43 protein-coding genes, 1 pseudogene and 1 riboswitch (3 of these 45 running past the window's edge) are annotated in these 57,671 nt (G+C 56.9%); of the genes and pseudogenes, 29 read left to right on the top strand and 15 right to left on the bottom strand.

Annotated features, from left to right (window positions below; translation table 11 throughout):
• Nucleotides 1-2: a 2-nt sliver of a peptide deformylase gene (gene def, locus AB3G35_RS20825; protein ID WP_086798432.1), read on the top strand. The gene continues 538 nt to the left of window position 1, outside the view; just 2 of its 540 coding nucleotides fall inside the window; the start codon falls outside the window, past its left edge; only part of the stop codon is in view: it crosses the left edge, with 2 bases visible at nucleotides 1-2.
• Here the strand turns inward: def and AB3G35_RS20820 are convergent.
• A protein-coding gene (locus tag AB3G35_RS20820) for a GNAT family N-acetyltransferase (RefSeq protein WP_169909384.1) crosses the window boundary here: on the bottom strand, nucleotides 1-402 show its 5' portion. 45 nt of this gene lie to the left of the window's left edge; the window shows 402 of its 447 coding nt (coding positions 1-402); it begins with the start codon at nucleotides 400-402; its stop codon lies beyond the left edge, outside the window. The genes def and AB3G35_RS20820 overlap by 47 nt on opposite strands.
• 607 nt (nucleotides 403-1,009) lie before the next feature.
• Here AB3G35_RS20820 and AB3G35_RS20815 point away from each other — a divergent pair.
• Nucleotides 1,010-1,780, top strand: a pseudogene (locus AB3G35_RS20815) (PAS domain-containing protein); the annotation flags it as partial.
• Entirely contained in the window at nucleotides 1,757-2,329 is a 573-nt protein-coding gene (locus AB3G35_RS20810) for a methyl-accepting chemotaxis protein (RefSeq protein ID WP_369782763.1), read from the top strand. The pseudogene AB3G35_RS20815 and the gene AB3G35_RS20810, both read left to right, overlap by 24 nt.
• Nucleotides 2,330-2,512: 183 nt before the next feature.
• Here AB3G35_RS20810 and AB3G35_RS20805 read toward each other — a convergent pair whose 3' ends face one another.
• Nucleotides 2,513-3,544: a LacI family DNA-binding transcriptional regulator gene (locus AB3G35_RS20805; protein ID WP_029611559.1), complete on the bottom strand. Its 1,032-nt coding sequence runs from the start codon at nucleotides 3,542-3,544 to the stop codon at nucleotides 2,513-2,515.
• Nucleotides 3,545-3,773: 229 nt separating this feature from the next.
• Between AB3G35_RS20805 and AB3G35_RS20800 the strand changes: the two genes are divergently transcribed.
• Both AB3G35_RS20800 and AB3G35_RS20795 read left to right on the top strand, forming a co-directional pair.
• Nucleotides 3,774-4,307: a gluconokinase gene (locus AB3G35_RS20800; protein WP_016782099.1), complete on the top strand. Its 534-nt coding sequence runs from the start codon at nucleotides 3,774-3,776 to the stop codon at nucleotides 4,305-4,307.
• Between the two features lie 85 nt (nucleotides 4,308-4,392).
• Entirely contained in the window at nucleotides 4,393-5,745 is a 1,353-nt protein-coding gene (locus AB3G35_RS20795; RefSeq protein ID WP_016782100.1) for a GntP family permease, read from the top strand.
• Between the two features lie 112 nt (nucleotides 5,746-5,857).
• On the opposite strand, the gene alaC is transcribed toward AB3G35_RS20795, so the two are convergent.
• Complete coding sequence (gene alaC / locus AB3G35_RS20790) at nucleotides 5,858-7,066, bottom strand: alanine transaminase (protein ID WP_095004583.1); 1,209 nt, start codon at nucleotides 7,064-7,066, stop codon at nucleotides 5,858-5,860.
• A gap of 198 nt (nucleotides 7,067-7,264) precedes the next feature.
• Between alaC and AB3G35_RS20785 the strand changes: the two genes are divergently transcribed.
• A complete protein-coding gene (locus AB3G35_RS20785; protein WP_016782102.1) occupies nucleotides 7,265-7,756 on the top strand; it encodes a GyrI-like domain-containing protein in 492 nt (163 codons plus the stop codon).
• Here AB3G35_RS20785 and AB3G35_RS20780 read toward each other — a convergent pair.
• The 5 genes from AB3G35_RS20780 to AB3G35_RS20760 all read right to left on the bottom strand — a co-directional run bounded on the left by AB3G35_RS20780 (nucleotide 7,753) and on the right by AB3G35_RS20760 (nucleotide 12,149).
• Complete coding sequence (locus AB3G35_RS20780) at nucleotides 7,753-8,259, bottom strand: N-acetyltransferase (protein ID WP_016782103.1); 507 nt, start codon at nucleotides 8,257-8,259, stop codon at nucleotides 7,753-7,755. The two genes, AB3G35_RS20785 and AB3G35_RS20780, sit on opposite strands and share 4 nt — an antisense overlap.
• A gap of 113 nt (nucleotides 8,260-8,372) precedes the next feature.
• On the bottom strand, nucleotides 8,373-9,161 hold the full coding sequence (gene mddA / locus AB3G35_RS20775) for a methanethiol S-methyltransferase (protein ID WP_369782046.1): 789 nt from the start codon (nucleotides 9,159-9,161) through the stop codon (nucleotides 8,373-8,375).
• A gap of 144 nt (nucleotides 9,162-9,305) precedes the next feature.
• On the bottom strand, nucleotides 9,306-10,490 hold the full coding sequence (locus AB3G35_RS20770; protein ID WP_016782105.1) for a GAF domain-containing sensor histidine kinase: 1,185 nt from the start codon (nucleotides 10,488-10,490) through the stop codon (nucleotides 9,306-9,308).
• Nucleotides 10,491-10,619: 129 nt separating this feature from the next.
• The gene (locus AB3G35_RS20765) at nucleotides 10,620-10,925 is read right to left on the bottom strand and encodes a PepSY domain-containing protein (protein ID WP_086798409.1); all 306 of its coding nucleotides are present in this window, start codon (nucleotides 10,923-10,925) and stop codon (nucleotides 10,620-10,622) included.
• A 96-nt stretch (nucleotides 10,926-11,021) separates the two neighbouring features.
• Nucleotides 11,022-12,149 carry a glycerophosphodiester phosphodiesterase gene (locus AB3G35_RS20760; RefSeq protein ID WP_169869785.1) on the bottom strand — a complete coding sequence of 376 codons (1,128 nt, stop codon included), beginning with the start codon at nucleotides 12,147-12,149 and terminating at the stop codon, nucleotides 11,022-11,024.
• Between the two features lie 167 nt (nucleotides 12,150-12,316).
• Between AB3G35_RS20760 and AB3G35_RS20755 the strand changes: the two genes are divergently transcribed.
• A complete protein-coding gene (locus AB3G35_RS20755) occupies nucleotides 12,317-12,640 on the top strand; it encodes a DUF2025 family protein (RefSeq protein WP_169883405.1) in 324 nt (107 codons plus the stop codon).
• A gap of 22 nt (nucleotides 12,641-12,662) precedes the next feature.
• Here AB3G35_RS20755 and AB3G35_RS20750 read toward each other — a convergent pair whose 3' ends face one another.
• Nucleotides 12,663-13,742, bottom strand: a complete 1,080-nt coding sequence (locus AB3G35_RS20750) for a diguanylate cyclase (RefSeq protein ID WP_029611561.1) — start codon at nucleotides 13,740-13,742, stop codon at nucleotides 12,663-12,665.
• A 224-nt stretch (nucleotides 13,743-13,966) separates the two neighbouring features.
• Between AB3G35_RS20750 and AB3G35_RS20745 the strand changes: the two genes are divergently transcribed.
• Nucleotides 13,967-14,995, top strand: coding sequence for an MBL fold metallo-hydrolase (locus AB3G35_RS20745; protein ID WP_369782045.1), 1,029 nt, complete (start codon nucleotides 13,967-13,969; stop codon nucleotides 14,993-14,995).
• 9 nt (nucleotides 14,996-15,004) lie between these two features.
• Here AB3G35_RS20745 and AB3G35_RS20740 read toward each other — a convergent pair whose 3' ends face one another.
• On the bottom strand, nucleotides 15,005-15,322 hold the full coding sequence (locus tag AB3G35_RS20740) for a helix-turn-helix transcriptional regulator (protein WP_106117148.1): 318 nt from the start codon (nucleotides 15,320-15,322) through the stop codon (nucleotides 15,005-15,007).
• A 387-nt stretch (nucleotides 15,323-15,709) separates the two neighbouring features.
• On the opposite strand from AB3G35_RS20740, the gene AB3G35_RS20735 reads away from it, so the two are divergent.
• The 5 genes from AB3G35_RS20735 to AB3G35_RS20715 all read left to right on the top strand — a co-directional run bounded on the left by AB3G35_RS20735 (nucleotide 15,710) and on the right by AB3G35_RS20715 (nucleotide 32,471).
• Nucleotides 15,710-17,428, top strand: a complete 1,719-nt coding sequence (locus AB3G35_RS20735; RefSeq protein ID WP_203304259.1) for a ShlB/FhaC/HecB family hemolysin secretion/activation protein — start codon at nucleotides 15,710-15,712, stop codon at nucleotides 17,426-17,428.
• 30 nt (nucleotides 17,429-17,458) lie between these two features.
• Entirely contained in the window at nucleotides 17,459-28,243 is a 10,785-nt protein-coding gene (locus AB3G35_RS20730) for a hemagglutinin repeat-containing protein (protein WP_369782044.1), read from the top strand.
• Nucleotides 28,240-28,740, top strand: coding sequence for a hypothetical protein (locus tag AB3G35_RS20725; protein WP_106117145.1), 501 nt, complete (start codon nucleotides 28,240-28,242; stop codon nucleotides 28,738-28,740). The genes AB3G35_RS20730 and AB3G35_RS20725 overlap by 4 nt, the downstream gene beginning before the upstream one ends.
• 558 nt (nucleotides 28,741-29,298) lie before the next feature.
• The gene (locus AB3G35_RS20720) at nucleotides 29,299-29,646 is read left to right on the top strand and encodes a hypothetical protein (protein ID WP_106117143.1); all 348 of its coding nucleotides are present in this window, start codon (nucleotides 29,299-29,301) and stop codon (nucleotides 29,644-29,646) included.
• Nucleotides 29,647-31,424: 1,778 nt separating this feature from the next.
• A complete protein-coding gene (locus tag AB3G35_RS20715; RefSeq protein WP_369782043.1) occupies nucleotides 31,425-32,471 on the top strand; it encodes a hypothetical protein in 1,047 nt (348 codons plus the stop codon).
• 81 nt (nucleotides 32,472-32,552) lie between these two features.
• Here AB3G35_RS20715 and AB3G35_RS20710 read toward each other — a convergent pair whose 3' ends face one another.
• From AB3G35_RS20710 to AB3G35_RS20700, 3 genes are all read right to left on the bottom strand, one after another.
• The gene (locus AB3G35_RS20710; protein WP_016782118.1) at nucleotides 32,553-33,803 is read right to left on the bottom strand and encodes a ribonucleotide-diphosphate reductase subunit beta; all 1,251 of its coding nucleotides are present in this window, start codon (nucleotides 33,801-33,803) and stop codon (nucleotides 32,553-32,555) included.
• Between the two features lie 493 nt (nucleotides 33,804-34,296).
• On the bottom strand, nucleotides 34,297-34,554 hold the full coding sequence (locus tag AB3G35_RS20705; RefSeq protein WP_086798396.1) for a heme utilization protein: 258 nt from the start codon (nucleotides 34,552-34,554) through the stop codon (nucleotides 34,297-34,299).
• A gap of 142 nt (nucleotides 34,555-34,696) precedes the next feature.
• Nucleotides 34,697-34,960, bottom strand: a complete 264-nt coding sequence (locus AB3G35_RS20700; RefSeq protein ID WP_016782120.1) for a DUF2790 domain-containing protein — start codon at nucleotides 34,958-34,960, stop codon at nucleotides 34,697-34,699.
• Between the two features lie 415 nt (nucleotides 34,961-35,375).
• Here AB3G35_RS20700 and acs point away from each other — a divergent pair, with 415 nt between their 5' ends.
• From acs to astE, 14 genes are all read left to right on the top strand, one after another.
• Entirely contained in the window at nucleotides 35,376-37,331 is a 1,956-nt protein-coding gene (gene acs, locus AB3G35_RS20695) for an acetate--CoA ligase (protein ID WP_369782042.1), read from the top strand.
• Between the two features lie 635 nt (nucleotides 37,332-37,966).
• Entirely contained in the window at nucleotides 37,967-38,740 is a 774-nt protein-coding gene (locus AB3G35_RS20690; RefSeq protein ID WP_016782122.1) for an ABC transporter substrate-binding protein, read from the top strand.
• Between the two features lie 104 nt (nucleotides 38,741-38,844).
• Nucleotides 38,845-39,534 (top strand): ABC transporter permease, encoded by a 690-nt coding sequence (locus tag AB3G35_RS20685; protein WP_016782123.1) that lies wholly within the window; start codon nucleotides 38,845-38,847, stop codon nucleotides 39,532-39,534.
• Nucleotides 39,531-40,229, top strand: coding sequence for an ABC transporter permease (locus tag AB3G35_RS20680; RefSeq protein WP_016782124.1), 699 nt, complete (start codon nucleotides 39,531-39,533; stop codon nucleotides 40,227-40,229). The genes AB3G35_RS20685 and AB3G35_RS20680 overlap by 4 nt, the downstream gene beginning before the upstream one ends.
• 3 nt (nucleotides 40,230-40,232) lie before the next feature.
• Entirely contained in the window at nucleotides 40,233-41,345 is a 1,113-nt protein-coding gene (locus AB3G35_RS20675) for a succinylglutamate desuccinylase/aspartoacylase family protein (protein WP_095040019.1), read from the top strand.
• A gap of 23 nt (nucleotides 41,346-41,368) precedes the next feature.
• Nucleotides 41,369-42,133 carry an ABC transporter ATP-binding protein gene (locus AB3G35_RS20670; RefSeq protein ID WP_016782126.1) on the top strand — a complete coding sequence of 255 codons (765 nt, stop codon included), beginning with the start codon at nucleotides 41,369-41,371 and terminating at the stop codon, nucleotides 42,131-42,133.
• A gap of 115 nt (nucleotides 42,134-42,248) precedes the next feature.
• Nucleotides 42,249-43,229, top strand: coding sequence for a transcriptional regulator ArgR (gene argR, locus AB3G35_RS20665; RefSeq protein ID WP_016782127.1), 981 nt, complete (start codon nucleotides 42,249-42,251; stop codon nucleotides 43,227-43,229).
• Between the two features lie 284 nt (nucleotides 43,230-43,513).
• Nucleotides 43,514-44,734: an aspartate aminotransferase family protein gene (locus tag AB3G35_RS20660; RefSeq protein ID WP_016782128.1), complete on the top strand. Its 1,221-nt coding sequence runs from the start codon at nucleotides 43,514-43,516 to the stop codon at nucleotides 44,732-44,734.
• A 241-nt stretch (nucleotides 44,735-44,975) separates the two neighbouring features.
• Complete coding sequence (gene aruF / locus AB3G35_RS20655; protein WP_086798386.1) at nucleotides 44,976-45,995, top strand: arginine/ornithine succinyltransferase subunit alpha; 1,020 nt, start codon at nucleotides 44,976-44,978, stop codon at nucleotides 45,993-45,995.
• 55 nt (nucleotides 45,996-46,050) lie between these two features.
• A complete protein-coding gene (gene astA / locus AB3G35_RS20650) occupies nucleotides 46,051-47,088 on the top strand; it encodes an arginine N-succinyltransferase (RefSeq protein ID WP_016782130.1) in 1,038 nt (345 codons plus the stop codon).
• On the top strand, nucleotides 47,085-48,554 hold the full coding sequence (astD, locus tag AB3G35_RS20645; protein ID WP_177413507.1) for a succinylglutamate-semialdehyde dehydrogenase: 1,470 nt from the start codon (nucleotides 47,085-47,087) through the stop codon (nucleotides 48,552-48,554). Before astA ends, astD begins: the two co-directional genes overlap by 4 nt.
• 72 nt (nucleotides 48,555-48,626) lie before the next feature.
• The gene (gene astB, locus AB3G35_RS20640; protein WP_369782039.1) at nucleotides 48,627-49,973 is read left to right on the top strand and encodes an N-succinylarginine dihydrolase; all 1,347 of its coding nucleotides are present in this window, start codon (nucleotides 48,627-48,629) and stop codon (nucleotides 49,971-49,973) included.
• Nucleotides 49,974-50,042: 69 nt separating this feature from the next.
• Nucleotides 50,043-50,330: a topoisomerase II gene (locus tag AB3G35_RS20635; protein WP_083369594.1), complete on the top strand. Its 288-nt coding sequence runs from the start codon at nucleotides 50,043-50,045 to the stop codon at nucleotides 50,328-50,330.
• Nucleotides 50,331-50,342: 12 nt separating this feature from the next.
• Nucleotides 50,343-51,353, top strand: coding sequence for a succinylglutamate desuccinylase (gene astE, locus AB3G35_RS20630; protein ID WP_315248909.1), 1,011 nt, complete (start codon nucleotides 50,343-50,345; stop codon nucleotides 51,351-51,353).
• Here astE and AB3G35_RS20625 read toward each other — a convergent pair.
• Together AB3G35_RS20625 and AB3G35_RS20620 are read right to left on the bottom strand one after the other, a co-directional pair.
• Nucleotides 51,350-52,822: a M91 family zinc metallopeptidase gene (locus AB3G35_RS20625; protein ID WP_315248907.1), complete on the bottom strand. Its 1,473-nt coding sequence runs from the start codon at nucleotides 52,820-52,822 to the stop codon at nucleotides 51,350-51,352. The two genes, astE and AB3G35_RS20625, sit on opposite strands and share 4 nt — an antisense overlap.
• 113 nt (nucleotides 52,823-52,935) lie before the next feature.
• Nucleotides 52,936-53,430, bottom strand: a complete 495-nt coding sequence (locus AB3G35_RS20620; protein WP_016782136.1) for a 6,7-dimethyl-8-ribityllumazine synthase — start codon at nucleotides 53,428-53,430, stop codon at nucleotides 52,936-52,938.
• Nucleotides 53,431-53,561: 131 nt separating this feature from the next.
• A riboswitch (FMN riboswitch) is annotated at nucleotides 53,562-53,730 on the bottom strand.
• A gap of 215 nt (nucleotides 53,731-53,945) precedes the next feature.
• Here AB3G35_RS20620 and ltaE point away from each other — a divergent pair.
• Together ltaE and alaS are read left to right on the top strand one after the other, a co-directional pair.
• Nucleotides 53,946-54,950 carry a low-specificity L-threonine aldolase gene (gene ltaE, locus AB3G35_RS20615; protein ID WP_369782037.1) on the top strand — a complete coding sequence of 335 codons (1,005 nt, stop codon included), beginning with the start codon at nucleotides 53,946-53,948 and terminating at the stop codon, nucleotides 54,948-54,950.
• Between the two features lie 146 nt (nucleotides 54,951-55,096).
• On the top strand, nucleotides 55,097-57,671 hold the 5' portion of the coding sequence (alaS, locus tag AB3G35_RS20610; protein ID WP_016782138.1) for an alanine--tRNA ligase. The gene runs 44 nt beyond the window's last position; 2,575 of the gene's 2,619 nt are visible here — the first part of the coding sequence; it begins with the start codon at nucleotides 55,097-55,099; the stop codon falls past the right edge of the window.

Raw genomic sequence — 57,671 nt, 5'->3', positions numbered from 1 at the left:
AAGGCCCATCGCTATCATCGCTTTGTTGCGTTGATAGCGAACCAGCCGCTCGTGCAGGGCGTGGGGCAACTCTACGTCCAGGCTAAACCCGAGTTTTTCATAGAAACCCTGCAACTGCGGGTCGCAGAACAACCAGACCGGGCCATCGCAGGCGGCGACTGCCTGGCTGACCAGTGCCCCGGCTACCCCTTGGCCGCGTAGCTCTGGCGCGACAAACAACCCGGTCAACCAGTAGCCGTGTGCCATCGGCCGCAAACATAGGCCGGCAATAATCTCCTCCTGACGTGCTACCCATAACTGCGCATCCCTGACCGCTTTCATCGATGATTGATGTGCGCGATAAAACTTGTTCATCAATGGCCATAGAACCGCTTCAAGCGGGGCGTAAATAATGGCAGTCATAAGTCCACAGGCTCAAGGAAGGGGCGCGTAGTATAAATAATCAAAAGATAAATTTCTGCGGGTTGGCTGAATAGTGTGAGTGAGCTGTATTCGAAATTAAAACGTACATAATCGCATTCTTTTTTGAATAACTGACTTTAAATGCAAGTTCACCACGGATCAGTGCTATACCTCAGTTAACAATCCTGATTGCTGGAGTGCATAACATGTCTAAAGGTATGGATTCAAAAAAAGCAGCGAAGAAAAAGCCCGCCAAAACAGCTGATGAAAAACGCGCTGATAAAAAGGCCAAGAAAACTGACGTCGGCTTGTTTGGCCATTAAGTAGATTTTCGCAGGGACTCGCTCGTCGGGACCCTGTTACTTTTAAATTGGGCATCATCCATTTGGTAAGTTTTTGAAGCGTGAGCGTTCCGTCGCAGGTTGATGGCAATTTGCTTGCGCGCGTGATTTGGCTAGCTATGCTCTTTGTTTACGGGGCCGTGGCCATAAGAGCTCAAACCCTTGAAGTGTGTACAGCTCTAACGTTAAGAGTGAGAAACCCAGCTGACTGGCTGTGTCTTGAAACTTTTGAATTATCAATAGACAGCACCTCCAGGGATTGAGCCATGTTTAATTCGCATCGCAAAGCCGACCTGCTTGAGAATCACCGTCTTAACGACGCGTTAAATGACATGACGGCCAAGCTGGAGGCGGTCAGCCGCTCTATGGCGATTATTGAATTTGCCCCCGACGGTACTATCCTGGAGGCCAACGAGAACTTTTGCAGGGTAGTGGGCTACACCGCCGACGAGATTCGCGGCAAGCACCACCGGATTTTTTGTGAAGAGGCTTACGTCAAATCCAGCGAGTACAGCCATTTCTGGCGGGATCTGAGCCAAGGCGCCGCCTTGAGTGGCACCTTTTCACGGCTCGACAAGGCAGGGCGCGAGGTGTGGCTGGAAGCCAGCTACATGCCCATTGTCGGTGCAGACCAGCAGGTTACCCGGGTGATCAAGGTCGCGTCGGATATCACCGACCGCATCAACAAAGAGCACGAAAACCAGAGCATCGTGAATGCCCTGGGGCGGTCGATGGCGGTGATCGAGTTTTCACCTGACGGGCGGGTGATCAATGCCAATCAGAACTTTCTCGACACCATGCATTACTCATTGAGCGAAATTGTCGGCCAGCACCACGGTATGTTCTGTCGCCGCAGTGAGGCCGAGTCGGCTGGCTACAAAGCCTTCTGGGCTTCGCTTAATCGCGGGGAGTTCCATTCCAGACGTTTTGAGAGGGTCGATAAATACGGGCATACGGTGTTTCTCGAGGCGTCCTACAACCCGATCTTCGATGCCAAGGGGCGCTTGTACAAGGTGGTGAAGTTCGCCAGTGATATCACCGCTCAGGTCACGAATCTGCAAACGGCTGCTGAATCGGCCCACAGTACTTCAGTGCAAAACGATGCCTGTGCGCAGAAAGGTTCGCAGGTGGTGCAGCAAACCGTGCAAATCATCGAAGCTATTTCCAAAGATCTCAATGAAGCAGCGCAGAGCATTGATGCGGTGAGCAAGCAGTCGGACAGTATCGGCAAGATCGTGCAGACCATCCGCGGGATTGCCGACCAGACCAACTTGCTGGCACTCAATGCTGCAATTGAGGCTGCGAGGGCGGGCGAGCATGGTCGCGGTTTTGCCGTGGTGGCCGATGAGGTCCGCAGCCTGGCAGCGCGCACCAGCGCCGCCACCCTGGAAATTGTCGAGGTGGTGCGCCGCAACCATGACTTGTCGCTGAGCGCGGTCACCAGCATGCAATCGAGCCTGAGCCGCACCGGCCTTGGCGTGTCGCTGGCCAATGAAGCGGGGGAGGCCATCCTGGAAATCCAGCAAGGCTCCCGGCATGTGGTCGATGCCATCAGCCAGTTCAACTCGACGTTGCAACTGCATTAAAGCTGCAGCAACCCCCTGTAGCAGTTGACGAGCCGTGCGAGGCTACGTTCGAGTGCGAAGCGCTCGCAGAACCATTCGGCCCCGGTGTTTCAGTGAGATCGTGCACACCAGGATTGCGACTACTGCGCAGCCGGACGCAGCCTCGTTCCTTCGGCAGCTGCTACGGAGTTTGTTGTGGGAGCTTTAACTGCTTTCGCGCACCATCAACTCAAAGCCCATGTCCTGCACCGGGTTGGCCACTTTGTTACCGGCCATCAAGGTCAGCATTTGCTCGGCTGCGCGACGGCCAATGGCTTCGCGGGGGGTGCGAATGCTGCTCAGGCGCGGCACCATAAACTCCGACGACGGCAGGTCGTTGAAGCCCAATATGGCGATTTGCTCCGGAATCTTGATGCCGGTGCGTGCGGCTTCCAGCAGAGCGCCCTGGGCAAGGTCGTCGTTGCCGAAAAAGATCGCATCCACCTGCGGATGGCTGGCCAGCAATTGCAGGAACAGTTCCCCGCCCAGGCCGACGGAAGACGGGCGAGGCGTCAGCATTTCCAGATCCGGGTTGTACAAACCGGCCTCCTGCAAGGCACGGCGATACCCTTCGCCACGCAGCAACGTGCGCTGATCAAGCTGGGCGCCGATATAGGCCAGGCGTCGGCGACCACGGGAGATCAGGTGGCGGGCGGCGGTTTCCCCAGCCTGCAACTGCGAAAAACCGACACAGTTCACACCCTCGGCCGCATCCAGCTCCATCATGTACACGCAGGGCACATTGCTGGTCTCGATCATCCGGCGCGAGCTTTCGGAGCGGTCAAAGCCTGTCAGCAACAGCCCGCGTGGCTGGTAGGCCATATAGTTGCGCAGCAGGTTTTCTTCTTCGTCGCGCGAGTAGTGAAAGTTACCGATCAGTACTTCAAAGCCCCGGGGGCGTAATACGTCATGGATGGCTTCGAGGGTGTCGATAAACAACAGGTTGGACAATGAAGGCACCAGCACCACCACCGAGTGGCTCTGTGCCGAGGCCAGCGCCCGGGCAGCCGGGTTGACCACATAATTGAGCTCGTCGGCCGCAATGCGCACCTTTGCAGCGAGCTCGGTGGCGACGCTGCTGATGCCGCGCAGAGCGCGCGAAGCGGTGATGGGGCTGACCCCCGCAAGGCGGGCAACTTCATTAAGGGTAGGGCGACCCGTGGTTCGGGTGTTTTTATCGTTTTTGGAGGTGGTCATCAGGGCGGCTTGCCAAACAAAAAACAAGTCACTAAGGTAGCGCTGTCCAATCGGACCCGCAATTGCCTGATTGCGTGTAAATCAGTTACCCCAGCTTTGTATGTCGAGAGCGTCTCCGCGTCTCCCCATAAAAATGAGAAATAGACGTCGGTAGCCTAAGCTTTGTGCTTTGCTTTCAAGTATTGAACGCATGAACAAAGACAGCGCTGTCTACGGACTGAGGTGTTTCATGAGTCAACCTATCACTGCTCTGGTCATCATGGGTGTTGCCGGCTGCGGCAAATCCAGCGTTAGCCAGGCACTGTGCCAGCTCAATGGCGCGACCCCGATTGAAGGCGATGCTTTTCACCCGGCGGCCAACATTGCCAAGATGAGTGCCGGCATCCCCCTGACCGATGAAGATCGCGCCGGCTGGCTTGACAGCCTGTGCGATGAATTGCGTCGTGCGGTTGCCAATGGGCAGCGCCCGGTGCTGACCTGTTCAGCACTGAAACTGCGTTACCGCGAGCGCCTGCGCAGTTCGGTAGACGGTCTGGGCTTTGTGTTCCTGGAGCTGACCCCCGAGGTTGCGGCTGCCCGAGTGGCCGATCGTCCGGGGCATTTCATGCCCAAGACCCTGATCGACAGCCAGTTCGCTGCACTTGAATCACCGACCAATGAGTCTTTGGTGCTGACCCTCAACGCAGCTCAGATGAACGTTAAACAATTAGCAAGCGCCGCCCGAGACTGGTGGAGCGAGCAGACGGTAATGGCAACTTCATGATGTTGTTTCAAACAGATAGCGCTATCTGCCTCGGCCGTAGCGGCACCCCCGTACTTGATAACAACAAAAAGGCAGGAGAAGCCCCATGCTAGGCATGTCCCACAATACGTTTCTGCTGCTTGATGCAGTAGTGACCATTATCGGCCTGATCGTTTTGATCACCCGATTCAAGTTGCACCCCTTTATCGCCCTGATTATTGCCTCGGCGTTTCTGGGCCTGACTGCCGGCATGCCTGCCAACCTGATCATCAAGTCGTTCCAGGACGGTTTTGGTGGCGTGCTGGGCTTTGTCGGGATCATCCTGGCACTGGGCACCATGCTTGGCAAAATGATGGCCGACTCCGGGGGGGCAGACCAGATCGCCCGCACCCTGATCCGTGCCTTCGGCAAGGACAAGGTGCAGTGGGCAATGATGTTTGCCGCCTTCCTGGTCGGTATTCCGTTGTTTTTCGAAATCGGCTTTGTGCTGTTGATCCCGTTGGTGTTTATCGTTGCGCGCCGTACCGGCGTGTCGATCATCAAGATCGGCATCCCGCTGCTCGCCGGCTTGTCCGCCGTACACGGGCTGGTACCACCGCACCCGGGTCCGCTGCTGGCCATTGGCGTGTTTGGTGCCGATATCGGCAAGACCATCTTGTACGGTCTGATCGTAGCGCTGCCGACCGCGATCATTGCCGGGCCGATTTACGGCACGTTTATCGCCAAGTACATCCCGGGGCATGCTTCCCAGGACCTGATGGACCAACTGGCCAGCGAGCCGGAATCCAGCACCCTGCCAAGCTTCTCCATCACTCTGGTGACCGTGCTGTTGCCGGTGTTCCTGATGTTGCTCAAGACGTTTGCAGACGTTGCGCTGCCTGACGGCAACTTCTTCCGCGTGTGGATGGACATGATCGGTCACCCGATCAGCGCGCTGTTGCTGGCATTGTTGCTGGCGCTGTACACCTTTGGCGCCCGTCAGGGGATCGACTCCAAGCGTATCCTCAAGCTGCTGGACGCAAGCCTGGCCCCTACCGCAGCGATCATTCTGATCATTGGTGCGGGCGGCGGTTTCAAGCAGATGCTGGTAGCCAGCGGTGTGGGTGACGTGATCGGCCATATGGCCGTGAACGCGCAAATCTCGCCGATCCTGCTGGCCTGGCTGGTGGCAGCGGTGATTCGTATCGCGACGGGTTCTGCGACCGTGGCGACCATTACCGGGGCAGGGATTGTGTTGCCGGTGGTGGACTTGATTCCGGGTGTGAACCGCGAGTTGCTGGTACTGGCGACCGGCGCGGGTTCGTTGATCCTGTCTCACGTCAACGATGCGGGTTTCTGGCTGGTGAAGCAGTACTTCAACATGACCGTGGCTGAAACCTTCAAGACCTGGACTGCGATGGAAACCATTCTGTCGATTGTCGGCTTGATCTTTATTCTGCTGCTGTCGTTGGTGGTTTAAGCGCCACCAAACCTGTGGGAGCGGGCTTGCTCGCGATGGGCGCAACGCGGTGTATCTATTGCACCGCAGCGATCCAATCGCGAGCAAGCTCGCTCCCACACGGGTTTATGGCTTAGCCCGGGTTAAAGCCGTCAGCCCGGAACATGGCGCGAATCCCACGCAGCGCCTGACGAATGCGATCCTGGTTTTCAATCAGGGCAAAGCGCACATGGTCGTCACCATACTCACCAAATCCTACCCCCGGCGACACACAGACCTTGGCATCCGCCAGCAGCTTCTTGGCGAACTCCAGTGAGCCCAGGTGGGCGTAGTGTTCGGGAATCTTGGCCCAGATATACATCGAAGCCTTCGGGTTTTCGACCATCCAGCCCAGTTCGTGTAGCCCTTTGACGATCACGTTGCGGCGCTGGCGGTACTGCTCGGCAATATCCTTGACGCACTGCTGATCACCCTCAAGCGCCGCAATCGCCGCCACTTGCAGCGGGGTGAAGGTGCCATAGTCGTGGTAGCTCTTGATCCGCGCCAGGGCATTGACCAGCTCCGGGTTGCCGACCATAAAACCGATACGCCAGCCGGCCATGTTGTAGCTTTTGGACAGGGTGAAGAACTCCACCGCAATGTCCTTGGCGCCGGGTACCTGCATGATCGAAGGTGCTTTCCAGCCGTCATAGACGATATCGGCGTAGGCCAGGTCGTGGACCACCAGCACATCGTATTGTTTGGCCAGGGCCACCACACGCTCAAAGAAATCCAGCTCGACACATTGCGCCGTGGGGTTGGACGGGAAGCCCAGGATCATCATTTTCGGCTTGGGGATCGAGCCGCGGATGGCTTTTTCCAGCTCGGCAAAAAAGTCCACGCCGGGGATCAGCGGCACCGAACGCACCTGGGCACCGGCAATCACGGCACCGTAGATGTGAATCGGGTAGCTGGGGTTGGGCACCAGAACTGTGTCGCCCTGGTCCAGGGTGGCTAGCATCAAGTGCGCCAGGCCTTCCTTGGAGCCAATGGTGACAATGGCTTCCTGCTCAGGATCGATTTCAACGTTGTAACGGTCGGCATACCAGCGAGAAATGGCCCGGCGCAGGCGCGGAATGCCACGCGAAGTCGAGTAGCCGTGAGTGTCTTCACGCTGTGCGACAGTGCAAAGCTTTTCAACGATATGCGGCGGTGTCGGGCCGTCAGGGTTGCCCATGCTGAAATCGATGATGTCTTCGCCACGGCGTCGGGCGGCCATCTTCAGTTCAGCAGTGATGTTGAAAACGTAGGGGGGGAGTCGATCTATGCGCGCAAAGCGTCGCGGCGAACCTTGGTCTGCCATGTGTGCCTCTGGTACGTAAGCGCCCGGAACCGTCCGAGCGACGTTGACCACTGCGGTGGTCTGGGCCAGACAATAAGGGCGCTGAGGTACTTTTGTCTAGATGGCAACAGGCGCTATTTTTTGCTGATCCGACTCGCTTGTGTTTTTGTTCCTATACTAAGTTGCTAGGTTTCCTACTTACTCCATCGAGTATGCCCCATGGATCAACTAAAAAAGTTCGAGCTGTCAGCGCCGCGATTCACCAAAGGTCCCTTTCAACTGATTGCGGGTTTTGGTGGCCGTTTCACTCAAGAGACCGCAGGTCGAATTCCTCAGCTGTGGGACACATTCCTTCCTGAGTTAGGTAAGGTACCTAGCCAGATAGGGGAAGAAACCTACGGTGTTTGTTGTAATCCAGATGGCGAAGGCGGTTTCGAATACATTGCCGGTGTGGCCATCAGCAAGCTGGACGACCTGCCCGAGCGCTATCGCTGGATTGAGCTGCAAGAACAGTCCTACGCGGTGTTCGAGCATCACGGGCCACTGGATACCCTGGCCCAGACCTTTCAGGCTATCTGGAAGCAGTGGTTGCCGCAGTCTGGGTACGCCGCCGTCGATGCGCCCGAGTTCGAGCGTTACAGCGCCGACTTCAATCCGGACGCCGGCACGGGTCGGGTAGAGATCTGGTTGCCGATCAAAAAGGCGGCCTAGCCTGCTTGCAGTTGTGGCAGTGGTGAGGCCGGCAGTGAAAGCACCAGGCGCCTTTCGCCACGATAGGCCTCGCCGCGCTCGACCCAGCCCTGGCCCAGGTAAAAGGCCAGCGCGCTGGTGTTGAACGGGCTGACAGAAAGCATCAACTGACGGATCTCGGGCCAGAACTGATCAATGGCCCGGGGCAGTTCGCGCAAGCAGGCCTTGCCCAGCCCCTGAGCCTGGACCCGGCTGTCGACTTGCAAGGCATGCAGGGTGGCACTGCCGGCTTCGGCCCAATGCGCCAGTAACGGCTCGCGCTTGAGCAGCAAGAAGGCCACCGGCCGTTCATCGCGCAGTAACGCCAACCCTTTGATACCCGCGTGCGGCTTGGTGGGCAGGGCGTGCAGGGCCGATTCGACAGTGCCGCAGAATGGCACTTGCTCAGGTCTTACCTCAATCTCGCGCAGTAATTCGCGCTGGCGCAGCGTCAGGTCTTCGTAAGCGCAGAGGCGGGTGTTCATATCAGAGTTCTGTTGAGGCGCAATAGGAGGTAGCTGATGGTTGAGATCAGTTACCGCTGAACAGCGCTACAGTTTCTACCGATCATCGAGCCAAATACAGATTTATTCCCACGTCAGTCTTCAGAACCTGAATTGCGGCGTACAAAGGGCAGCAACATGGCGACGTTTTTTTGATAACGGCGGTAGTTGTCACCAAACAGGGTAACCAGATCTTTCTCTTCCAGATGTGTGCCGATCAGGATGTACAACGTGCTGGTCAGCGCAAATACCAGGTGCCCGACAGTCATCTCGGGAGTGGCCCAGAATGCGATCAAAAACCCCAGGTACATCGGGTGGCGTACAACTTTGTACAGTGTAGGTGTGCGAAATACGGGGTTTACCGAGGCGGGCCGCAGCAATGGCGCCAGGGCCTGCTTGATGCCGAACAGTTCAAAGTGGCTGAACAGGAACGTTGCCACCAGCACGATCGCCCATCCGAGCCAGTACAGGGCGACAAGCAAGCCTGTGGCCACTGGCGACTCAACTTTCCAGACAACGCTGGTGATCGGTTGCCACAACCCGCACAGCAGCGCCAGAACCGCGCTGGAGACCAAGACATAGGTGGCACGTTCGATGGGTGCCGGGATGATAAAGCGCCAGCGGTCCTTGAAGCTTTTGCGCGCCATGAGGCTGTGCTGCAGGGCAAACAGGCTGATCAGCAAAATATCGCTCACCAGCGCCCAAGACCATGCCAGGCCTGTTCCCGAATCAATGCTTTTCGGGACCCCGACATTGCCCACAAAGCCCATGAAGTAGAGGAATGTCAGCAGGAAAAACAGGTAGCTCAACAGGCTGTAGAGCAGCGCAGCGAATTGGCCAATACGACGCAATGCGCGCGTTTTCAGATCAGTTGCAGTGTGCATGAACGACTCCTTTCGTACATGGCAGAACAGCGATGCAAACGTTTGTAATGAGTACCTTAGCTCTGATACAGCAAATGGCCATCTTTATGGGTGACCTGCCAAAGATGTCATCCAACATACCAAGCGAGGCAAGAAAAGGCGGGCTCAGGCTTGCGCTAACGCCAGGCTGAAGGTGAAGACCGTGCCCTGTGCTTGATTGGAAGCGACTTCGAGATGGCCACCATGGGACAGGGCGATCTGGCTGGCAATGTACAAGCCAAGGCCGAGTCCGGCCTGGGGGGTGTGATTGGCCGGGCGTGAGTAGGGCTTGAACAAGTGCGGCAGTAACTCGGGGGCAATGGGCGTGCCCTGGTTGAACACCTTGAGGCTGAACATCCCATCGAGCGTCAGGGCGCTGACGCGCACGGCACCGCTTGGGCCTCCGTGGGTAATGGCATTGATCAGCAGGTTGGAGAGCAGTTGCGCCAAACGGCCACTATCACATTGGATGCCTGTGAGTGGCTCGATATCTGACTGGATCAAGCGGTCAGGGTGAACGCTTTGAATTTCTGAAACAACGTGGCGCAACACCTGGTCGAGATTGCCGCACTCGCTCAAGGTCAGGGGGATACCGCTGCCCAGGCGGCCCCGGGCAAAGTCCAGGACGTCCTCCACCAACTGCGAAGCGCGATGTCCACAGCTGAGGATATGCTGCGCGAGCACATCGCTCGGTGGGTTGGGATACTTGCGCAACAGGCGCTCGGCTGCCGTGGTAATGGCGAAGAGCGGGTTGCGCAAGTCATGGCCGATCACGGCGATAAACTGCTCGCGCAACTCTGCATTTTCACGCTCTTGCAGCAAGGCAGTCTCGGTGCGTTGCTGGTTCTCTTCAGCGTCAATCTGCAGCGAGAGCAGCCGGGCAAAAGACTCCATCGTGGATTGGATGGTGCTGTCTTTCAGGCTGGCAGGCTCCGGGTCCAGAGCGCACAAGGTGCCGAAGAAACGGCCGTCAGTGCGCCATACCGGGATCGTGATATAGCTTTCAAAGCGGTACATCCTGGGGGTGTGATGATGCTGGTACAGCGGGTCAGCGCTGGCATGGTCGATGATGATGGGCTGGTGCGAGTGCATGCTTTCAAAGCACAGGGTACTGACCAGCTCCAGCTCGCCCCCGGGCTGCAACCCGAAACCCAGGTTGTCGAGCACGGCGCAGGCAGTCCAGGTTGTCTGGGTCACACGGGCAACGGCGGCAAAGCGCATGCCGGTCATTTCCGCGATCACCTGAAGCATCGCCGGCACGGCGCTGATCCGGTTAATCGTTGCGATATCGTCGACCACGCCTGGCGCCATGGAAAATGCTCGTGCTTAAAAAGCTGATTCTAGCCAGAACACTTGTACACGGCACTCATTGATCAGCAGGCAGTCAATAAAAAAACCGCGCGACTCATAAAGAGTGGCGCGGTTTTTATTCAAATCAACTCAGGTGTCTTGTTTGTCTTGCAGTACTTCGCCCGTTTTGGCGTCGAGGTCCACGTCCCACTTGATACCTTTGGTATCGCGCAATTCAACCTCATACACCAGCTTGCCGTAAGAGTGATCAAGCTCGGTATCAACAATGGTCGCCCCCGGGTGTTTATCCAGCGCGGCTTGATTCAACTTTTCAAACGAGGTGATTTCACCCGATTTGAGCAGCCCTGGAATAAGGTCAGGGCGAACATCGGCCTGGGCAATACCGGCGGTCAGCGCCAGGGCAACAGTGGCAAATACCAGGTTAAGTGTTTTCATGTTGAGTCCCTTTGGGTTGATCTGTTTAAGTGGGATCAGATTAACCGGCACAACTTAACTCACCCTTAATTTTCGCCCTGCTACCGGCGCTCAGGTTTAGAAGCCATTGTTCTCCAGCAACTGATTGACGCTGTGTGGCGCCGGGCGCTGGTAGTACTTGAGCAACTCGCTGGCGCGGTTGGTGAAAATGCCATCGACACCTGCGTCCATTGCCTTCTTGAAGTCGATGGGGGCGTCGAGGGTGTATACATGTACCAGCATGCCCCGGTCATGAGTGGCCTTGTTCATCCAGGGCTGGATCAGGTCGAAATAGCTCTGGTCGCCGCCGTGGGTCAAAGCTGCCGAAGGGCCAGTGCCGATGGCGCCGTTAGCCTTGGCAAAGTCGAGCCACTGGGTGAACTCGGTCTGGTCCTTGGGCTGCTGCTTGGCGTAGTACGCGGCTTTATCCTTTGCCCCCGAGTCGGCGAAACTGACGCTGGTGTCGGGCGTCATGCCGCCTTCACCCACCCATAGCAGCAGGATCTTCGGGGTATCGGGCATTTCTTTTTGCAGCAGTTCTAGGCTGTTTTTATCGAACGTCTGCAAAATGATTCGGCCCTTGCCCAAACCCACCTGCGAACCTGTTGTTGTCCCTGTCACAGGCGCAAGCCAGCCGCGCTTGCTCAGTGTGTGGTGCAGGTCGTGCTCAATGCCCGGGAACAGCTGGGGTTGCTTGGTTTCGATATACAGGCCCGGTGTGTGCTCGGGGTTGCCCTGGGCAATATCGATGATTTCATCCAGGGTCAAAATCGGCAGGCCAACGTAGGACGCGCGTGCCCGGTCCGGGTAGGCCTGGTTGAACCAACTGCCAGCATCCAGGGTTTTAAGCTCCGCCAGGGTGAAGGCACTGGCAGGGCTGTCCTTGCGCTCCGGGAATTTTTTCGCCACATCGGTGGTGCGCAGCAGGCTGTTGTCATGCAGTGCAAGCAGCACGCCGTCCTTGCTGCGCTGCAGGTCCATTTCCAGGTAATCGGCGCCCAGGTCGCGGGCGAGGGTATAGGCTGGCGCGGTTGACTCCGGGGCATCGAAGGATGCACCGCGATGGGCGATGACGGCGGGGTGGGGGATACCGTGCGCATTGGCCAGTGCTGCCTCGGTGGAGCTTGGTACGCTGTTGGCCTGAGCCTGGCCCATACCCAGGATCAGGCTCAGCAGCAGGGCGCTTTTGCCAAAAGTGTCGGACATTGGTTGAAATCCTTTCCATCAGAAAACCGGAGTGTGTTTTTTAGCGATTTTTCAGGCTGATGTGCAGTACTCTTGGCCCTATCAACGTCCCCGGTAGAGGGGCAAGCTTTGAATCTTGCGTGTAAACCATCGTTCCAGAGCCTTTGGGCTCATCAGTGAGGTTTACCATGCGTATCACTTCGCAACTCATCTGCCAGGCCGCCGACCTACTTAACGGCTTTGTTGGTTTCAATCGTAAGACAGGCCAGCACATTGTCCGTTTTAGCGAGGATTCTTTCGGCATGGATGTCGCCGACGACAACATTACTCCGACCAGCGAATTTGTCTGGCAGGTCAATGGCGCCGAGACCATGACCCTCAAACGTGAGCTGATTCAGCTGCTGCTGGATCAAAATATCGATGATCGCCTGAATATCACCGAACCCCTGCGGGTCTATATGCAGCGCCAGGACGTGCCCGAGATTTCGGCCGAGCGTCGCTGTATCCGTTGAGTCGAACTGCCTGGCCCTGTTGCTAAACCGGGCCATTGCCCAGGACTGACTCAGGCAGGGTGTCTGCTGCGCCAACGCTGATTTTGTTGCGCCCCGTATTCTTTGCGATATACAGCGCTTTATCGGCCTCGTTCAGCCACATGCTGGCGTGGAGGAATTCGGGGCGGCAAGTGGCCAGGCCGATGCTCAGGCTAACGCACAGCCCGGGTTCGTCGGTGTGTTGATAATTAGCAAATACATGGCGCAGGCGCTCCATGATTTCCTGGGCCTGCTCCAGGGTGCGATTGGGCAGGATGACGCAGAACTCATCACCGCCGTACCTGCCAGCGAGATCTTCAGTGCGCAAATTGTCCTTGAGTTCCTTGCTGAGCTGGCGCAACACACTGTCGCCGACAATATGGCCGTAGGTGTCGTTGATCTGCTTGAAGTGGTCGATATCAATCAGCGCCAGAGTCGCCGGAGAATGCCGCTCCAGGCTCTGCTGGAAACTGAGCTGCAGCAGGTCTTTCCATGAGCCGTGATTAAGCAGGCCGGTCAGGCTGTCGGTACGGCTGAGGGTACTCAGGGCGCGTTTATGCTCTGCCAGGGTGATTGCCAGCCCATAACTGACCATGCCTACAGCGAAAGGGTAAAGGATCAGCACCGGCACGCAGGCATAGACTTGCAGGCTGGTGGTATGGGGCGTAAACGCAAAGCCGAACAGCAGCACGGCCACCAGGGCACCCGCCAACTGCGCCAGCGCACCCCGGGCCAGCAGCTTTGGCCCACCTGCGGCCACGTTGTGCATCGTCATCATCGACACAATGATGACGGTCGGCAGCGGGTTGAACTCGATAGCTGCTGCCCAAAATCCTCCGCACAGGGAATCAAGCAAAATATTGCGACGTTCTGCCAGGTAGGGATAGGTTGCACGTGATGACAATTGATAGGCCAGATGAGGCCATGCGAACGCATTAATCAGCAGCAGTAGCCACACCCATATGGATCTGTCGAGGGGGTAGAGGGCGGCCATTAGCCCGATACTGCCAAACCCTGAACCAATCACTCGCGGCGCATAAATACGCTTGGCGAACGACAACCCTTTGCCTCTTTTATTGTCCATGGCTATCTGCGCAAGATGTTCGGCCTGAGTTTCTGACGACGGTACTGCACGGCTGATTGTTGGCTTGCTCGGTTAGTCATGTCGAGAATACATCGCACAGATTCCGAAAATTTTGAAACTGCCGTGGGGACTAGATTAGCTTATTAAGCCAAGGGCAAGCGTCGGCGCAGGCAGCGACGACTGCAAACAGAGCATTAATCACTTTTGACTGGAGCCTTCAAGCCATGGCACTCGACTCAAGCAGTGCAGAGGGCCCCAAGCCCGCTGAGCGTCATCAAGGTGCATTTCAAAATACGGGCGTCAGGCCGTCCTCCAGTCTGGGTAAAACCTTGGGCATTTTTTGGCGGATGATATTTCAGAAACCTGCGAGCACTCGCCCAACCGGTGTGATTGCGGTCAAGCCGCTGACCCGTGAACAACTGGCTGAGGCCGCGGACTTCAGTGTGTACCGGCTGGGTCATTCAACCTTGCTGCTCAAGCTCAAAGGCAAATACTGGCTGACCGATCCGGTTTATGCCGAACGTGCCTCGCCGTTCCAGTGGGCTGGCCCAAAGCGTTTTCATGCGCCCCCCATCAGCCTTGATGAGCTTCCACCGTTGGAAGCGGTGATTCTTTCCCACAATCATTACGACCATCTGGACCAGAAAACTGTCGTGCAACTGGCTGCCAAAACGGAGCAGTTTCTGGCGCCGCTGGGTGTCGGCGACTTGCTGGTCAAATGGGGCGTGCCTGCCAGTAAAGTTCAGCAACTGGATTGGTGGCAGGACACCTGGCTTGCAGGCATCCGTTTTGTCGCTACCCCATCACAGCACTTTTCGGGGCGCGGGCTGTTTGATCACAACCAGACCCTTTGGGCTTCCTGGGTGATGATCATTGATGATGTGCGAATTTTCTTCAGTGGTGACTCGGGCTATTTTGACGGTTTCAAGCAGATCGGAGAGCAGTTCGGCCCCTTTGATCTGACCCTGATGGAGACAGGGGCATACAACGTGGATTGGCCCCATGTGCATATGCAACCGGAGCACAGCCTGCAGGCACATATTGATCTCAACGGGCGGTGGTTGCTGCCGATTCACAATGGCACCTTTGACCTGGCTTTCCATGCCTGGTCCGAGCCATTTGACCGCATTGTGGCGCTGGCAGCGCAGCGCGATGTGCTCATTACAACGCCACAAATGGGTGAGGCGTTCAATCTGCTAACGCCTCACCCGGGCCATGCCTGGTGGCTGGAGGTGGAAACCCCAGGGCAGTAGGGTCGTATTTCACTCTATCAGGGCAAAATCTTCGCGGCCCATCGGGTCTGGCGTTGTGCCGCGAACATTGCCCCCGCGACCGGGGCTAAACCCGGGGAAGAACACCAGGCCTTGCGCCTCAAGGCTGTAGGCCAGGGCCAGCCGGGTAACGTCGCGCACGGGGGCTTGTGCCTCGAAGCGTTCAATTGCCGTAACTGAAACCCCTGATTGCTCGCTCAGCTGCTCGCGATCCCAGCCCAGCATTTCACGCGCTTGCGCGCAATGCAGCGGGGTAAATTGATTGATGACGATGCGTTCAAACGTACTGCGCGTGGCTGAATGGGGCATGGGGATTCTCCAGGGCGGATTCAGTGCTTGAAAATATACTGTGTTTTTATACAGTTATTTTATCTCTGGGACAAATTCATTTTTTGATCAGTGCCGAGCGGCGGAATCTGCTGGGAGGATGCTTTTTTACGGGCTTTTGCGTGGGGGGCAAGGGTCGAAAATTTCGATAATAGGATGTGTGTAGTTTTGTCTGTGCGGAAAAATCGGCGCGTTGATCGCCTCATCTCGCTAGACCAATTCGCGGACTTTACTTCGTAGATATCGGAAACGTCCTAACTCTTTTATTTCAATCAAGCCCGAGACTTACCTCCATTCAGGGAGATTCCGCCGTTTGTGCCTGCGAGTTAGTCCCTTTACCAGATTAACGGTGTATGGATGGAAGTCAGCATGTCGGTATCTCACTTCGGGTTGAGGTTGTTATCTTTGGTTCTGCTCGGCCCCTTGGCGGGTCAGGCTTATGCCACGCAAGCGTCATTGCCTAAACCGGGTGATCTGGATCTGATTCGCGATCGTCAGGAGCGCCTGCTCGAAGAACAACGGCGCCGGCTGGAAGAGCTTCAGGAGCTTCCCGGCAAGCAGATTTCTCCTGGGGTTCCAGTTCAGGCAGCCGATAGTCGTTGTTTTCCCATACAAGAGATCCAGCTCAAAGGCGCCGACAGCCTGTCCGCCAACGAGCGTGACACCATGTTCCAGCCCTATATCGGGCAGTGTCTGGGCGTGTCCCAGCTCAACGAACTACTCAAGGTCATCACCAACCACTACATCGACAGGGGGCTGGTGACCACTCGCGCTTACTTGCCACAACAGGACTTGTCCCAGGGTCATCTGCAAATGCTGGTGGTTGAGGGCAAGCTCGAAAGCTTGAAGGGCGCCGACAACAGCAAACTATCCCGTCGCGAATTAACCATGAGTTTTCCCGGTCAGGCCGGTAGCCGGCTCAGTCTGCGGGAAGTCGAGCAGGCGATTGATCAGCTCAACCGCTTGCCATCCAATCAGGCGCAAATGGAGTTGGCCCCGGGCAATGAAGTGGGCAGCAGCGCGGTGGTGGTAAAAAACAATCCGCAAAAGCCGTGGCGCGTCAGCCTGGCGCGTAACAACGACGGCCAGAAAAGCACTGGGGAGCAACAGTGGGGTACCGGCTTTGAGTGGGACAGCCCGCTAGGCCTGGCTGATCAATTGGTTATGCGCGGTGGCCATGATGCGAGTAGTGATAACCAGAAATCTTCGAAGAACTCGATGCTTTACTACAACCTGCCGTGGGGCTGGTGGAACTTCGCTTATACCTACAGCCAGAGCGATTACCGCTCGGTGGCCCAAGCCAACACCTTTGATTTCAAGCAATCCGGTGAAAGTACAAACCATCAACTGCGTGCCGAGCGGGTGATCCATCGCGACGCGATGAGTAAAACCTCGCTCAATACCGGTCTGGCGCATATGCGCTCCAATAACTATGTACGCGATACGCGACTGCGCAACAGCAGTCACCGGCTCAGCGAATTCCAGTTTGGCATCAACCATGGTCGGCGTATCGCGAGTTCCTTCGTCAATCTGGATGTCGGCCTGCAAAAGGGCATCGGTGCCTTTGATGCCCAAGGGAGTCACAGCTCTAAACCGGGCACGCTAAACGCCCGCTATCGCAAATACACCGCGACCATCAGCTATTTGCAGCCATTCAAGCTATGGGGCGAGTCCCTCAGTTTTACCAGTATGGCTACCGGCCAACGCAGTGAGGATGCGCTGTTCAGTCCGCAACGGATAAGCCTGGGCGGTTCAGCCTCGGTGCGTGGCTACAAGAACCAACAACTTTCGGGTGACAGCGGTGGTTATTGGCGCAACGACCTGCGCTGGTCGCGCCCGGTAACCCTGGACTGGCTGCGCCCGGTATTGACCGATTACGGCACCACCCTGGGCTACGACCAGGGCGTGATTCGTCACGGCCGCTACAACCGTGAGGCCAGTGGCCGAGTCTCCAGCAACTCGCTGGAGCTGTTTGCCCGTGGCCGTAACTTCAGTACCAGCGTGACCTTTGCCCGCTCCCTGGAACGACCGGATGTGCTCACCGAGCGCGAAGCTCCGATCTACTTTCGGATGGATTTTTTCCTGTAATTCAACGTTTTGTTGTATCGAGAAAATGACATGGATGATCGACATTTAGCCTTTTTGGCTCGCCAGCCTTCAGCTGCCCTGCAACCCCGGGAATCCTTTTGGGGAATGCCCAAACGTGTGCTGGCCTTTATTTTGGCCAATGCGATTTTCTGGCAACCACTGTTGGTGCAGGCCGAAGGCATCGTAGTCAGCGGTCCAGGCACAAGCCTGGGAGCGGCGGGCAATGGTGTACCCATCGTCAATATTGCAGCACCCAACGGCAGTGGCTTGTCGCACAACCAGTTCAGTGACTACAACGTCGGGGCCAATGGCCTGATTCTCAACAACGGGGTCGACCGTACACATTCAACCCAGCTGGGCGGGATCATCCTTGGCAACCCGAACCTGCATGGCAATGCTGCCAACATCATCCTCAATGAAGTAAACGGCAGCAGCCCCAGCCAGTTGCGCGGCTACGCCGAGGTAGCGGGACAATCGGCCAAGGTCATCGTGGCCAACCCGTACGGCATTACCTGTAATGGCTGCGGTTTTATCAACACTCCTAGCGTCACTTTGAGCACGGGCAAACCAGTCTTTGATGATGGTCGTCTGGATCGTTATCAGGTCGATGGCGGCACGGTGACCATCGATGGTCAGGGCTTGAACGCCAGCAATGTCGACCGCTTCGACATGATCACCCGCTCGGCGAAGATCAACGCCCAGATCAATGCGCGCAATTTGACGGTGATTGCCGGTCGTAACGACGTCAATGCCCGGACACTGCATGCCACTGCGCGTACGGATGACGGCAGTGCCAAGCCGCAATTGGCCATTGACTCTAGCGCCTTGGGCGGCATGTACGCAGGTGCCATCAGGCTGGTGGGCACTGAAGCGGGAGTAGGGGTCAAGCTGGACGGTAGGTTGGCGGCCAGTGGCGGGGATATTCTGCTTGATGCCAATGGGCATTTGAGCATGGCTCAGGCCACGGCTGGCGCTGACTTCAACGTTAAAGCTGTGAGCCTAGATGCCCTAGGGGCGGTCTATGCTGGCACCACATTGGATATGCAGGTTCAAGGCAACATCACCATTCGTAAAAATCTCGTGGCCCGCGACAGCATCAAGCTCTCCAGCGGCGCACAGTTGACCAATCACGGCGTCATCGAAGCCGGGGTCGATTCAGAAAATTCACGCAACACGGCTGGCGATGTGCAAATCAAAGCACAGGCACTGATTAACTCAGACGCCAGCATTGTCGCCAGCCGCAAACTGACGGTTAACGCCCAAACCCTGAACAATCAAGGCGGCACACTGAGTGCCAAACAGATCGCCAGCATCCGCGCAGACACTCTGGATAACCAGAACAAGGGACGGGTACTGAGTAGCGGTGATCTCGACCTCAAAGCCGATCGGTTGCTTAACAGCAAGGGGCTGGTTTCAGCCAGCAGCGTCGACGCCCGGGTTGGCAGCCTGGATAACCGCAATGGCATGCTCAGTAGCCTGGGTGCGCTGGGTTTGAGCGTTGACCGCAAAATGCAAAACCAGAGTGGTATGGTGGTGGCTGATGGGAGTGCACATGTCACCGCCGCCAGCCTCAATAACAGCAGCGGTCAGATTTCCAGCAAACAGAACCTCAAGATCAAGGCGCAGGAGCTCAACAACCGCAATGGTCAACTGATTGGCCAAGGTGTTGTGCATCTTATCAGTGACACCCTGGACAATCGCCAGGGCGGTCTGGTCGGCGGTACTCGAGGGGTGCTGCTTGATGTGGCAGATATCAACAACCGCGGCGGCGAGGTGACGAGCCTGGCCAGCGTAACGTTGACCGGTAAGCGTCTGGACAACAGGGAGGGCAGGCTCTCCAGTCAAAAGGACAGCAGGCTTGCTTTCAGTGCAGGTATAGAAAATAGTCAGGGCCTGATCAGCTCTGAAGGTTTGTTGAGCATTTCGGCGGGGACTCTTGTTAACAGTCTGGGCAAGTTGTCCAGTAGTGACCAACTCAGTGTCACCACTGATGGCGCCCTGGATAACCGAGGGGGAAGTGTAGATACAAATGCCGGTCTCGACGTGCGCAGCGCCAGCCTCGACAACAGCGCAAAGGGCACCTTGAGTGCCCGGCAAGCGCTACAGATCAACACCGGCGCACTGGATAACCAGAGCGGCGGCATCAACACGGCAGGCGATCTCACTATCACGGCGGGCCAGTTGGACAACCGTGAGGGCAGCATCGTTAGCGCCAAAGCCCTGACAGCTAGCGTCACTGGTTTGGATCAGCAGGGAGGGCAACTTACCAGCAAAACCGTACTCACCCTGGACCTCAAATACGGTCAGTTAAACAACCAGAGCGGCCTGATCAACGGACCGCTGCTGGTAATGAAAAACCTCAAGGGCGTCAATAACCAGGGTGGCGAAATCTCCAGTCGCCAAGGTTTTACCTTGACGGCGGATAACCTCGATAACAGCAATGGCCAACTTCTGAGTGATGGCGCGCTGTCCCTGCGCATTGCTCAGGCCCTCACCAATATCAAAGGCCTGATCGCCGCAGCGACGATGGATGGGCGAGCGGCAAACCTCGACAACAACTCCGGTTCCCTGACCAGTCTTGGCGATCTGCAACTGGATGTTCAGGGCCTGTTGAGCAACCGGGACCAGGGGCTTATCGAAGCGGGCAATACACTGACCATCAACAGTGGAGAGCTGAACAACCATAATGGTTCGTTGCTGGGCAAGGCCATCGCACTGGACTTCGGTACGGCAACGGGCGATCTGAACAATTCCGGCGGCCTGATCACTACCAAGGGTCCCTTGCTCCTAAAGAATCTGCGAGACCTGAACAACCGTGGCGGCGAAATTTCCACCACGCAAACCCTAAACCTGAGTGGTCGCAACCTCGATAACAGTACCGGCAAGCTGATCAGCAATAACCTGTTGGACATCAATGGCCACGGCCTGCTTAACCAGGGTGGGCTGATCTCTGGCTGGCAGGGCTTGAGTCTCACCGGCGCAACGCTCGACAACCGCAACAGCGGCAAGCTGTCGAGCCTTTATGGCAACCTTGACGCACACCTCAGCTCCAGCCTTCTTAACAGCGGCGCAGGTGTTCTGGTCAGCCAAAAAAAACTGACCGTTACAGCGGCTGATCTGGATAACAGTGGCAAGGGCAATATAACCAGTGCTGACGCCCAAACCCTTAACGTCAGCGGTTTACTGAACAACGCCCAAGGCGGTGTAATCGACAGTGGCGCGACTCTGGACCTGAGCGCGCATGACCTCGACAACAGTGCTGGCAGTATCAATAGCGCCATTGCCACAACCCTCGACCTGCCGGGCACCTTGACCAATACCCGCGGCAAGCTGTCCAGCGGCGGCCCGATGCTGATCCAGGGATCGACGCAGATAGACAACCAAGGTGGTGAACTGGTCAGCCGGAGCTTGCTGACCCTGTTGACTGCTGGCCTGGACAACCGTAACCGCGGCACAGTTGCGGCAGATGGCAGGTTGGACATCAGCGCCAGTGGCCTGGTGCAAAACAGCAATGACGGCCTGATCTACAGCCAGGACGCCGACCTGAGGCTTACCGCGAACAGTCTGGACAACGTCAAGGGCAAGGTGCAAAGCAAGACCAGCCTGCATCTGGACATTGCTGACGATTTCGATAATCAGGGCGGAAAATTGATTGCTCAAAACGGCGACCTGAAGCTTAAGGTCGCCAACCTGGACAATCGTGCAGGCGAACTCGCCAGCCTCAAGGGAGCCCTCGATGCTCGCGTAGTCGGCGTACTGCGTAACGGTTTCGCAGGTGTTATCCAAGGCCAGCGTTTGAACCTGAACGCGGACAGTATCGATAACGTCGGCGGCCGCATCTACGCACAAACGGGGGATGCTTTCATTACCACCGGCGTTTTAGATAATCGCGACGGTAGTCTTTTCGCCAAGAGCTTGTTGGAAGTTACCGCAAACTCCTTCGATAACAGCGGCGAGGCAGGCGGGCGTGTGGCTGCGCAACAAGTCAACTTCGATCTGATCGGCACTCTGAACAACCAAAAAGGCATTATTGAAAGTGCCAGCCTCCTCAATGTCAGCGCTGCCAGTGTAGATAACCGGGCAGGGCAACTGCGTACCCTGGGTAATAGCGGAAATACCCTGTTTCAGATTGGCGGGCTGCTGGACAACCGCAATGGCACCCTTGAGAGCGCCAACACTGACTTGACGTTGCTCGCGGGCAGCTTCCAGAACGCTGGCGGCAATGTATTGCATTCAGGCAGTGGCACCTTCGCCATCGATCCGTCGCTCCTCGACAACGTGGGTGGCAGTCTGGTGAGCCGCGGCGGCTTGACCCTAAAACAGGATACCTGGACCAATAGCAGCGTGATTCAGGCCGCACGCATGACAGTCAACGTCAATAGTCTGAATCAAACTGTCAGCGGCCAGTTGCTCGCATCCGACCGTTTTGCCGGCACTGGCGGGAACTGGTCCAACGACGGCTTGCTCGCCAGTGACGGTAATCTGAGCCTCGACCTCGTTGGCACTTACTCGGCCAGTGGCCGAGTAAGCAGCCTTGGAACCCTGGACCTTGGCGCCGCGCACATGAACCTCCACGAAGCCGCCACCCTGGCCGGTGGCGGTGATACCTGGGTCACTGTGGCGGGGCAGTTGAACAACGCTGGGCGCCTGACCTCTGCGACCGACCTGAGCCTGAGTGCCGATGATGTAGTCAACTCCGGCACTCTGGGAGCGGGGAGCAAGCTGACACTCGATGCCGACACACTGCTCAACCGCGATGGCCTGATTTTTAGCGGCGCCGACATGCAGTTGCTGGCTTCAAGTTTCACTAATGCCTATGCACAGGTCTATGCCTTGGGCGATGTACTGATCGCCAGGGACGTGGGCCAGACTAAAGCAGATTTGCTGGATAACCGTTCGGGCAATATCGAGAGCGCGAAGAAGCTCACCATCAGCGCCATGACGGTCAATAATGTCAGGGATGTGCTGGAGTACTCGGCCCATGAAAAAAGCTTGGTGACCATTACCGAACTTGATTGCAATGCAATACCCATTGCGGGCTGCGACTTCCGCAGTGGTGGCCGTCGAAACGGGCTGTGGCGAATTGATGAAATCGACAGCCTGAAGATTATCCGCAGCACCCTTGCGTCCATGTTGAGCAGTGGCGCGGATCTTGAAATCAACGCCGGGATACTGAATAACCACAGCAGCACTATCGCCGCCGCAGGTAACCTCACCGCCAACGCGGACACCATCAACAACCTGGGCGTGCAAGGGCAGGAGATCAAAACCACCCGCACTTACTGGAACTATGTCACACAGATCTTCGCGGCCGTTCCAGCGGCGGCAAACTTTAATGCCAAGAACAGCCCCACACCTTCGGCCACAGTCGAAGCAGATCTGAGCCACTTTATTGGCCTGTTGGGCGGCGGCAAACTCTCGCACACCACCAGTACCCGGAACATCGAAGGACAGTCCTACGATGCCGTCATCCAGGCCGGCGGCAGCGTCGACCTCAATGCCAAGCAGAGCATCAACAACAGCGTTGTACGGCCTCACTACGCCTACGTTGCTGCCGGCCACACTCCAACCGAAACGGGCGCGGGGAGTGGCTACTCAACGCCGATTCAGATCAACTCCCAATTGCCGCCAGATATGGCACAACAGCAAGTCAACCCGGTGGGGCTACCCGGTTTCAGTTTGCCTGAAGGGCAGAACGGCTTGTTCCGTCTGAGTGCACAAGACAGCAGCACTCCGAGCACTGATGGTCCGCAGAGCTGGGCCCTGGGAGGCTCCAGCGTCGCCACGGCAGATCGCTCGCCAACCACACCGATAGATCTCGGGGCTATAGCCAACTCTGCAATCCCGGCCGACGCCCAGACCATCAATCGCGTACAAGGCCTGCCTGATGCAAGCAGTGCATCTCGCCCGCACAAGTACCTGATCGAAACCAACCCGGCACTGACCAACCTCAAGCAATTTATGGGCTCGGACTACCTGCTGTCGAAGTTGGGTTACGACCCGGACCAAAGCCAGAAACGCCTGGGGGACGGTTTCTATGAACAACGCCTGATCCAGCAGGCTGTCACCGCCCGCACTGGGCAGCGCTTTATCGACGGCCAAACCAGCGATGCGGCGACGTTCAAATACCTGATGGACAACGCGATCGCCAGCAAGCAGGCTCTCAACCTGTCCGTGGGCATCGCCCTCACAAGCGAACAGGTCGCGGCCCTGACCCACGATATCGTTTGGCTCGAAAACACCACGATCAACGACGAACAAGTACTGGTACCGGTCTTGTACCTGGCCCAGGCCAACAAGCGGCTCGCTCCCAATGGCGCATTGATTGCCGGTCACGACGTCAAGCTGATCGCCGGTAAAGACCTCAACAACCTAGGCACCCTGCGAACCACCGAAAATCTCTTAGCCAGTGCGGGCAACAACCTTGCAAACAGTGGCCTGATCGATGCCGGTAACCGCCTCGACCTGTTGGCGGGTAACAACCTTACCAGCAAGACAGGCGGCATTATTGCCGGGCGCGATATAAGCCTGACGGCGACCGGAGGTGATGTACTCAACGAGCGCACCGTCACCAGCCATAACAGCAGCAACGGCTACCGTACCGAACGCACTGATTTTGTGGACAACGCCGCCCGCATCGAAGCGGCGAAAAATCTGTCCCTGCAAGCCGGGCGCGACGTCAACAGCGTCGGTAGCCTGATCAAAAGTGGCGCAGATACCACCATCAAGGCGGGTCGTGACGTCAACCTTGTTGCCTCAGAACAGCGCAACAGCCAGGTTGCAGGCACGCTGTCCCGTGGCGACAGCACCGCTCAATACGGCTCGGTCGTCGAGGCGGGCCGCGACTTCAAGATCGTTGCAGCGCGAGACATCAGCGCCATCGCCAGCCAAATCGATGCTGCCCGCGACATCGCCATGGCCGCAAGCGGTGACCTGACCCTGGCTTCGGCGGCGAACGAACAACACAGCTCGCTCAATACTAAAAAAGTCAAAACCCGGGACGATCATGTCAGCCAGGTATCGACCACGGTTAAGGCCGCTGGCAGCGTGACCTTGAGCGCGGGCCAGGATTTGGCATTGATCGCCAGCCGGGTCGAGGCGGGGAGTGAGGCTTATTTGGTGGCGGGTGGGAGTCTCGAACTTAAGTCCGCAGAGGAACAGGACTACAGCTTCTACAGCAAGACCAAAAAAAGCTCGTCCGGTAAATCCTTTCGCCTTAACGAAACCGATACTCACACCAATGTAGGCAGTCTGGTTAGCTCGGGTGGTAACAGTACCTTGGTGGCCGGTGACGATATGCTGTTGCAAGGCAGCGCGGTAAATGCCGAGAAAGGTGCTGTCAAATTGATGGCGGGAAGCGATATCCAGATCCTTGCCGTCAGTGACTCCAGCAGTGCACGTCACGAGAGCATTAAAAGCAAAAGCAGTTGGGGGGGGCTGAGCTCAAGCAAGGTCAAGGATAAGATCAGTGAAACCAGCACCACAGCAGTAGGAAGTATGGTTTCGGGTGACACGGTGAGCGTGGCTGCCGGGCAAGACGTCAAAGTAACAGGCTCGGGGCTGGTCAGTACCGATGATCTTGTTGTTCAAGCCGGGCGTGATCTGAGCGTTGATGCAGCCGTAAATACGTTCTCTCGAACCGAGATGCACAAGAAGAAAAATCGCGACCTGACAGGCGTGCTGACCGCAAACAACTTTGGGCTGGATGACATTACCGGTAACCAGCACCTGTCCATCAGTAGTCAAATGCACAACGGTTCAGCTCAGGAGATGACCCTGACAGGCAGCACCATTGGTTCCAGCACTGGCAACGTAGCATTAGTCGCCGGGCGAGAACTGACGGTGATAGCCAGCGATGTGGTCAGCACCCAAGACATGAGCCTGAGCGGTTCCAACGTCACCATCGCGGCGGCTACCGAAACTGCGCATCAGACCACCAAAGACAGCTCCAGGAGCTTGGCCGTTGGCCGGGTAGTGGGTGGCATGGCGGTCGATACGGTCAACAGTATTCGTAACGACATAAAGGCTTCGCAGGAGGCTGACGGCAGTCGTCTCAAAGCGGTCAAAGGTGCGCAAGCGTTGCTCTCGGCTTATAACGCGGTCAACAACACGAATGCCAGCGCGGCTAACGTATCGGAAGGAAAGCCTGCCAACAGTGGCGGCTCAGTGATTAAAATCGGCACTGAACTGGCATCAACGAACAAGAAAAGTAGCAGCGAGTACAACGCCGAAACGGTCAAGCAATCAACCCTAAACAGTGGCGGCAGTCTGGCAATTGTTGCAACGGGCACCGCGCCAGACACTACGGGCGATATTCACGTCATTGGCAGCAGTATCAAGGCCGCTGACACCCTGTTAATGGCGGAGAATGGCATCACCCTGGAAAGCGCCCAAGAGCGGAAAAATTGGGACAACAAGAGTAATAACAACAAAACCAGTATTGGTGCCAGTTTTAATATCGGTGAGCAATTTGGTTTCACCCTCGACCTCGGTGCACAAGTTGCCAAGGGCATGGGTAAAGGTCATGCAGTCAGCCAGGTCAACAGTACGGTCGATACTGGGCTTCTCGTGCTCAAAAGCGGTCAGGATACTACTCTGGCTGGCGCTCAAGTGCGGGCAGATGCCATTAAGGCTGATATTGCTGGCAGCTTGAACATGGCCTCACGTCAGGACGAAGCCAGCCAGAAGAACAAGCGAACCAGCGCCGGCATGGGCGCCAGCATCTGTGTTCCACCGTTCTGTGTAGGCACCCCTGTTTCGGGCTCCGCCAATATTGCTGGCAGCAAAATGAATAGCAATTATCAGGCCGTGATCGATCAAACGGGCTTGAGGGCGGGCCAAGGCGGCTACGACATCAATGTCGGAAAAACTACCGCGCTTCAAGGCGCTGTAATTGCCAGCTATGCAACGGCAGACAAAAACCATCTCAGCACTGATCGCCTGTTTGTCAGTGACATCAAAAGCAAAAGCGAAATAACAAGCCAGACCGGGAATTTGAGCTATTCCGGGGCCATGGAAGGAGGTGGAGTGGATGCCCGCTCGGGCGCTGGCGGCGCGATGCCGGTGCTGCTCAAAGACTCCGACAAGAGCAAAACCCAAAGCGCCATCAGCGAAGGCACAATCACCGTACGCAACCCTGATGGCGCCAATGATCTGGTAGGGCTGAACCGCGACACCGCCAACGCTAATCAGCATCTGGATCGGCCTGATGAAAAGGCCATGCAAGAGCGCATAGACGTGATCCAGAGCTCGGCGCAGCTGTCCAGCAGCATGATTAATACCGTGGCGAAGGCCAAGGCCTACGCGGCAACCAAACTGGCCACTGAAGCGACGACCCCAGAGCAAAAGCAAGCGGCTGCAATTGCCCTGGATGATGCCAAGAGTTGGCTGGTCGGCGGCGATGAACGGTTGATGGCCGATATTGCATCGGGCCTCATCGCTGCAGGCCTGGGGGGGGCGACGGGTGGCACCGCTGTTGGGGTTGTTGCGAACGTATCATCCAGTGAGATTTTCAAAAAAATCGGTGATTTCGCTACTGCGCAAAGAGATAAGTCCTTTGACAGTGCAGTCAAGGCAGCCTGGGATGAAGGCGGAGCGGCGCGCATTTTGCTGCATGCATTGGCGGGTGCCGCAATCGGTTTATCGAGCGGCAGTGCGCAAAACGGAGTGTTGGGGGCTGGAGCATCAGCAGCGTTGATGCCGTCCATTGACCAAGCACTAGCTGGCAGCGGGATGTCGAAATCGGAACGAGATGCTGTTGCCTCGTTGATTGCGAGCGGCATTGGAGCTGCGGCTGGATCGGGTAATGACGCTGGCGGGGCGGTTGTGGGTGGAGGGACTGGATTTGGTGTTGAGGCCTTTAACCGACAGTTGCATAAGCAACAAGAAATTCCAGTTCTGGAGAAAAAAGCTGGCGAGCTGGATAACACTTTAGGTAAGCCAGGTTCCAGTGCGCGTTGGATAGATCTGTTGATGATCGCCGCGGGAGGTTCTGTTGATGCTGCTGACGAAGCACGTTTAAACAGTTTGGTCTTGCAGTCCCAAGGGAATGACCCTGAGTCCCGACGTTTAATGGAAGAATTGGACGTTGCAAAAGGCATTATTGATCAGCTGGCGGCACAGAAAATTCCTCTGAAATGGAACGATGGAAGTCAGATTGTAGCGAATGGCGATAAGGTCTTTGCATTTAACGCAACAGAAAAACAGTTCAATGACTCCACGTTATTCAGTTCATCGATCTCACATGGTCAAGGAACAGTTTATGACCAATGGCGTCAGTACGGGCAGGACAAAACCAGCGAGCATTCGAAAGAAATTGGCCAGTTGTCCAGTGCTGAGTCTAATGTAAGGGCTGCTGCTCAGCGGTTGTCTGATTTAGCCAGTAAAGGAATTTTGACGGTTTCACCCGAGCTCGATGCTGCTATGCTGCTGATGCCAGCAGGTAAGGGCGCTAAGGCTGTTGTTGAGACGGTTCTGGAGAAGATAGCCGCTGGGAAGGCTTCTGCAGTTGTTGGGGCAAAAGATGTAGTCTCTAAAATCAATGTGAATGATCTAAGGTTAACTAAAACCGTCGAAAATCATTTGAGAGATTTAAACAAGGCTGGCGACAGGGTAAGGCCATATGGGGATTCAAGGGCATTGATGCAAGAAATAATGAGCGCTAAACCTCCTCTGTCAGATCCGCGAGGCGTTCCTGGCGCATTACGTTGGGATGTTCAGGGAGAAATGAATGGTAGTAAAGGGAGTTATGAGCTTGTTGTGGATCCAAAAACCAATACTGTATTGCACTTTCTATTTAAGAGTGCTTCAAAATGAAATTTATTTTCTCTGAGAACGACGAGTTTTTATGCGGAGACTTGGTTTATCGGGAATCCGAGTATTCGATAGACTTCACGTGTTCATCGTCAAAACAATTAGAATTTAAGACGGGTGATCAAGGTTGTATGTCTTTGACGGCTGGGACTTTACAGCTTGAAGTCGGTGTTGAGTCTAGAGAGATACTTTACCCTTGGGGTTTTTTCCCTATAATGAATATTGAGGCTAGAGCTATAGATGTTCCTATTTCCAAAGGGGGAAGCATCATCGTTGATCCCGAAGGGTTTGATTTGATTGAAGGTGTTTCTTGGGATATTCCCGGTTCAAACTCGTGGAAGATTATTCGAGAACAAGATGGGGGGTGGATATATATAGGTCCTGATAAAGTTTTGTTTGATAAGGGCTCTTATGTTGAGTTTGCTAGTGGCGCTATACTAGGGCTCAAGGATGGTGATATTTCATGTATTTTCATAAGGCCGAGATTTATTCGGGAGTAAACGTGATAAATTGTAAGCGATCCATCACCTACACATTCAAAGCGGCCATTTGAAGCCTGATGCTGTGCTCCCGACTTACCTAAAGAGCCAGTCGTTATGATGCGTCCCGATACTAAAGTTGAAAAAGTGTACCTCTATCCCAAGCCCGTAGACTTTCGAAAATCGATCGACGGCCTCACCGCTCTGGTCGAACTGGATATCTAAGTCGCTGTGTTCGATCCGGTGCTTTTCGTGTTCCTCAACATCTGTTTGGCCGTGTCACTAGTAACTCCCATAATACCGCTCGTTCAAATCAATTTGCGGTCGAAGTGAAGAGACTTGGTGTTCCAGATAATGCCGCTGGTCGTCAGATGCTGACTGATCATTTGACCCTTTCTACCAAAGCTGACAGCAATGTGATAAACACTTTCTCCAATCAGTACGGTAAATTTGAGGTCAGAGAGTCGTTGTTTATAGGGCTATCGGACAAGGCTGCTAATTTTCAGAGCACATTTCAGGTTCTTGATGACGGAACTCGTAAACTTAGCACAGTCATACCGCTTCATTGAGGATGTCGTAATGGAATTTCCAAGTACAAGTGATTTTTTGGAAGAGTTTGGTATCGAGCCTGTTGAGATTGATCCAACCTTAGCTCTATGTCGCTATACAAAGAAGTCAAAAAATAGTGAGCTTGAGGTTGATATTTCTTTTAGTGCCGTGATGAGGTCGTTCCAGGTCGTGCTGAGGCTTTCAATGCAAGAGTTGGCAGTTGTTTCATCGGAAAACGTCAAGTCTATTGAGTTGGTACGGGATAGTTCGGGCGCTGGAGTTCATGTTGTATTTGATTTTTTTGAGTCAATTTCGGAGGCTCGGGTGATATTTGAACCTGAGATCAGCTGTCGATGGTGGACATTGCGTAACGTATAAGACGGTGCAAAAAGAGTGTCGGGTTCGACTCTGACGAGGGACGAACTTATCTTGTGCTTGTCTTGAGGGGCTAAGATCACGCCAGGAAGTGTAGTTGATGTCCGTAGGTTGTCAGACGGCCGAACCGTCTGGTTGGAAAAGGGTACTGGTGCCGCCGGATTGCAACACATCTACAAGCGACACTAAGTTGACTTTGTCAATAAAGGCATCTCACGTAGTGATATTCACACTGTGGTAATGAGCGCTCTTGAAAGTAGATAGGTTGTCGGTACTATTGGTTCGGCTAATGTTTATCGCATCAAGTACAATGGTGTTGAGCAAAATATTGCAGTTGGGGTAGGCTCAAACGGCTTCGTGGTTAGAGCTAATCCGGTCAGTCCTTGGAAGCCATTGCTATGATCAGGTTAAGACTAACGAGTGAATATTTGGCTGGGCCAATATTCTGCCCTGATCCGGATAGAATGGGGCGCGTTGACATTGAAGACTCACCCCTCTCTCAAGAGTTGATGGCGAAATTAGTAAGTGGGACGGTGAGTGCCAAGCGACGTTCAACAGCGACTACCCTCCCGATTCTGGTTTTACCACTCATGAGGTTGAGCTTCGGCATATAGCCGAAGGAGTGCAACTGGTGAGATCGATACAATAAGAGCTAGGGGGTAGTTATATGATTGAGTATTACCCTGGTCGATAGTTAGTTGGTGCAAAAGGCAGTGGGGCTGCTGTAGATGGCGCAATCAAGGTATAGTATAGCCAGGCTCAAGACAAATAGATACGTCGTGGAGTGCAAGCACTAATAATGTAGTTCGATGGAAGGTGTTGAGCATATATTTCATCGCCATGGACCTCGCTCAAGATTTATGAGTGTTAGTAAGTTTTCGCAAGGAACATCCGTTTAAGATATCTCTAGTTATGTTGATGGTGCACTGAGATATGGGAGGGTAACTCCTAATGGCCTAGGTGGGCACGTTACTCAGTACAGCGCTGGTAAGGTGGTTGGAACAAACGTCTCGGATGCTCCAATATCGACAATCAAAATAAATGTTCGGGAAGGTGTGATTCAGACTGCATTACCTTACTGATTAGGGATAGTTATGAGTAGTGACGGCGCACTAATAAAACGATTTGTCGTCCAAGAGTTGGATGACAGCGTTCGCTCTATTTTGAAAGATACCTTTGATGAGCGGATGTGCTCAAAGAGCGTTTAGCTAAGGGGGGGCGAGTTGAATGGCTTTGACGTTTCTTTGAGCCTTGAAAAAGGCATCGTCACATTGCAAGATGTTATTTTCTCTGGAGAGAGTAGCTTTCTTGATATACCAATATTTGATTTTATCTCTGCTTGCGGTTTGAATGTCTCTTGTTAATTGTAGAAGCCTAGACGTAATCTGATACCGGGCTAGCGCCGGTGTTTTTGCCCCCATTTTGCCCCCGCCCCCCCCTGACGACCTACGGTCTATCTGTTCAATACGCCCTTTTTCAGCATAAATTTTCGCGCCTTAGCAGGCTAGCCCGAAGATTAGGTAAGTAGAGAAAATTCTTAGCTGAAATCAGAAATATCCTAAATATTTTTTCTTAAAAAAAACTGAAACTTGATCTCGTTCAGGGGCATTCAGACGCTATTGCCTGCGAGTAAATCCCATATCTAGATTTACGAGTAGTGGGATGGCGTCAGCATGTCTTCCCGGGATGGACCTAACAGAAGATCTGAAAAGGGTTTTTCTGTGGTTCGATGACGCTTTTTTGAATGCTCCCCATTATCTGAAGTAATGGTATCGGAACAAATGATACAATCCATAAATAGGCCGATAATCGGGCCCCATCAACTTCTTTACCTGCTGTACGGCGACAAGGAGGTTTATCGGCTTGAAGCGAAGTTCAGTATTTTGTCGGCATTACGCCACAGAAAGAATTTGGCTGATTTTACGATCACACTGATGACAGACCAGCCAGAAGCATTTGACGGCTGGCCAATCACAGTGCTCTCTTTGAGTGAGGAGACGCTGGGTATTTGGCAGGGTGCAGGCGGGTATTCTCATCGACGTAAAGCTTGTGCGATCCAGACAGGCGTCGCGCTTGCCTGTAAAACCATTTTTATTGATACCGATACGGTTTTTTTCAAAGACCCTGCTTTGCTGTTTCAGCGAGTCACTGATGACCAGTTTTTAATGGATGAGTTTGAGCTGAGTTGGGCTCAAGCCTCTCGGCGCGCGTGGTATCGTCCGCTTGTTACACTTCTTGATGCTGAATTTATAGCCCCTGCACCTGCGTTGAGACTGTTCAATAGTGGAGTTTGCGGGATGACAAACGCCAACGGTCATATTGTCGAAGGCGCAATCAGTTTGATTGATCAATGGGCTCATCTGGGTGCAAGAATCCTTACAATTGAGCAAATCGCCTTGTCGTTTATGCTCTACGGTCGAAGAGTCGTCGAGGCCAATGATTGCCTCAATCATTACTACGCCGTAAAGCGCTATCACCATGCAATGTACCGTGCGTTTTTCCATGAGCAGGGCGAAGGCTATCGCGATGATTTGCCAGAGGCTTCATTCGCTGTTCCTGACCGTCTTCCAAGAAACCCGCTGCGCGATCGCTTGCGGTTGAAATGGAAATTCATGCGGCAAGGTGCTGTACCGCGCAAGGCTGCAAAATTCTATCTGTTGGGTAAGCGGGCCAATCGATGCCCCTACCTTGAGACTTGCAAGTTGCTTTGGTGGGCGGTAGCAGTGGAGGAACTCAAGCGTCTGGAGGCTGCTGACAAGTCCTGCAAAATACTGGCTGAGCTGTGGCAGGAAGATACCGAGTTCTTGAGTTTTATAAAAAACAACTGAACATACAGAGGCACAAAAAAAGGGCCAACATAGTTGGCCCTTTTTTACGTTCTGCGTATGGCTTGACTCAAGCCGCGCGTATCAATCCCAGCTCAGCGCGCCGCCGGTCTGGTATTCAATAACCCGCGTTTCGAAGAAGTTTTTCTCTTTCTTCAAGTCCATGATTTCGCTCATCCATGGGAACGGGTTGGTGGTGCCCGGGTATTCTTCTTTCAGGCCGATTTGCGACAGGCGGCGGTTGGCGATGAACTTGAGGTAGTCCTCCATCATTGCCGCGTTCATGCCCAGTACGCCGCGTGGCATGGTGTCACGCGCGTATTCGATTTCCAGCTGGGTGCCTTGCAGGATCATCTGCGAAGCTTCTTCCTTCATTTCAGCGTCCCACAAGTGCGGGTTTTCGATCTTGATCTGGTTGATCACGTCGATGCCGAAGTTCAGGTGCATGGATTCGTCGCGCAGGATGTACTGGAACTGCTCGGCAACACCGGTCATTTTGTTGCGACGGCCCATCGACAGGATCTGGGTGAAGCCGCAGTAGAAGAAGATGCCTTCCAGAACGCAGTAGTAGGCGATCAGGTTGCGCAGCAGTTCCTTGTCGGTTTCGACAGTACCGGTCTCGAACTTAGGATCAGAGATCGAACGGGTGTATTTCAGGCCCCAGGTGGCTTTTTTGGCAACCGACGGGATCTCGTGGTACATGTTGAAGATCTCGCCTTCATCCATGGCCAGCGATTCGATGCAGTACTGGTAGGCGTGGGTGTGGATCGCCTCTTCGAAGGCCTGGCGCAGGATGTACTGGCGGCACTCCGGGTTGGTGATCAGGCGGTAAACAGCCAGTACCAGGTTGTTGGCGACCAGGGAGTCGGCAGTCGAGAAGAAGCCCAGGTTGCGCATCACGATGCGGCGTTCGTCGTCGGTCAGGCCTTCCGGGTTTTTCCAGAGGGCGATGTCGGCGGTCATGTTGACTTCTTGCGGCATCCAGTGGTTTGCGCAACCGTCCAGGTATTTCTGCCACGCCCAGTCGTACTTGAACGGCACGAGCTGGTTGAGGTCGGCGCGGCAGTTGATCATCATCTTTTCGTCAACCGCAACACGGGCGGAAGCGCCTTCGAGTTCGGCCAGACCTTCAGCGATGTCGAGGTTGTCCAGCGCGGCCTTGGCGCGAATGATCGCAGCCGAGTCGGTAGCCGTGACTGCACGGGCTTCCTGGGCAGCTACGCCGCCAGCTGCGTCGAGGCGGTCCATGTTGGCTTCGGTTGCGTGGCCTGCGTTGGCGCCTTTAACAGCGACTTCGCCTTCGTCTTCTTTGTCGAATTCGTCCCAGCTCAGCATGACGTGTCGTCTCCTGCGTGAGGGCCAGATGCCCGTGTGAAAACACTGATGGTTTGGTTTTTACACGGCCATAGGCCACTTGGATCTAAGAAATGTTGCTTGCAGTAGCGTTGTGCTCACGCAAAAACATGAATGTGTACGTTGGCTTGTACCGCTGTCGCTCAGGGGAGGAGGTCGTGCCTGCACTCACCCTGGGCCTTGAGGCCGTAGCAGCGTGGTTTTATCGCCCGCGAAGGGGATATGCCAAGCCTTTTTGATGGCCGCAGTATAAGGCTTTTGCACAAGGTATTTCAGCCAGTTTTTTTTCAGGGGATGCGACGAAACGCCCTAAATTGGTCCTGGGCTTAGGCATGGCTGCGGCTGAGCGAGGGTTTGCCGGGGCAGAAGTTTTTTTGTCATGGGTCGGGGCGACCAAATGACCTGTGGCATGAGCGGGGATTTGATGCAAGGCAGACCACGCCCGGAAGATACCGGGCGTCAGGTCGAGGCGGTGTTAGCTGAGGCGATGGCCGTTGGTGCGGTCATAACCGTCTTCGGCAAAACTGGCGGAGCGGGTGCTGTCGTAGCCGTCTTCGGCAAAACTGGCAGAGCGGGTGCTGTCGTAGCCATCTTCGGCAAAGTTGGCCGAGCGGGTACTGTTGTAGCCATCTTCAGTAAATGTGGCGGTGTGGGTGCGGTCATAACCGTCGGCGGCAAAGGCCGAACTGGCCAGGACGGAAAAACTCAAAGCCACAATCAATGAACGTTTCATTAAATAATTCCCGAGCGATACAAGCGCAGGCGGGCAACTTTTCAACGTTATATAAGTCAGGTTGGAAGTTGCAATTAAGCGCCGCGTTGGTTCGCTTAAATAAGTGAGTTGATTAAAGCTGGAATAAATCGCCGGTCGTTAATCAGCCGTTGGAGCAGCCGTTGCCCATCACGCGGTATTCAAGGGTGTGCTGCTTGCCTTGCGAGTCTTCGTAGACCATCTGGGCCGGTACCACTTCGCAGACGCTGGGGATTTCGCTCATGGAAATGACTTTGGCGATATCCAGTTCGGACGAGTAGGAATACTGTTCTACGGCAGGTTGCGAGTGCGCAGCGGGTGTGTTCACTTCATCAGCCATGGCGGTCAGACACACACTGCTCAGGGCCAGAACTAACAACGCTTTCATTTCAGATTTACCTGTTTTCGGTCGAGTGGGGTCACACAGCCCTTGTGAGGCTGTGTGTGAAACTGAGTATTTAAGAGCGACTAAACTTGCCTTCGTGGGGGCTGTAACTTGGGTTAATCGCGGTGCCTTGGTTGGCGAGATGAATTTTAGGCCTGTGCCGTGCGGGCATATAGAGGGGGTTTTGATAAAGACTGTTGACAGTTTCTGCAACAATCGTCGAAAACAGGGCTCATTTCTGACGTTTGCAAGGTGCATGGCAAGCAGCAAATCGCTGTAAGTACTGTGCTTGAGCCTTGCGCAGAAAAACCACGAGTTTTCTGCGTGTTTCTTACTACCAACGTCGAATGGAACTCACGGCTTGGCCCGGCTAAAACAGGGTCATAAAACAACAACTACAAGCATTGAGGTATGAAACATGAGTGCCGCTTCCCTGTATCCCGTACGCCCTGAAGTCGCTGCCAATACGCTGACCGACGAGGCGACCTACAAGGCGATGTACCAGCAGTCCGTCGTCAACCCGGATGGCTTCTGGCGCGAACAAGCAAAGCGTCTCGACTGGATCAAGCCTTTCACTACCGTCAAGCAGACGTCTTTCGACGACCATCATGTTGATATCAAGTGGTTCGCGGACGGCACCCTCAACGTTTCCTACAACTGCCTGGACCGCCACCTTGCCGAACGCGGCGAGCAGGTAGCGATCATTTGGGAAGGGGATGACCCTTCCGAGCAACGCAACATTACCTACCGTGAACTGCACGAAGAAGTGTGCAAACTGGCCAACGCCTTGCGTGGTCAGGATGTGCACCGGGGTGACGTTGTCACTATTTATATGCCGATGGTGCCCGAGGCTGTGGTCGCCATGCTGGCATGTACCCGGATCGGTGCCATTCACTCGGTGGTGTTCGGCGGGTTCTCGCCAGAGGCGCTGGCGGGCAGGATCATCGACTGCAAATCCAAGGTGGTGATCACCGCCGATGAAGGCTTGCGCGGCGGCAAGCGTACCGCGCTCAAGGCCAATGTCGATGTGGCCTTGACCAACCCGGATACCTCAAGCGTACAGAAGATCATCGTGTTCAAGCGCACCGGCGGCGACATTGCCTGGTACAAGCACCGCGATATCTGGTACCACGACCTGATGGCCGTAGCCTCGACTCACTGTGCGCCTAAAGAAATGGGCGCTGAAGAAGCCCTGTTCATCCTTTATACCTCCGGCTCTACCGGCAAGCCCAAGGGTGTGCAGCACACCACCGGCGGTTACCTGCTCTATGCCGCGTTGACCCACGAACGCGTGTTCGATTACCGCCCGGGCGAGGTGTACTGGTGCACGGCGGACGTCGGCTGGGTGACCGGTCACACGTATATCGTCTACGGACCGTTGGCCAACGGCGCGACCACCGTGCTGTTCGAGGGCGTGCCGAACTACCCGGACATTACCCGGGTGTCGAAAATCGTCGACAAGCACAAGGTCAATATTCTCTACACCGCGCCTACAGCCATTCGCGCCATGATGGCCGAAGGTCAGGCGGCGGTTAAGGATGCCGATGGTTCCAGCCTGCGCCTGCTGGGTTCGGTGGGCGAGCCGATCAACCCCGAGGCCTGGAACTGGTACTACACAACCGTTGGCAAGGAACGCTGCCCGATTGTGGATACCTGGTGGCAGACCGAAACCGGCGCTTGCATGATGAGCCCGCTGCCGGGTGCGCATGCACTCAAGCCTGGCTCTGCGGCGCGTCCGTTCTTTGGTGTGGTACCGGGGCTGGTGGATAACCTGGGCAACCTTATAGAGGGGGCGGCTGAAGGTAACCTGGTGATTCTCGACTCGTGGCCGGGCCAGGCGCGGACCCTGTACGGCGATCATGACCGTTTCGTCGACACCTACTTCAAGACCTTCCGTGGCATGTACTTCACCGGTGACGGCGCGCGCCGTGACGAAGACGGTTACTACTGGATCACCGGCCGTGTGGATGACGTGCTCAACGTGTCCGGTCACCGGATGGGTACCGCGGAAATCGAGAGCGCGATGGTGGCCCACCCCAAAGTCGCTGAAGCTGCAGTGGTCGGTGTGCCGCATGACATCAAGGGGCAGGGGATTTATGTCTATGTCACCCTCAACGGTGGCGAAGAGCCAAGTGAGGTGTTGCGCCTTGAGCTGAAAAACTGGGTGCGCAAGGAGATTGGTCCAATCGCCTCGCCGGATGTTATCCAGTGGGCGCCGGGCCTGCCGAAAACCCGTTCGGGCAAGATCATGCGCCGTATCCTGCGCAAGATTGCCACCGGCGAGTACGATGGCCTGGGCGATATCTCTACCCTGGCTGACCCGGGTGTGGTGCAGCACTTGATCGATACCCATAAAGGCATGAAAGTCGCATAAGGCGTTCTGAGCGTCATCGAGCCCCGTCCGGTGTTACCTGGCGGGGCTTTTTTATGGTGGCCCCGAATCTACTGTGGGAGCGGGCTTGCTCGCGATGACGGCGCTTCGGTTTATCTGGCACACCGCATCGCCTGCATCGCGAGCAAGCCTGCTCCCACAAGGTGCATTCAGGGCCGGCAAGACAATTGCAACTGCGCGCGCAGGCGGGCGGTGTTACCGAATATGTAACCGACGGCTCCAAGATGGGGCTTTGCGACACCCAAAGCACCGATTTAGAGCCCTTCTGGTACCCTGAAAAAATAAGATTAAACGCTGCACTTGCCGGAATAGAAGGGTTTGCGAATAATAGGCCCGCTATTTGCAGCTTCTATAGGTTCTACGTCTTTTCCTCTTGCATTTATTTGCGGAGATGTCAACACGCAAGGCCGCCTTTTTCGATGCATCTGTAATTAGTTGTCGCATTGAAGAAATAACGGCTTGAAGCCTGTCGTTAGAATGCCGATCACTCGCTCGTCGTTGTTGTGCTGGTCACAGTGCAACGCCAGTAGGACGTGGCGCCGCATTCCCGGTTTAACCTCCGCATATTGGGCTCAGGCTCACTCTGCTTTTATTGCCTTTACCGATGGAGTCCTAAGATGAAGAAACTCGTGCTTCTTGGCGCCCTGGCACTGTCCGTGCTGTCCCTGCAGGCTTTTGCTGCTGACAAACCTCTGAAAATTGGTATTGAAGCGGCTTACCCTCCGTTCGCTTCCAAAGCCCCGGATGGCAGTATCGTGGGTTTTGACTACGACATCGGTAATGCACTGTGCGAGCAGATGCAGGTCAAGTGTGTGTGGGTCGAGCAAGAATTCGATGGTCTGATCCCTGCGCTTAAAGTGCGCAAAATCGACGCGATCCTGTCCTCGATGTCCATCACCGAAGACCGCAAGAAGTCGGTTGATTTCACCAACAAGTACTACCTGACCCCGGCTCGCCTGGTGATGAAGGAAGGTACTGTGGTCAGCGACAGCCTTGATGAACTCAAAGGCAAGAAAATCGGCGTGCAGCGCGGTTCGATCCACGACCGTTTCGCCAAGGAAGTCCTGGCACCCAAAGGCGCAGTAGTCGTGCCTTACGGCTCGCAGAACGAAATCTACCTGGATGTTGAAGCGGGTCGTCTTGACGGTACCGTTGCCGACGCCACTTTGCTGGAAGACGGTTTCCTGAAAACCCCGGCTGGCAAAGGCTATGCGTTCGCAGGCCCGGCTTTCACCGACGTGAAATACTTTGGTGATGGCGTGGGTATCGCCGTGCGCAAGGGCGACGCCCTGAAAGACAAGATCAACGCTGCCATCACGGCTATCCGTGAAAACGGCAAGTACAAGCAAATCCAGGACAAGTACTTCAACTTCGATATTTACGGTCAGTAATACATCGCAGCAGTACGTCTGAATGGCGCAAGCGACAGGATCTCTGAAGTTTGCGCCATTTTTTCATCCTCATTTTCGAGCTATTTTTCTAGAGGGCCGGAATCATGTTGAAAGGCTACGGGGCTGTCATCCTCGATGGCGCTTGGCTGACGCTTCAGCTCGCCTTGTCGTCCATGGCCCTGGCCATTGTTCTAGGTCTGATCGGTGTTTCGTTGCGCTTGTCGCCGGTACGTTGGCTGGCTTGGATGGGCGATCTGTATTCAACGGTAATCCGCGGGATTCCCGACCTTGTGCTGATTTTGCTGATTTTCTACGGCGGTCAGGACTTGCTCAATCGCGTGGCGCCAATGCTGGGCTACGACGATTACATTGACTTGAACCCGTTGGCTGCCGGTATCGGCACCCTGGGCTTTATTTTTGGTGCCTACCTGTCCGAGACGTTTCGTGGTGCGTTCATGGCCATCCCCAAGGGGCAGGCTGAAGCCGGCATGGCGTATGGCATGAGTCCGTTCCAGGTGTTTTTCCGGGTATTGGTGCCGCAGATGATTCGCCTGGCGATCCCTGGCTTTACCAATAACTGGCTGGTGTTGACCAAGGCTACGGCGCTGATTTCGGTGGTGGGCCTGCAAGACATGATGTTCAAGGCCAAGCAGGCGGCGGATGCCACCCGCGAGCCGTTCACCTTCTTCCTGGCCGTTGCAGCGATGTACCTGGTACTGACCAGTGTTTCGCTGCTGGCACTGCGACAACTTGAGAAGCGCTACTCGGTAGGCGTTAGGGCGGCTGAGCTATGATCTTTGACTACAACGTCATCTGGGCCAGCATGCCGCTGTACCTGAGCGGGCTGCTGGAAACCGTGAAACTGCTGGGTATCTCGCTGTTTTTCGGCTTGCTGGCGGCCGTGCCGCTGGGTTTGATGCGGGTCTCCAAGCAGGCCTGGGTCAACTTTCCTGCCTGGCTGTTTACCTATGTGATTCGTGGCACGCCGATGCTGGTGCAGCTGTTCTTGATCTATTACGGTCTGGCCCAGTTCGAAGTCATCCGTGACAGCTTTATGTGGCCGTTGTTGTCCAGTGCCACTTTCTGCGCTTGCCTGGCATTTGCCATCAATACCAGTGCCTATACCGCCGAAATCATTGCCGGCAGCCTGCGGGCCACGCCCAATGGCGAGATTGAAGCAGCCAAGGCGATGGGCATGTCCCGTTCCAAGATGTATCGCCGCATTCTGTTGCCGTCGGCCATGCGCCGGGCGCTGCCGCAATACAGTAACGAAGTGATCATGATGTTGCAGACCACCAGCCTGGCCTCCATCGTGACCCTGATCGACATCACCGGCGCTGCGCGTACGGTCAATGCCCAGTACTACCTGCCGTTTGAGGCCTATATCACGGCTGGTGCTTTCTACCTGTGCCTGACGTTCATTCTGGTGCGCCTGTTCAAACTGGCCGAGCGCCGCTGGCTGGGCTATATGGCCCCGCGCAAGGCCTGACCGATGGAACGTATCGATCACCTGCTGCCCTGGAGCAACCTGGGTTGCGAGCGTCATTTGACGGTGTTCCGGTTTGGCGCAGGTGAGCGCAAGGCCTATATCCAGGCCAGCCTGCATGCCGACGAGCTGCCGGGCATGCGTTGTGCCTGGGAGCTGAAGAAACGCCTGAGCGAACTTGAAGCCCGTGGCGCCTTGAACGGTGTGATTGAGCTGGTGCCCGTGGCCAACCCCCTGGGGCTTGGCCAGTTGCTGCAAGGCAGCCACCAGGGGCGTTTCGAGTTTGGCAGCGGCAAGAACTTCAATCGCGATTTTGTCGAGTTGAGTGAGCCGGTAGCGCAGCGGCTGGCAGGTCGCCTGGGGGATGATCCCCACGCCAATACCCGGCTGATCCGCCAGGCCATGCTGGAGGTGCTGGCCGGGTTGCCAGCGGCGACCAGCCCGTTGCAAGGTATGCAGCGTGTCTTGTTGAGCCATGCCTGCAATGCGGACATTGTGCTGGACCTGCACTGTGAAACCGACGCTGCCCTGCACATGTACGCGTTGCCCCAGCATTGGCCGCAGTGGCGTTCGCTGGCTGCGCAGCTGGATGTGCGGGTTGGCTTGTTGGCTGAAGACTCGGGCGGCAGCTCTTTCGATGAAGCCTGCTCAGTACCTTGGCTGCGTTTGCAGCGCCGGTTTGCCGATGCGCAGATTCCATTGGCCTGCATGTCCACCACCCTGGAGCTGGGCGGCCAGGCCGATACCGGCAGGCCCCAGGCCGAAGCGTATGCCGAGGGTATTCTGGCGTTTCTGGCCGAACAAGGGCTGATCAATGGCGACTGGCCTGCTGCACAGCATGACACCTGCGAAGGCATGCCGTTTGAAGGCACTGAGTTATTGTTTGCACCGCACCCTGGTGTGGTGAGTTTTTTACGTCCGGTGGGCGCCTGGGTTGAAAAGGGCGAGCCGCTGTTTGAAGTGATTGATCCTTTATCTGACCGGGTCAGTACGGTATGCGCAGGAACATCCGGCGTGTTATTTGCCGTTGAGCGCCTGCGTTATGCCCAACCCGGTTTCTGGCTGGCTAAAGTGGCGGGGCGCGAGCCTTTGCGCCACGGGCGCTTGCTCAACGACTGACTGTTTTTGTGAGAACCGACAGCATGTACAAACTTGAAGTCCAAGACCTGCATAAACGCTATGGCAGTCATGAAGTGCTCAAAGGCGTTTCACTGGCCGCCAAGGCAGGCGATGTGATCAGCATCATCGGTTCCAGTGGTTCCGGCAAAAGTACCTTTTTGCGTTGCATCAACCTGCTCGAGCAGCCCCATGCCGGTAAGATCCTGCTCAACGGCGAAGAGCTCAAGCTGATCGCCAGCAAGGACGGCGCGCTCAAGGCCGCCGATCCCAAGCAGTTGCAGCGCATGCGCTCGCGCCTGTCGATGGTGTTCCAGCATTTCAACCTGTGGTCACATATGACCGCGCTGGAAAACATCATGGAAGCGCCGGTGCATGTGCTGGGCATGTCCAAGGCCGAGGCCCGTGACAAGGCAGAGCACTACCTGCAGAAAGTGGGCGTGTCCCATCGCAAGGACGCCTACCCGGGGCATATGTCGGGTGGCGAGCAGCAACGTGTGGCGATTGCCCGCGCCCTGGCGATGGAGCCGGAAGTCATGCTGTTTGACGAGCCAACGTCAGCACTTGACCCGGAACTGGTGGGTGATGTGCTCAAGGTGATGCAGGACCTGGCCCAGGAAGGTCGCACGATGGTGGTGGTGACCCACGAAATGGGTTTTGCCCGTGAAGTGTCGAACCAGCTGGTGTTCCTGCACAAGGGGATTGTTGAAGAGAGCGGTGACCCGCGTGAAGTGCTGGTCAACCCGCAATGCGAGCGTTTGCAGCAGTTTTTGTCGGGCAGCTTGAAGTAACTGCAGTTTTAACACTGCCGCCATGCACCAAAATAGGTCATGCTCCGCATCCCGCGCAGCTGGCCTAGGCTGGGTGTATTGGTTTTATTCCTGTTCTCGTTCCGGATAGCACGCTATGACCGCCCATCGAATTGGTTTCCTCATTTGGCCCAGCACCAAGGCCCTGACCCTGGCGCTGGCCGAGGAAGCGTTGCGTGTTGCCCAGCGCGTGCATCCTGAAGTCGTTTACGAATTGTTGTTTCTGCAGGCCGAAGCGCCGCTCGAGGGTGCCTGGCAATTGCCCGGTGAGCCCTGGAACGGCAAGCTGGAAGGCTGCCAAAAACTGTTTTTGCTCGCCGATGAGCCGCCAGCGGCCCTGGCCCCGGCCTTGAGCAGTGCGCTCAAGCAGCTGGTGCGGGCAGGGTGCGTCATTGGCGGATTGTCAGCGGGCGTTTATCCGCTGGCGCAACTGGGCCTGCTCGATGGTTACCGCGCGGCGGTTCACTGGCGCTGGCAGGATGATTTTGCCGAGCGCTTCCCCAAGGTGATTGCCACCAGTCATCTGTTTGACTGGGACCGTGACCGTCTCAGTGCCTGTGGCGGCTTGTCGGTGCTCGACCTGTTGCTGGCGGTACTGGCTCGCGATCATGGTGCCGAGCTGGCTGGTGCGGTGTCCGAGGAGCTGGTGGTCGAGCGCATCCGCGAAGGTGGCGAGCGTCAACGCATTCCCCTGCAAAACCGCCTTGGCTCCAGCCATCCCAAGTTGACCCAGGCTGTGCTGCTGATGGAGGCCAATATCGAAGAGCCCCTGACCACCGACGAAATCGCCCAGCATGTGTGCGTTTCCCGTCGGCAACTGGAGCGCATCTTCAAGCAGTACCTCAATCGCGTACCCAGCCAGTACTACCTCGAACTGCGCCTGAACAAGGCTCGGCAGATGCTGATGCAAACCAGCAAGTCGATCATCCAGATCGGCTTGTCCTGTGGCTTCTCGTCGGGGCCGCATTTCTCCAGCGCCTACCGCAACTTCTTTGGCGCGACCCCGCGTGAAGACCGCAACCAGCGCCGCAGCAGCAGCCCGTTCGAACTGTCGTCGGCACCCGCCGAGCGCGGCTGAAAACAGCCTGTCACAGCTTGCTGTCCAAACCTGCATGACTTGCCGTGATGGCAAGGCTCATGCGTTTGCGGCAAATCAGCACCCCGCAGTGCTGCCGTAAACACGCCCCAGCGTTTAAACTGCGCCTTTGTGACGGAATATGTCGCATTGTCGTAAGCCTTGGTAAATCGTGGTTTGGCGCTATAAGAAGTTGTCGCTTGGCGACAAGGCGAGCCCCCGATGTGTCCCTACAATCCCCCCATCGCTCGCCAGTTTAGGCAGGCGTTCCTCTTCAGGAGACTCCGATGTCCGTTGAGCAAGCCCCGGTGCAACGCGCCGATTTCGATCAGGTCATGGTTCCCAACTACGCACCTGCAGCCTTTATTCCTGTGCGTGGCGCCGGTTCCCGAGTGTGGGACCAGGCCGGTCGAGAGCTGATCGACTTCGCAGGCGGCATTGCCGTTAACGTACTGGGTCATGCGCATCCGGCATTGGTCGGTGCCTTGACCGAGCAGGCGAATACTCTCTGGCATGTGTCCAATGTGTTCACCAACGAGCCGGCCCTGCGCCTGGCCAAAAAACTGGTGGATTCGACCTTCGCCGAGCGCGTGTTCTTCTGCAACTCGGGCGCTGAAGCCAACGAGGCCGCCTTCAAGCTGGCCCGTCGCGTGGCGCATGACCGTTTCGGCAGCGAGAAGTACGAAATCATCGCCGCACTCAACAGCTTCCACGGCCGCACGCTGTTTACCGTGAACGTGGGCGGGCAGTCGAAGTACTCCGACGGTTTCGGCCCGAAAATCACCGGCATTACCCATGTTCCGTTCAACGATCTTGCCGCGCTGAAAGCGGCGATCTCGGACAAGACATGCGCCGTGGTGCTGGAACCGATCCAGGGCGAAGGCGGCGTGCTGCCGGCCGAGCAGGCTTACCTGCAGGGCGCCCGCGAACTGTGCGACCAGCACAATGCGCTGCTGGTGTTTGACGAAGTGCAAACCGGCATGGGTCGTACTGGCGAGCTGTTTGCCTATATGCATTACGGCGTGACCCCGGACATCCTCACCAGCGCCAAGAGCCTGGGCGGCGGTTTCCCGATCGCAGCCATGCTGACCACCGAAGCGTTGGCCAAGCATCTGGTTGTGGGTACCCACGGCACCACCTATGGTGGCAACCCGCTGGCGTGCGCCGTCGGCAATGCAGTGATCGATGTGATCAATACCCCGCAGGTGCTGCAGGGCGTGAAGGCCAAGCATGACCTGTTCAAGACCCGTCTTGAGCAAATCGGCCAGCAATACGGCCTGTTCACCGAAGTGCGCGGCATGGGCCTGTTGCTGGGGTGTGTATTGAGCGATGCCTGGAAGGGCCGCGCCAAGGACATTTTCAACGCCGCTGAAAAAGAAAACCTGATGATTCTGCAGGCCGGCCCCGACGTGGTGCGTTTTGCGCCAAGCCTGGTGGTTGAAGAGGCCGATATCAAAGAAGGCCTGGATCGCTTCGAACGTGCCGTGAAGAATCTGACGCAAGCCTGAGTGTGACCCCGGCGCCCGGATTACCGGGTGCCTGACCTAATTTAATGTGCCGAGTCAGGCTCAATGCACGGGGCTTTGAGTGTGGGAGCGGGCTTGCTCGCGATACAGGCAGCGCGGTGTGTCAGTCATGGCGCAGTGATGCCATCGCGAGCAAGCCCGCTCCCACAGTTGAGGTCCCGGGTGTATTCGACTGTTCGGCATGTTCCCCCTCTATGTGGTTCAAGGATTAAGGAGTGACACCATGCTGGTGATGCGCCCTGCGCAAATGGCTGATCTGGGCGAGGTACAGCGTCTGGCTGCGGACAGCCCGATTGGTGTCACTTCATTGCCCGACGATATCGAACGCCTGCGCGACAAGATCGCCGCGTCCGAAACCTCGTTTGCCGCCGAAGTCAGCTTCAATGGCGAGGAAAGCTACTTTTTCGTCCTTGAAGACACTGCCGCCGGCAAGCTGGTGGGTTGCTCGGCGATCGTGGCCTCGGCCGGTTACTCGGAGCCGTTCTACAGCTTCCGTAACGAGACGTTCGTGCACGCGTCCCGCGAGCTGAAGATCCACAACAAGATCCACGTCCTGTCGCAGTGCCATGACCTGACCGGCAACAGCCTGCTGACCAGTTTTTATGTGGTCCCGGAACTGGTGGGCTCGGCCTGGTCCGAACTCAACTCCCGTGGCCGCCTGCTGTTTGTGGCCAACCACCCGGAGCGTTTTGCCGATTCCGTGGTGACCGAGATCGTGGGCTATAGCGATGAAAATGGCGACTCGCCATTTTGGGACGCCATTGGCCGCAACTTCTTCGATTTGAACTATGCCGCCGCCGAGCGTCTGTGCGGGCTCAAGAGCCGCACCTTCCTCGCCGAGCTGATGCCCCATTACCCGATCTATGTGCCGTTGTTGCCCGACACGGCCCAGGAGGCAATGGGTCAGGTACATCCGCGTGCGCAGATCACCTTCGACATCCTGATGCGCGAAGGCTTCGAAACCGATCATTACATCGATATTTTCGACGGTGGCCCGACCCTGCATGCACGGGTGTCGGGCATCCGCTCCATCGCCCAGAGCCGCGTGGTGCCGGTCAAGATCGGCGAGTCGAGCAAAGGCGGCGGTCGTCAGTACCTGGTGGCCAACGCCCAGCTGCAGGATTACCGCGCGGTACTGCTGGAGCTGGATTGGGCGCCGGGCAAGCCGGTCACGCTGGATCTGGAAGCGGCCGAAGCACTTGGCGTTGGCGAAGGTGCCAGCGTGCGAGTGGTGGCGGTTTAACGCGTTTGAGCGAGTTTCGCGGGGGTCGTCAGCGAGCCCCGTCCAAGGAGATAGCATGATCGTTCGTCCTGTACGCAACAGCGATTTACCGGCCCTGATTGAGCTGGCACGCAGCACCGGCACTGGCCTGACCACCTTGCCGGCCAACGAAGAGCGCTTGCTGCACCGGGTGACCTGGGCTGAAAAAACCTTCCGTGGCGAAGCCGAGCGCGGCGATGCGGACTACCTGTTCGTGCTGGAAAACGACGACGGCAAGGTGGTGGGGATTTCTGCCATTGCTGGCGCCGTGGGCTTGCGCGAGCCCTGGTACAACTTCCGTGTGGGCCTGACAGTCAGCGCCTCACAGGAACTGAATATTTATCGCGAAATCCCGACCCTGTTTCTGGCCAACGACCTGACCGGCAATTCCGAGCTGTGCTCGTTGTTCCTCAGTGCCGACTACCGCACCGGGCTCAATGGCCGCATGCTGGCCAAGGCGCGGATGCTGTTTATCGCCGAGTTCCCGGAGCTGTTTGGCAACAAGATCATTGCCGAAATGCGTGGCATGTCCGATGAAAACGGCCGCTCGCCGTTCTGGGAAAGCCTGGGCCGACACTTCTTCAAGATGGAGTTCAGCCAGGCTGACTACCTCACCGGTGTGGGCAACAAGGCCTTTATCGCCGAACTGATGCCCAAGTTCCCGGTGTACACCTGCTTCCTGTCCGAGGATGCGCGTGCGGTGATCGGCAAGGTGCATACCCACACCGAGCCGGCCTTGAACATGCTTAAAAGCGAGGGTTTCAGCTATCAGGGTTACGTCGACATCTTCGACGCAGGCCCGGCGGTCGAGTGCGAAACCAGCAAGATCCGTGCGGTACGCGACAGCGAAGCCCTGGTGCTGGCCATCGGTACCCCGGGTGACGATGCCACGCCTTACCTGATGCACAACCGCAAACGCGAAGATTGCCGCATCACGGCCGCCCCGGCGCGGCTGGCTGCAGGCACCCTGGTGGTCGATCCATTGACCGCCAAACGCTTGCAACTGAGCGCGGGCGACCAGGTGCGCGCCGTTGCCTTGTCCGCCCAGCCAGTGGCCCCACGGGAGTCGAAATAATGAGTACGTTGTATATCGCAGGTGCCTGGCAGGATGGCCAGGGCGAGGCCTTTGAGTCGCTGAACCCGGTTACCCAGCAAGTGCTGTGGGCTGGCAAGGGTGCCGATGCAGGGCAAGTGGATGCGGCCGTCAAGGCTGCACGCCAGGCTTTCCCGCAGTGGGCCAGGCAGACATTCGAGCAGCGCCTGAGCGTACTCGAAGCGTTTGCGGCAAGTCTTAAAAACCATGCTGATGAACTGTCGCGCTGCATCGGTGAAGAAACCGGCAAGCCCCTCTGGGAGTCGGCTACCGAAGTCACCAGCATGATCAATAAAGTGGCGATCTCGGTGCAAAGCTACCGCGAGCGCACGGGTGAAAAAAGCGGCCCGCTGGGCGATGCCACGGCTGTTTTGCGCCACAAGCCCCACGGTGTGGTGGCGGTTTTCGGCCCGTACAACTTCCCCGGCCATTTGCCCAACGGCCATATTGTTCCGGCGTTGCTGGCCGGTAACAGCGTGGTGTTCAAGCCTAGCGAGCTGACCCCCAAAGTCGCCGAGCTGACGGTCAAGTGCTGGATCGAAGCCGGGCTGCCCGCAGGTGTGCTGAACTTGCTGCAAGGTGCCCGTGAAACCGGTATCGCACTGGCAGCGCACACCGGCATCGACGGCTTGTTCTTCACCGGTTCCAGCCGCACCGGCAACGCCCTGCACCAGCAGTTTGCCGGGCGCCCGGACAAGATCCTGGCCCTGGAAATGGGTGGCAACAATCCGCTGGTGGTCGATCAGGTCGAGGATCTGGATGCAGCGGTCTACACCATCATCCAGTCGGCCTTTATTTCCGCCGGGCAGCGTTGCACCTGTGCCCGCCGCTTGCTGGTGCCGCAGGGCGCCTGGGGCGACAGCCTGCTGACGCGTCTGGTCGAAGTCAGCCAGAGTATCGAAGTGGGTGCATTTGATCAGCAGCCAGCGCCATTCATGGGTTCGGTGATTTCCCTGGGTGCCGCGCGTGCCTTGATGGATGCCCAGGAGGTGTTGCTGGGTTCGGGGGCCGTGGCCTTGCTGGAAATGCATCAGCCTGACAGCAATGCGGCCCTGCTGACACCGGGCATTATCGATGTCACAGAAGTCAGCGAGCGTTCGGATGAAGAGTTGTTCGGGCCACTGCTGCAAGTGATCCGCTACGCCGACTTTGACGCCGCGATAGCCGAGGCCAACAACACCGCGTTTGGTCTGGCGGCAGGCTTGCTGTCGGATTCCGAGGCGCGTTACCAGCAGTTCTGGCTTGAGAGCCGGGCTGGCATCGTCAACTGGAACAAGCAGCTGACCGGCGCTGCCAGCAGTGCGCCGTTTGGCGGTATCGGGGCGTCGGGAAATCATCGCGCCAGTGCCTATTACGCGGCCGATTACTGCGCGTATCCGGTGGCTTCCCTTGAAACCCCGACACTGGCCTTGCCCGCAGCCCTGACCCCGGGCGTGCGCTTGTCGTAACGCTTGTCCCGCTCCCACAGGGGGGTGAACAGTAAGACCTTTAGCCATACACCGTTTTCCGGAGCCTCGCTGATGAAGTCCTTTGAAGTCAATTTTGACGGTTTAGTGGGGCCGACCCATAACTATGGCGGTTTGTCGTTCGGCAACGTCGCCTCCCAGAGCAACAGCCAGCAGGCTTCCAACCCCAGGGAAGCCGCGCTGCAAGGCCTGGAAAAAATGAAAGCGCTGATGGACATGGGCTTTGTCCAGGGCGTGCTGGCACCGCAGGAACGCCCCGACGTCGCGGCGTTGCGCAGCCTGGGTTTTGTCGGCACTGACGCGCAGGTCATCGAGCGCGCCGCCAAAGAGGCCATGCCCTTGCTGGTCGCCAGTTGCTCGGCCTCCAGCATGTGGGTGGCCAATGCGGCCACGGTCAGCCCCAGCGCAGACACCGCCGACGGTCGCGTGCACTTCACCGCCGCCAACCTCAATTGCAAATACCACCGCAGCATCGAGCACCCGACCACCAGCCGCGTGCTGGGCGCGATGTTTGCCGATCAGCAGCACTTTGCCCATCACGCGGCGTTGCCGGCAGTGGCGCAGTTTGGCGATGAAGGCGCGGCCAACCACACGCGCTTTTGCCGGGATTATGGCGAGGCGGGCGTGGAGTTTTTCGTGTTCGGGCGCAGTGCCTTCGACAGCCGTTACCCGGCGCCGCAAAAATACCCGGCGCGCCAGACCCTCGAAGCCTCCCAGGCTGTAGCCCGTCTGCACGGCCTGAGCGAAGAGGGCGTGGTATTTGCCCAGCAAAACCCGGCGGTCATCGACCAGGGCGTGTTTCACAACGACGTGATTGCCGTGGGCAATGGCGAGCTGTTGTTCCATCACCAGGATGCGTTCCTCAACACCGAGCAGATGCTCGCCGAGTTGCATGGCAAGCTGGCGGCCCGTGGAGGCAACTTCCAGTCGATCAGCGTGCCCCGCGATCAGGTGGCCGTGGAAGATGCTGTGCGCTCGTACTTGTTCAACAGCCAGCTGCTGAGCCGCGCCGATGGTTCGATGCTGTTGATCGTGCCTGAAGAGTGCCGTGCCAACCCGCGTGTGTGGCAGTACCTGCAAGGGTTGCTGGCGGCTGGCGGGCCGATCCGTGAGGTCAAGGTGTTCGATCTCAAGCAGAGCATGCAGAATGGCGGTGGCCCGGCGTGCCTGCGTCTGCGGGTCGCGCTCAATGAAACCGAGCTGGCGGCGGTCAACCCCGGTGTGATCATGACCCCGGCGCTGTACGACACCCTGACGGCCTGGGTGAACAAACATTATCGCGATGCCCTGCGCGAAAGCGACCTGGCCGACCCGCAATTGTTACTTGAATGTCGCACGGCATTGGATGAACTGACGCAAATCCTTAAACTGGGCGCGGTTTACCCTTTCCAGATCAATTGAGCGGCGCAGTGCCTGAGCGATCATGAGACCAGGCACGCCCCTTTCCCCCCAAAAAATGAGAGCGACATAATGACCGATACCCTGAAGCTGATCCTTGAAGACACCGACGGCACCCAGCTGGAAACTTCCTGCACCCGCGTTGCCGTGATGTGGCAGGGCAAGGAGCTGTGGATCCAGCAGGACGGCCGTGGCCAGCTGCTGATCGGTGTTGACGTTGAAGAAGGCGATGCTGAATACGCCAACCTGCTGCTGCGTCCATTAGCGACTAACCTTGTCAGCCTGCAACTGGAAATGGAACCGGCTGATATGAGCGATGACGAAGACGGTCATGTACACGGTCCAGACTGCAACCACTGATAAGGAAGCTCTATGCTCGCTCTCGGCAAACTGCTTGAACTGACCCTGGCCGGACGTGAACCGGCCGAGAAGACTCAACTGACTGTCGACGGCGTGCGCATGCGCTGGCTGACCGAAGGCGCACTTGAAGTGCGCCCGCCCGAGGCTCGTGACAACGGCATGGATCTGTTGTTGTCGGCCGGCGTGCATGGCAATGAAACAGCGCCGATCGAATTGCTCGATCGCCTGTTGCAGGCCATCGCACGGGGCGTTATCAAGCCTCGTGCACGAATTCTGTTTTTGTTCGGCAACCCCGGTGCCATGCGTACCGGCGCGCGATTTGTCGAAGAGGACCTCAACCGCCTGTTTAACGGTCGTCACGAAAGCAGCAGCGGCCCCGAGGCCCTGCGGGCCTGCGAGCTTGAGCACCTGGCCGAAACCTTTTTCAGCCTGCCTGAGCGTACCCGGCTGCACTACGACTTGCACACTGCCATTCGCGGTTCGAAGATTGAGCAGTTTGCGTTGTATCCCTATAAAGAAGGTCGTGCCCACTCTCGCTCCGAGCTGTCGCGCTTGCGTGCGGCCGGGATGGAGGCGGTGTTGCTGCAAAACAAGCCTTCTATTGTCTTCAGTGCCTATACCTACGATCAGCTGGGCGCCGAGGCTTTTACACTTGAGCTGGGCAAGGCCCGGCCTTTCGGGCAGAACGGCGGGGTCAATGTCGAGCGTCTTGAGCTGCGTTTGCAGCAGATGATCGAAGGCACCGAGCCGGCGCAGGCCGATACTTCGCTCGACGGCTTGCAGCTGTTTAGCGTGGCTCGCGAAGTCATCAAACACAGCGATGCCTTTATCCTGCACTTGCCCGCCGATGTCGAAAACTTCAGTGAGTTGCCCAAGGGCTATCTGCTGGCGCAGGACGCCGGTAAAACCCGCTGGATTGTCGAGGAGGAGGGCGCGCGAATCATCTTTCCCAACCCCAAGGTCAAGAATGGCCTGCGCGCCGGTATCATCATCGCCCCCGCCAGCGCGGGCGAGTTGGGTTAATCCAGGTCGAGCTGGATGTAGCGCTTGCGCAATGGCAAGCCCAGCTCCTGGAGTATGCCGTTTTCGGTATAGGGCGGCGGGTTGGTGTTTGTTGGCGGCGTCAACGGGTCTTTGTCGAAATCGAAGGGCGGGAAGTCGGCGGGCAAGCCTATCGCCTGCAGCTCCTCGTTTGCGGTCTGGTGCGCTGGCATGCCAGGGTAAAGCTGCTCGGGGGTGGTACCTGAAAAAACGGTGCCCGTGACATAGTTGTAAGCGTGGCAAAGCTCGTGATACAGCGAGGCCAGGGGCACCGAGCCGGCTATTTGGTGGGAGCGATTGTAGTAGACCGTCCCGCCAAAGGTTCCCCGGCTGGCGCGGTTGTCATGAATCCACGGCGCGGTCTTGAGCTGTGAGGGAACATACATCCCGTTGTGCAGATGCTTGAGCTCAACAATGGTGATGGGTTTTTTCCTGTCGTGAATGCTTTTGCTCAGCACTTGCAGCAGTTTTTGCCCGTGAGTTGAGCCCAGCAGCAGTTTCAGGTCATCGGTTACCCGCTCAATAAACGCGTCACTGCCCTGGATGACCAGGCCTGCACTCGCCCAAGGCTGTGCCTCGACAGTGCTGACCTGACGGTGGCGGGTGCCGGATGTCAGGGTGCCATTGCTGATGGTTGTGAGTGGATTTTTCGCGTGTGCCCGGTCGTTGTCCTTGAGTCCGGCAATGGCATCTTCGCCCAGGCCGGTATACAGCGCATTGCTGCCCTGGCCCGGGTATAGCAGGTCGTCGCCGTCGCCCCCGCTGATGATGCTGTGTTGTTCGCCGCCGATGGCAATATCATTGCCTTCCCCGGTTTCGATATAGCATCTGCCTGCTCCCCCCCGAACAAAGTCATTGCCCTTGCCGGCGTATACCGTCAGGTTACCGCGGCCATTGGCATTGACCAGATCATCGCCAGCACCGGTTTCGATATAGACGGGGCCGTCGCCGGTGATCACGCGGTCATTGCCGGGGCCAGTGTGGACTTCGGCAGGGCTGGTGCTGGTGAGCACCGTGTCATCGCCCGCGCCGGTACGCACATGGCAGGGCTGCAGCACATTGGCCGCAATGTAGACCGTGTCGTTGCCGTCCAGGGTGATGATTTCGATGATCTGCCGGCTGCTGGCGGGGATGACGCGAAAACGCAGGTGGTTGATATCGATAAACAGCCCATTGTCGGCGCGGGTTATCAGCACGGTCCGATGCAGGCCTTCGATCGAGAAAACCAGTCGGTCGGTGGTCTGGGCGTACGCCGCAAACTCACTGACAATGCGGTCAATGGTCACGCTCTGCTGGTTGTGGACAAAACTGTGGGTGCGCTTTTCAGTGGTCTCGGGGGCCACTTCGAAGGTGGTGACGGTTGCGTCCGGGTTTGTGTAGGCGCCATCAATGGTGAATTCATGGGCGATGGCAGGTCGCGAGGTGGAGGCTGAAGGGGTAAATGAGGTCATCACAAGTGCTCCGCTGAATAAAGGCTTATTCAAGCGGGTGTGCAGCAGGTGGAGGTGTTAGATAAATAGGTGAACCAGGCCCCTTGATCGGGGCCCGGAGCGGCGCAGCTGAATTACACCGCGCGCTTTTGCTGCGGATCCAGGCGCTTGATAGCGCGGATTTTCTGCAGCGTATCCACGCACGTCCTGGCCGCTTCCTGGCCCTTGTGAACGAAGTGCTCAAAGAAAAACTTCTGATGCTCTTCGCCGGCATGGAAGTGGTGCGGGGTCAGGCTGACGGAGAACACCGGTACTTCGGTTTCCAGTTGCACTTGCATCAGGCCGCTGACGACCGACTGGGCAACAAAATCGTGACGGTAGATGCCGCCATCCACGACCAGGGCGGCGCCGACGATCCCGGCGTAACGACCGGTCTTGGCCAGCAGCTTGGCGTGCAGCGGGATCTCGAACGCGCCGCCGACTTCGAAGAAATCGATGTCACTTTCCTGATAGCCCAGCACCAGCATTTCGGCCAGGAAGCCCTTGCGGCTCTGGTCGACAATCTCTTTGTGCCAGGAAGCCTGGATAAACGCGACACGTTCGTTGTGGTGAATAGCTGTAGGTTGCATGTTCAGATTCCTGTTTGTGTGAAAAACAGGGCATATGAATCGAATGGGATTAAAGGGTGCGTTCAGGTGGGCAGCGCACGGCTGTTCGGCATCGCCACTTGCCCACCCGGTTGACGGCCCTTTGGCGCCAATCCCGTTCTCTCTTCATCCGGACTATGACCGTCGGCCCCGGGATCACACCGGGTCTGCTGACCTTGACCTATTCTCAACCGGAGCCGGAATCTGCCAAGCGCTCGCGGGCTATGCGCTTTGCGCGCAATTACCGCCGGTGGGGAGTCGCACCCCGCCCTGAGAACGTTGCCGCCAGCCATTCTGGCGGCGGGCATTTTGTATCACAAATAATTCAAGTGTGCATTGATGCTTTTTGCTAATAGCTATCAGTTTTTTCGCTTGCTTAATAAGTAAGTTCTTACATGAACATCCGAATATTGTCGCCCACTGCAGAGTAGGCTTGTTCTGACGGGAATTGCATGTTTAGCATTTAACACTGATCAAACCTTGCCGAGGCCTTTGCCATGTCTGTTATCGATCTTCGTAGTGACACCGTGACCCAACCCACCACCGGCATGCGCGAGGCCATGGCCAATGCGCCGCTGGGCGACGATGTGTATGGCGAAGATCCTTCGGTCAACAAGCTGGAGTCCGAGCTGGCATTGCGCCTGGGCTTTGCCAAAGGGCTATTCGTGCCCACCGGCACCATGAGCAACCTGCTGGCGCTGATGGCCCATTGCGGGCGCGGTGATGAATATATCGTGGGGCAGCAGGCCCACACCTATAAGTATGAAGGCGGCGGGGCGGCGGTCCTGGGCTCCATCCAGCCGCAGCCGCTGGAGGTGCAGGCCGATGGTTCGCTCGATCTGGAGCAGGTGGCTGCCGCGATCAAGCCGGATGACTTCCACTTTGCCCGCACCCGCCTGCTCGCGCTGGAAAACACCATGCAGGGCAAGGTGCTGCCCACCGAGTACCTGGCGGCAGCCAGCCGGCTGACCCGTGAGCACGGCCTGGCCCTGCATCTCGATGGCGCACGGCTGTACAACGCAGCGGTCAAACTGGGGGTTGATGCCGGTGATATCACCCGCCACTTCGACTCGGTCTCGGTGTGCTTGTCCAAGGGCCTGGGTGCGCCGGTGGGCTCGGTGTTGTGCGGCACCGCCGACTTGATCGCCCGGGCGCGGCGGCTGCGCAAGATGGTCGGCGGCGGCATGCGCCAGGCAGGTCAGTTGGCGGCTGCCGGGCTGTATGCGCTGGATCATCAGGTGGCGCGCCTGGCTGATGACCATGCCAACGCCCAGTTGCTGGCAGACGGCCTGCGTGCAGCCGGCTATGACGTCGAGCCGGTGCAGACCAATATGGTCTACGCCCAGGTTGGTGATCGCGCCGAGGCGCTCAAGGCCTTTGCGGCCCAGCAGGGCATCAGGCTCAGCGCGGCACCGCGCTTGCGAATGGTGACGCACATGGATGTCAGTCGCAGTCAGATCGAGCAGGTAATCGCTGTTTTTGCCGAGTTTTCCCGCCAATAAGCTTTCAATCCGTCCAATTGCTTGTCGCTATCGTATAAACACGCTGTACCCGGGGCGAAGGGCCGATATAATGCGGCCCTTTGCGAGTCGCACTGTCGATTGACGTGATTTACTTGCCTCTGGCCGCAGCCTCCGTGGAAGAACCTATGAAAAGCGCAGAAATCCGTGAAGCCTTCCTTCGCTTCTTCGAGGAGCAAGGTCACACCCGTGTCCCTTCCAGCTCCTTGGTCCCTAATAACGACCCGACCCTGCTGTTCACCAACGCGGGGATGAACCAGTTCAAGGACTGTTTCCTGGGTCAAGAAAAACGTGCCTACACCCGGGCGACCAGCAGCCAGAAGTGCGTGCGGGCCGGCGGCAAGAACAGCGACCTGGAAAACGTCGGTTACACCGCCCGTCACCACACCTTCTTTGAAATGCTCGGCAACTTCAGCTTTGGCGATTATTTCAAGAAGGATGCGATCAACTTCGCCTGGACCTTCCTGACCGGTGTGCTCAAGCTGCCTAAAGACAAGCTCTGGGTAACCGTCTACGCCAGCGATGACGAAGCCTATGACATCTGGACCAAAGACGTCGGCGTACCTGCCGAGCGCATGATCCGCATCGGTGACAACAAGGGCGCGCCTTACGCATCCGACAACTTCTGGACCATGGGCGATACCGGTCCGTGCGGTCCGTGCACCGAGATTTTCTACGATCACGGCCCGGAAATCTGGGGTGGCCCGCCGGGCTCGCCAGACGAAGACGGTGATCGTTACATCGAAATCTGGAACAACGTGTTCATGCAGTTCAACCGCACCGCCGATGGCGTGTTGCATCCGTTGCCAGCGCCGTCGGTAGACACCGGCATGGGCCTGGAGCGGATCAGTGCGGTGATGCAGCACGTTAACTCCAACTACGATATCGACCTGTTCCAGAGCCTGCTGACCGCAGCGGCTGACGCGATTGGCTGCGCCAACGAAGGCCAGGCCTCGCTCAAGGTTGTAGCGGACCATATCCGTTCGTGCAGCTTCCTGATCGCCGATGGCGTGCTGCCGTCGAACGAAGGCCGCGGCTATGTACTGCGCCGCATCATTCGTCGCGCCTGCCGTCACGGTAACAAGCTGGGCGCTACCGGCAATTTCTTCTACAAGATCGTCGCGGCCCTGGTTGCCGAGATGGGTGAAAGCTTCCCGGAGCTGGTGCGCGAGCAGGCCAACATCGAGCGCGTGCTTAAAGCTGAAGAAGAGCAGTTCTCCAAGACCCTGGAACAGGGCCTGAAAATCCTCGAACTGGACCTGGCCGAGCTCAAGGGCACCGTGGTACCTGGTGACGTAGTGTTCAAACTCTACGACACCTACGGCTTCCCGATGGACCTGACCGCAGATATCGCCCGCGAGCGTAACCTGACCGTGGACGAAGAAGGCTTCGAGCGCGAGATGGAAGCCCAGCGTGTGCGTGCCCGTTCGGCCAGCTCCTTTGGCCTGGACTACAACACCCTGGTCAAGGTCGACGTGCCGACCGAGTTTGTTGGTTACAACGCTACCCAGGCTTCGGCCAAAGTGGTTGCCCTGTACAAAGAAGGGCAGTCGGTTACCAGCCTGAACGAAGGCGACGAGGGCGTGGTGATTCTTGACCAGACCCCGTTCTATGCCGAATCGGGTGGTCAGGTCGGCGATTGCGGTTACCTGCAAGCTGGCGCTGCGCGCTTTGATGTGCGCGACACCACCAAGACCGGCGGTGCCTTCCTGCATCACGGTGTGGTTGCTGCGGGCGGCCTGAAAGTGGGCGAAACCGTTGATGCCCAGGTGGATGCCGATGTGCGTCACGCCACGGCCCTGAACCACTCGGCCACGCACTTGCTGCACGCGGCGTTGCGCCAGGTGCTGGGCGAACACGTTCAGCAGAAGGGTTCCCTGGTAGACAGCCAGCGCATGCGTTTCGACTTCAGCCACTTTGAAGCGATCAAGCCTGAGCAGATCAAGGCGCTGGAAGATATCGTCAACGCCGAGATTCGCAAGAACACCCCGGTCGAAACCGAAGAAACCGACATCGAAACCGCCAAGCAAAAAGGCGCCATGGCGCTGTTTGGCGAGAAGTACGGCGACAACGTGCGCGTGCTGAGCATGGGCGGCGATTTCTCGGTTGAGCTGTGTGGCGGTATCCACGCCAAACGCACCGGTGATATCGGCCTGATGAAAATCATCAGCGAAGGTGGCGTAGCCTCGGGTATTCGTCGTATTGAAGCCGTGACCGGCGCAGCCGCACTGGCTTACCTGAATGCTGCCGAAGAGCAGCTCAAGGAAGCTGCCAGCCTGGTCAAGGGTTCGCGCGAGAACCTGGTCGACAAACTGTCGGCAGTGCTCGAACGTAACCGCCAGCTGGAAAAACAGCTTGAGCAATTGCAGGCCAAGGCCGCAAGCGCTGCCGGTGATGACCTGTCATCGTCGGCAGTGGACGTAAAAGGCGTGAAAGTATTGACCGCTCGCCTGGACGGTCAAGATGGCAAGGCGCTTCTGGCGCTGGTTGATCAGCTGAAGAACAAGCTCGGTCGTGCAGTGATCCTGCTCGGCAGTGTCCATGAAGACAAGGTTGTACTGGTTGCAGGCGTGACCAAGGACCTGACTGGCCAACTCAAAGCCGGTGATTTGATGAAGCAGGCTGCTGCGGCAGTGGGCGGGAAGGGCGGTGGTCGTCCGGACATGGCGCAAGGCGGCGGTGTTGATGCTGCAGCCCTGGACG

It is taken from the genome of Pseudomonas sp. WC2401, assembly GCF_041200115.1.
Classification (GTDB): Bacteria; Pseudomonadota; Gammaproteobacteria; order Pseudomonadales; family Pseudomonadaceae; genus Aquipseudomonas; species Aquipseudomonas fragi.
The sequence above is the reverse complement of the archived record's forward strand: the minus strand, read 5'-3'. Positions and strand labels throughout refer to the sequence as shown.

Bases quoted from the DNA above. Each gene is read 5' to 3' on its own strand.
- AB3G35_RS20680 (WP_016782124.1), top strand. From the start codon at position 39,531: ATGATCTTTGACTACAACGTCATCTGGGCCAGCATGCCGCTGTACCTG.
- astE (WP_315248909.1), top strand. From the start codon at position 50,343: ATGCTCGCTCTCGGCAAACTGCTTGAACTGACCCTGGCCGGACGTGAA.
- AB3G35_RS20760 (WP_169869785.1), bottom strand. From the start codon at position 12,149: ATGTCCGACACTTTTGGCAAAAGCGCCCTGCTGCTGAGCCTGATCCTG.
- mddA (WP_369782046.1), bottom strand. From the start codon at position 9,161: ATGCACACTGCAACTGATCTGAAAACGCGCGCATTGCGTCGTATTGGC.
- AB3G35_RS20805 (WP_029611559.1), bottom strand. From the start codon at position 3,544: ATGACCACCTCCAAAAACGATAAAAACACCCGAACCACGGGTCGCCCT.
- AB3G35_RS20765 (WP_086798409.1), bottom strand. From the start codon at position 10,925: ATGAAAACACTTAACCTGGTATTTGCCACTGTTGCCCTGGCGCTGACC.
- AB3G35_RS20675 (WP_095040019.1), top strand. From the start codon at position 40,233: ATGGAACGTATCGATCACCTGCTGCCCTGGAGCAACCTGGGTTGCGAG.
- alaC (WP_095004583.1), bottom strand. From the start codon at position 7,066: ATGGCAGACCAAGGTTCGCCGCGACGCTTTGCGCGCATAGATCGACTC.
- AB3G35_RS20795 (WP_016782100.1), top strand. From the start codon at position 4,393: ATGCTAGGCATGTCCCACAATACGTTTCTGCTGCTTGATGCAGTAGTG.
- astA (WP_016782130.1), top strand. From the start codon at position 46,051: ATGATCGTTCGTCCTGTACGCAACAGCGATTTACCGGCCCTGATTGAG.
- astB (WP_369782039.1), top strand. From the start codon at position 48,627: ATGAAGTCCTTTGAAGTCAATTTTGACGGTTTAGTGGGGCCGACCCAT.
- AB3G35_RS20785 (WP_016782102.1), top strand. From the start codon at position 7,265: ATGGATCAACTAAAAAAGTTCGAGCTGTCAGCGCCGCGATTCACCAAA.
- AB3G35_RS20635 (WP_083369594.1), top strand. From the start codon at position 50,043: ATGACCGATACCCTGAAGCTGATCCTTGAAGACACCGACGGCACCCAG.
- AB3G35_RS20720 (WP_106117143.1), top strand. From the start codon at position 29,299: ATGGAATTTCCAAGTACAAGTGATTTTTTGGAAGAGTTTGGTATCGAG.
- aruF (WP_086798386.1), top strand. From the start codon at position 44,976: ATGCTGGTGATGCGCCCTGCGCAAATGGCTGATCTGGGCGAGGTACAG.
- AB3G35_RS20735 (WP_203304259.1), top strand. From the start codon at position 15,710: ATGTCGGTATCTCACTTCGGGTTGAGGTTGTTATCTTTGGTTCTGCTC.
- AB3G35_RS20745 (WP_369782045.1), top strand. From the start codon at position 13,967: ATGGCACTCGACTCAAGCAGTGCAGAGGGCCCCAAGCCCGCTGAGCGT.
- AB3G35_RS20670 (WP_016782126.1), top strand. From the start codon at position 41,369: ATGTACAAACTTGAAGTCCAAGACCTGCATAAACGCTATGGCAGTCAT.
- AB3G35_RS20625 (WP_315248907.1), bottom strand. From the start codon at position 52,822: ATGACCTCATTTACCCCTTCAGCCTCCACCTCGCGACCTGCCATCGCC.
- AB3G35_RS20715 (WP_369782043.1), top strand. From the start codon at position 31,425: ATGATACAATCCATAAATAGGCCGATAATCGGGCCCCATCAACTTCTT.
- AB3G35_RS20690 (WP_016782122.1), top strand. From the start codon at position 37,967: ATGAAGAAACTCGTGCTTCTTGGCGCCCTGGCACTGTCCGTGCTGTCC.
- ltaE (WP_369782037.1), top strand. From the start codon at position 53,946: ATGTCTGTTATCGATCTTCGTAGTGACACCGTGACCCAACCCACCACC.
- AB3G35_RS20620 (WP_016782136.1), bottom strand. From the start codon at position 53,430: ATGCAACCTACAGCTATTCACCACAACGAACGTGTCGCGTTTATCCAG.
- acs (WP_369782042.1), top strand. From the start codon at position 35,376: ATGAGTGCCGCTTCCCTGTATCCCGTACGCCCTGAAGTCGCTGCCAAT.
- AB3G35_RS20725 (WP_106117145.1), top strand. From the start codon at position 28,240: ATGAAATTTATTTTCTCTGAGAACGACGAGTTTTTATGCGGAGACTTG.
- argR (WP_016782127.1), top strand. From the start codon at position 42,249: ATGACCGCCCATCGAATTGGTTTCCTCATTTGGCCCAGCACCAAGGCC.
- AB3G35_RS20750 (WP_029611561.1), bottom strand. From the start codon at position 13,742: ATGGACAATAAAAGAGGCAAAGGGTTGTCGTTCGCCAAGCGTATTTAT.
- AB3G35_RS20800 (WP_016782099.1), top strand. From the start codon at position 3,774: ATGAGTCAACCTATCACTGCTCTGGTCATCATGGGTGTTGCCGGCTGC.
- AB3G35_RS20705 (WP_086798396.1), bottom strand. From the start codon at position 34,554: ATGAAACGTTCATTGATTGTGGCTTTGAGTTTTTCCGTCCTGGCCAGT.
- AB3G35_RS20685 (WP_016782123.1), top strand. From the start codon at position 38,845: ATGTTGAAAGGCTACGGGGCTGTCATCCTCGATGGCGCTTGGCTGACG.
- AB3G35_RS20730 (WP_369782044.1), top strand. From the start codon at position 17,459: ATGGATGATCGACATTTAGCCTTTTTGGCTCGCCAGCCTTCAGCTGCC.
- AB3G35_RS20780 (WP_016782103.1), bottom strand. From the start codon at position 8,259: ATGAACACCCGCCTCTGCGCTTACGAAGACCTGACGCTGCGCCAGCGC.
- AB3G35_RS20700 (WP_016782120.1), bottom strand. From the start codon at position 34,960: ATGAAAGCGTTGTTAGTTCTGGCCCTGAGCAGTGTGTGTCTGACCGCC.
- AB3G35_RS20710 (WP_016782118.1), bottom strand. From the start codon at position 33,803: ATGCTGAGCTGGGACGAATTCGACAAAGAAGACGAAGGCGAAGTCGCT.
- AB3G35_RS20770 (WP_016782105.1), bottom strand. From the start codon at position 10,490: ATGGCGCCAGGCGTGGTCGACGATATCGCAACGATTAACCGGATCAGC.
- AB3G35_RS20755 (WP_169883405.1), top strand. From the start codon at position 12,317: ATGCGTATCACTTCGCAACTCATCTGCCAGGCCGCCGACCTACTTAAC.
- AB3G35_RS20660 (WP_016782128.1), top strand. From the start codon at position 43,514: ATGTCCGTTGAGCAAGCCCCGGTGCAACGCGCCGATTTCGATCAGGTC.
- AB3G35_RS20740 (WP_106117148.1), bottom strand. From the start codon at position 15,322: ATGCCCCATTCAGCCACGCGCAGTACGTTTGAACGCATCGTCATCAAT.